This is a genomic window from Bacteroidota bacterium, from assembly GCA_020402865.1.
In the GTDB taxonomy this organism is placed as follows: domain Bacteria; phylum Bacteroidota; class Bacteroidia; order Palsa-965; family Palsa-965.
Window position 1 is genome coordinate 57,672 of sequence record JADBYT010000012.1, and the last position, 57,671, is coordinate 115,342.

The following is a 57,671-nucleotide window of genomic DNA, read 5'->3' on the forward strand; positions in this document are numbered from 1 at the left end:
TTCATTTCGCAGGTAAAAACGGCTGCCATGCCCGACATGATTATGTTTAATCATGCCGGCACACGTGTGCTTGCCGCCTGCGAAGGCGAACCCAACAACGCCTACACGAGCGATCCCGAAGGTGCTGTGGCTGTTGTAAACATTACGGGCAATCTTGCCGCAATTACACAATCAGCAGTAACACATATTACGTTTACTTCTTTTAACGGACAGGAAGCGGCACTGCGCGCACAGGGCATCCGTATTTACGGCCCTGGCGCAACTGCTGCGAAGGACTTCGAACCCGAATACATTACCATTTCCGAAAACGATCAGACTGCCTGGGTAACACTTCAGGAAAACAATGCAGTGGCTGTGCTTAATCTGCAAACGAACACTGTTTCACAACTGCTTCCGCTCGGATACAAAAACCATAATGTATTGGGTAATGGTATGGATGCCTCGGATCAAAGTGCGGGTGTTAATCTCTCGCTATTCCCCGTAAAAGGCATGTATTTGCCCGATGCGATTTCGCGTTTCAAAATTGGCAATCAGGATTATCTGATTACCGCTAACGAAGGCGATGCCCGCGCATACAGCGGATTGAATGAAGAATCACGCATTTCGGGACTTACGCTCGACGCTGCTGCGTTTCCGCAGGGAGCGCTGATGAAGGCAAATACATTTATGGGCCGGTTGAATGCCACTAACAGATTGGGGGATACGGATAATGATGGTGATATTGATGAGATTTATGTATATGGCTCACGTTCGTTTTCAATCTGGAATGCCACAACAGGTGCGCAGGTATTCGACAGCGGCGACCAGCTCGAACGCATTACCTCCACTCACCCTGTTTTTGGCGCCATGTTTAATGCCAGCAACAGCACCAGTGCTGCCGCCAAAAACCGCAGCGATGATAAAGGTCCCGAACCCGAAGGCACAACCACAGCAGTGATTAACGGTGAAACGTATGCCTTTGTAGCCCTTGAGCGTATTGGTGGTGTAATGATGTACAACATTACCAACCCGGCTGTTCCCGTTTATGTGGGTTATTACAACAACCGCAGTGTGGCTACAAACGGTCCTGACCGCGGTGCAGAGGGCATTGTATTTATTTCTGCGGCTAATTCGCCCAACGGACAACCGCTTGTGCTTCTCGCCAACGAAACATCAAGCACGCTTACTGTTTTTCAGGTGGTAACCTGCGCACAGCGTGCGGGCGTGGCTGTTACTCCGGCCGCTCCGGCTGCAGTATGTGCAGGCAATACACAGGTGCTCACCGCAACCAGTGTGCCCGGCACAAGCTACCAGTGGCTGCTCAACGGCAATACGCTTGCCGGCGAAACAAACAATGCTTACACAGCAAGCGCTTCGGGTATCTATCAGCTTGCTATTGCCAATACAACCAACGCCTGTGCGGGTAAAACACCGGCAGTAAACTTTACTGTAAATGCCTTGCCGGTTGTGAATGCGTCTTCCTCAAACGCTGCCGTGTGCAACGGAAACTCAGTAACACTCAGCAGCACCGGCGCAAACAGCTATACCTGGATGCCCGGTAACCTTAGCGGCAACAGCGTTACTGCCACACCTGCAGCAAACACCACATACACCGTTACAGGCACAAACACCGTTACAGGCTGTACCAACACAGCCACCGTAAGCATTGCCGTAAACGCACTGCCCGCCGTTACTGCCGCAGCAAACAACACTGCAATTTGTACCGGAAGCTCAGTAACACTCAGCAGCACCGGTGCTGATACATACAACTGGCTGCCCGGCAACCTCAGCGGAAGCAGTGTTACAGCTTCGCCTGTTGCCAGCACTACTTACACCGTTACCGGCACAAACACCGTTACCGGTTGCACAAACACATCAACTGTGAGCGTAGCTGTAAATGCATTGCCCGCTGTAACAGCCGCCGTAAACAATGCAACAGTTTGTGCAGGCAGCTCAATTACACTCAGCGGCACCGGCGCTAATACCTACAGCTGGCTGCCCGGCAACCTCAGCGGCAGCAGCGTTACGGCTTCGCCCTCGGCAAATACAACCTACACCGTTACCGGCACCAATACGGCAACCGGTTGCACAAACACAGCCACGGTGAGCGTAACGGTAAATGCACTGCCTTCTGTTTCGGCCACCGCATCAAGCAACACCATTTGCAACGGTGCTCCGGTTACACTTAATGCAGCAGGAGGAAACACCTACAACTGGGTGCCGGGCAATTTAACCGGAAATTCAGTTACGGTAAATCCTTCAGCCACTACCACATACACACTTACCGGTACAAGTGCAGCCGGTTGCAGCAACACAGCCACACTCACAATCAGCGTAAGTGCTTCGCCCACGGTAAGTGTCACTTCGCCGGCTACCACTATTTGCGCAGGCAGCAACACTACGCTCAATGCTTCTGGAGCCAGCACGTACAACTGGATACCGGGCAATTTAACTGCTGCGTCGGTTGTAGTGAATCCCTCCTCAACCACCACCTACACACTTACCGGCACCAATGCCGCAGGCTGCAGCAACACCAGCACAATTACCGTTACCGCACTGCCGCGCCCGAATATTACTGCCACGGCAAACAACAGCACCATTTGCTCCGGCAATAGTATTACAATGAATGCAGGCGGCGGCAATACATACACCTGGCTGCCCGGCCTGCTTACCGGCGCTACCGTAACTGATGCACCGCAAACCAGCGTTACTTACACCGTAACCGGTATGGGTTCTAACGGCTGTAACAACACTGCAACCGTAGCAATCACTGTAAACGCATCACCCTCAGTTACAGCCACGGCTTCGCAAACTCAACTCTGCGGCGGCGATAGCGTAACGTTTACTGCATCGGGTGCAACTGCCTATGTGTGGGTGCCGGGCAACATAAGCAACAGCAACTTCACACAGTTCCAAAACACCACTGCTACCTACACCCTCACCGGCACAGCAGCCAACGGATGTACGGATAGCGCAAACGTAACCGTTACTGTAAACACATTGCCCGTGGTTACAGCATCTATCAGCAACGACACACTTTGCCTGAACAGTGCCGCAGCCACACTTGCCGGCTCACCCGCAGGCGGCACATTCAGCGGAAACGGTGTAAACGGTAATTTGTTTGATGCTTCGGTTGCGCAGGCCGGTTTACATCCCGTAGTTTACAGCTACACCGATGCCAACGGATGTACTGCAACGGATACGCTGGTGGTGTATGTGGATGTTTGTACGGATGTAAATAATTCGATTGTAAACAGCCTTACTGTATATCCCAATCCGTTTAACGAAATGATTCAGGTAAAATCAGATGAATCAATTTCGAAAATTACTGTGCTGGATATGCAGGGAAAAATTATTTCCACCACTTACCCTTACTCCACCCATGTAATGATCGAATCAATTATGCTTCCTGCGGGAATGTATATTTTGGAAGTTGAAACCGGTTCGGGAATTTCAAGAAAGCAGATGATAAAATTGTAAGTCGTAATAACGATAAAAAATCCCGGGTCGGATGATCCGGGATTTTTTTATACCAGTTGCCGGGACTCCGATTTCCGGTTAAATTATTGATAATATTATAACTAAACCAACCTGATACATACAAAGCCTTTTAAACAAAAAAAATAATACCAATCCCGACAAAAGGTATTTTTGAAATACCGGAAAACCAAGCTATCCCTTTTCCATTTAATTAAAAAGCTATTGACTGGCAGCTATTTTTGTCCTATAGTTGTATTCAGCATTTCTAAAACCCGTCGTCGTGAATAAACTTCTATTATTCATTGCATCCGTTGTATTGCTTGCCGGAGGCATGATTCCAGCCGTAGCTCAGAGTTCTTACGTAAGAACCTATCAGCAAACAAGTGCGCCTTACACTGCGGCTTCTCCGGCAGCCATGTATCAGTGCAGCAACGGCAATTTGCTCACTGCATGGAACAACTCTTTTTATGGCTATGCAACCTTAACACGTATTGATGCTACGGGCTATGCACAATGGAGCATCACACTGGGCGATGGCAATTCCTCTACCTCACACGAAGTTTATTCAATTGGTGAAAACACCGATGGTTCACTTTGGGTGTTTGGTGGCAGCCGTAATATTAACGGTATCCCGGAATATTATCTTTCCGAGTTATCTCAGGCAGGTGTAATCAACTGGACAAAATTTTATTATGCCACAGATGAATACGCCTACGTTATACCAACCTGTCATAAAATGTTTGATGACGGCTACATGATGAACCTCTCTGTATCCTCGCACCTGCAGCTGCTTCGTACTGATGCCGACGGCAACCTGATGTGGGGACAGGTATTTAAAACCGACTCAAGCCAATACAAGCATCCCGGATTTGCAGGAACTCCCACCTACGACGGAGGTTTTGTAATGTCGGGAAAAGACGGTTCAAACAGTTGTCTGGTTAAAGTAAATCTGAATGGAGGTGTTGACTGGGGTTTTTCATGGAATCCGTGGAATAATGCTTACTGCCACACAAAAGATGTATGCCAGCTTAACGATGGAAGTATTATTGCGGGAGGTTATATTGATAATTTGTGTTTTCTGCTCAAGGTGGATATTTCAGGATCAATAAGCTGGATTAAAACGTTTGGAGTTGGTACGGCAGCTAATCCTTCTGTATATCGTATTCATCCGCTCTCTGATGGTTCTTTTCTGGCCTGTGGTGCAATGGTAAATTCTTTTACAAACCCCGGCGATTTTATTCTGAAAATGGATAGCGATGGGAATCTTATTGGTGCTGCACAGCATACTTCAAATTATTCAACAATGAGTTATGCGCTTGATGGACGCTCTATGGTGAATCAATCGAATGAATTGTTTGTACTTCAGAATACATTTGCAGCAGGAAATCCGATTGAGCTCACCAAAATTGGCGTGGGTTTTGAATCGGGTTGCAACACCACACCCATTTCCGTTGCGTTTACTTCCCTGCCTGTGCCGCCCATGTCATCGCTGCTGCGTACTGTATGGGCTGCCAATGATGGAATTGAGGTAACAGGCAATACACTTAGTGCATACCCGGTGAGCCTAACCGTAAGTTTTATTTGTTTGGCAACCGGTATAACAGCCCCCCTACTGAGCAGTGATGCAAGTGTGTATCCCAACCCATCGGCAGCGGGCAATGTACTTCGCTTTAATTCGGTGGGAACTGCGCGCTGGACAATAACTGATGCAGCAGGCAGCACCGTGCAGGAAGGGCGCGCCCAACCCGGCAACAATACATTGCCTGAGTTAACGCTGAGCAGTGGCATGTACATGTTCCGCCTTGTAAACGATAACGGCGATGTACTTACGCAACAGAAACTGATTCGGGAATAACTCATATTGCTTTGTTTGTGAAGTCGTTTCAGCCTGGCTGAAGCGGCTTCTTTTTTTATGGGGTGTAAACGGCATTGTGTTTAGCCGGGCTTTTGCGTAAGTTCGTGTTTAAACAGAAAGTGCAATGGATAAACGTTCGTTTCTTAAGAAAGCCGGTTTGCTTGGACTTGCAGCGGCATCGCGCATTTCATTGCCCGCACGCGAAACTGCGATCGCATTGCCCCAAGGCGATAACGACGAGGCCTTCTGGCAGGAAATACGCAATGGCTACGACCTGCCTGCCGATTTTGTGAATTTCGAAAACGGCTACTACTGTGTGCAACCCCGCTATGTTACCGAGAAATACATGGCACACATGCACGAAGTAAACCGGCTGGGCGCGCGTTACATGCGTACTGTACAGTTTGAAAACAAAAATGCCATAGCCGCAAGGCTTGCACAAACAGCAGGCGTGCAAAGCGACGAACTGATTATTACGCGCAACACAACCGAGGCGCTTGACATGGTGATTGCCGGTTTTCCGTGGCGCAAAGGTGATGAGGCGGTGATGGCCATGCACGACTATGGTGCCATGCTTGATATGTTTAAGCAGGTGGCGCGGCGGCACGGTGTGGTAAACAAACTGGTAACCGTTCCGCTTCATCCGCAAAGCGACGATGAAATTGTAAAGGTGTATGAAGCGGCTATTACCAAACGTACAAAGCTGCTCATGCTTTCGCACATGATAAATATTACCGGACAAATTCTTCCGGTGAAAAAAATTGCCGATATGGCCCGAAGCCGGGGCGTGCAGGTAATGGTTGACGGTGCGCATGCCTTTGCACATTTCCGGTTTTCAATTAATGACCTCAACTGTGATTATTACGCATGCAGTTTACACAAGTGGCTGAGCGCACCGCTGGGAGCAGGATTCCTGTGGATGCGAAAAGAACACATCCCCGCCATCTGGCCGCTTTTTGCCGAAGAAGGTATAGCGCCTGAAAAAATAGCACGCCTCAATCACACCGGCACACATCCCGTACACACCGACCTCGCCATTGCCGATGCGCTTGATTACTACACGCACATTGGCACCGAAAGAAAAGAAAACAGACTGCGTACACTTCACCAGCGCATCACTTCGCAACTCAGCAGCGCCACTCACCTTGTAATAAATACACCGGCTGATTCTGCAAGACATTGCGCTATTCTGAACATCGGTGTAAAAGGCATGCAACCTGCCCAACTAGCTAAACGCCTTTTCGACGAACACAAAATTTACACCGTTGCAATTGACAACAACGGCGTGAGCGGCTGCCGCATTACCCCAAACATTTACAACACGCTTACAGAAGCCGACCAACTTGCACAGGCCTTACTTGCCATGAAGCCATAAAAAACAGTGGTCCCTGCAAGAAACCACTGTTCCTGTAAACGCAGGCAACATAGGGTTTGCCCTCGCAATGCTGCCCTGGCTTACAGACTATAATGCACCAAGATCAACAAGTGCATTTGCATTTACAGTAACTACCGAAACTGAAACCGCTGCGGCCACATCAGGCACATACACTCGCAAGGTGTAACTGCCCGGAGGCAAACCACGCAACATAAAATGTCCTGTAAGCCGGTCAGCATAGGTGGTATAAATCTGGTTGCCGCTTTGTGCTTCAATTACCACACCACTTCCCGCAGCTGCGGCATAATGACCGGTAATAGCACCCGTTTGCATGGCGTTAAACCCGCGTATTACCGGATGTAATTCATACGTACCATTCCCGTTCTGTCTTACAGAGCGGCCTGCATCAAAATCAAGAAATAACACCGTGGTGGCTGCATTAGTTATTTCTTCGTTCACATTAATCTTCAACCCCGACTGACTGCCCGATGGCACGGTAAGCGGATGAAGCGCATTATTTACTTTGATACTGTTTTGTGAACCCAGAATAAGCCGGAACTGTGTAAGCTTACCAGCCGGTATGTCGGAATTGATAAACAAGGTATCCACACCGTTTACAAAATCGAGCAGATTATACACGCCATTCTGCACAGGCAGACTGATCCATCCCGAACCCGCAAGATGCGCTTCGGCTCCCTGAATATCAACATTCACTTCCTCTACATTTCCCGCAATAGGGCTATCCATCATGCGGGCGTGCAAACGGCCTTTATCACTATCCTTCTTGCATGAAGAGGTGATAAGAAGCATAACCGCTACTGCTGCTGCTACAATTACTGAAGTTCGCATAAGCCTCATTTGTTAAGTTTAACAATGACAAAAGCGATGACCAGCCTTTGCTTTTACTACATTAAATTTCAATGAAGAATAAAACTGATTGCCGGTTAAAATGCCACACGCAGATTAAGCGCCGCGTCAAAAGCGCCGTCGAACCAGGGATATACATTCATAAACGGCTTTATATCGACACCGGCCGAAAGTGGTGTGCCTTTAAACCGGTATTCAAGCCCTATAATTCCGGCTATACCAAAACACGGAGCGCGGTAGTAATAATCATACTCGCGGTATTTCCAGTGATGATATCTGTCGTGATAATACCAGCGGTTTCCACCAAACACGCCCACATACCCACCGGCACCATAGTATAAACTTAATCCGCTTGCAGCGGGAAATTCCTGAAAACGCTCGTACAGTACGGTCACCTGAAATGGTCTGTAGCCCGATCCGATAATACCTTCGATGGCACCCTTCCCCACATTTCCGCGCAGGGTAAGTCCAATATCTGACCCGAACCGGAAGCCTGCTGCAGCCTGCTGAGCCGTACACCACTTAAACTGCAGCAAAAACAGAAACAAAAGCACCATAGCTGCGTAAACCGGCTTTGTCATTAGTGCATTCATAACAACCTCCTCTTGTGTGTGTAACTGTGCAAGTTTACGCGCGTACAAGGGCAAAGACCGGGAGCTTTCGACCCTCTGCATAAAATCTCCGGTAATTGGTATCACATCAGATATAATTCTTTCTCTTACCTTTACGTTAATCACAAAAACACATCTGCTATGCGTTGCCTGATTGTCGATGATGACGAACTGATCCGGATTGATATCGAGAACCGTTTATCACAATTGCCCGGTTTTATGCTGGTGGGTTCTTGTGGTTCAGCAGCAGAAGCAGCCGCTTTACTCATGCACGAATCGGTTGATTTAATTTTCCTCGATGTGCAGCTCCCAAAGATGAACGGACTGGAGTTTTTGCGCACGCTTGATCAGCGCAGGCCGAAAATTATTATGATGACTTCCAATAAAGAATATGCCGCTGAGGCATTTGAATATGAAGTCAATGATTTTCTGGTAAAACCATTTACCGACGAACGTTTCATGCGCGCACTGCTGCGCCTGAAAAAAAATACCGAAGCCACACCGGCTTCCTCATCAGGTCAGGATCATGTATTTGTAAAAGTGAACGGCCTGCTTGAAAAAGTAAATTTTTATGACATTACCTATATCGAGGCGATGTCGGATTACATTCAAATACATGCCGCCGGCCGCAAGCTGGTTGTACACAGCACCATGAAAAATCTGGAACAGTCGCTGCCGGCTTCCGATTTTTTCAGAGTTCACAATTCCTATCTCGTGCGCCTCGACAGTATTACCCGTATTGATGACAATGCGCTTATTGTGGATGGGAAAGCTATTCCTGTAAGCCGTTCCAAGATGAAACCGCTGATGGAAAGGTTGCGGGTGTTGTAGTTGGTTTTATTATAAAGAAAAATCAAAACTGCGTCCGGTTTTCTTCGTCGAAAGACGGAAGAAAACCGGACGCAGCCGTTTTCACAAACGCCGAAGGCGTTAGCTGTAAGCTGCGGAAAGTTTCTACCGGCAAAGCCGGTAAACTTTCCGCCCATTTGAAAGAAGTTTCCAACTTCTTTCAAACCCTCCGGCGATAGATTTTCCGCTCCTCATTAGTCTGAATCATAATTCTATCAGCAGAAATTATCAGAAGCTCAAATTTATGATTAATCTTCAAGTCAAATCTTGCAGGAGATAATTGATAAAGTTGCGATTGGTATGAACTCGCGTTGAGCAGATAGGGAGTCTTCACGTCATTATATTTAATAATTAACAGAGTATCTTCTGAATTACTCTCATTTATCCACCTTCCCGTTGGACGAATGAGTATGTGAGACTGCCATTCTATAGACGAGTGTTTGGTTTGAAGTAAATTCTCATATTTCCTGTCTGAAAAATAATCAACTGATAATATATGCGCCAGAACAGTCCAATATGATTTTTCGGTACTTAAATTTTTTTGGGGAATAATCTTAAGACGAGCACGAGTATATATTTTTCTATTAACAGCACCAGAGTTTGATGTTCTTTGTTGAACAAAGTACTGGGCTGTTACTTTTTCCATTTCCAAATTATAGAATTCAAATTCATTTATTGGATCTAATAGATATGTACCAGCATTAATATGAACAAACCGGGGCAAGGGCTGAAATATAGTACTCATATAAAATTCATTATTATTACCATTTCTCAGAATTGGAAATGATTCAGTTTGCAAATTATAGACTCCAAAATTACAATCACTATAAAACGTATAAGTAGTATCAAAGTTGATTTGCCTCACCTGATTATTCACACTGGCTATTGTCCGGTCACAATACGGTTTCCATTCAAATTCATTATTCCGGCAACGGTTATATTCCTGCTTGTCGAAACGTTGCTGATAATGAGACAAATACCTTTCATTTTCCTTCAAACCTACATCAATATCATAAATAGAAAGAAACATGAGAAACCCTGTATGGGGATACCAGAGCCGGTCAACCGTTTGCGCCTTTAGGAAATAAGGCCCGGTGATAAAAAAAAGCAGGATAATCAGTTTAGTTTTCATGGTTATAATTTTTTTCAATAGTAAACCATACATTACACAAACAACTCCTACAATCTGATGAATTTCTATCCACACAAAATGAGAGCCGCATTGAATTAAGTTCCCAGCTTCATTCACCCTTCCAACAAACAATCCACAAAAACTCAACCAACCACCGACAAATATCCCCCAACGGCCGAAATTCCTGAACTTTTACTATTTCCTGTTGCATCTTGCGTACAGATTCAACCACAGCAGCCGGGTTCCACACACTCAGGGCTGCTTCGGGATAAAGACTTCGGACCCGCGTATCTGCGGCAGGGGGAGCTGCCTGCGATACACCTTTTGAAGAGGTATAATGTTTGCCCGGGTCCGCCTCCGTCCGAATCATTATACCTCGTACACCCGCCCCAAAAGGGTGGGTGTTTTTTTTGAATGAATTTTAAGACCAACGATAAACGCAATTCCCATGATCCGCGTAACTTCGTTCCATCACGCTATGAGTAATTTCAGCCATATTCATCTCGGCGAGTTGGAGAACATGTCGCGCGGAAATCAGTCGTTTGTGGTTCGTATGCTGCAAACCTGCCTGAAATCGATTCCAGAGCAAATGGAAATCATGCAGCAGGGTTTGAGCAGCGACAACCGCGAAGATGTGAAACTGGCGGCACACCGTCTGCGCCCGGCCTTTCATTATCTGGGGCGGGCCGACATCAGCGCACAGCTCGAACAGCTTGAACAGCGCGCCTTCAGTGGCGAGCGTGATGAACTTCTCGAATCCATCACCTCACTCAGCCAACAGGCTACGCTGGTTATTTCAGATACCCGTGCAGCACTTAGCGGCTATCATGCCTGAACCGCGCCGGAATATGCAGCAGCGTAATTTTTTCATTACCGGAAAAGCGGTGTTGGGTTTCCTGCTCATGGCAGGCATATTCGGCTTTGGTATTTATCTTGTGTTCCGTTCGTTGCAACAGCTTTCGGGCGAAGTAGCCGTAATTAACGAGCCCAACCGCAAACTGGCCGAGTGGAAAGCATTGCGGGCGAAAGTAAATGAAGCCGCCGACCTGGTGCGCCGTTATGCGCTGAGCGGCAATGAAGAAGAGCTTGACCAGTTTGAAGATCTGCGCATCGATTTGCCGCTGTATATCGATTCATTGCGGCAGCAACTTCCCGACTCGCTCCGGCACTATACCGACTCGCTCGAAACCTTGTCGGGCGAACGGCTCGATTTACTCTCACTGCTTTCGAGTGCACCCGAAGCCGAAGCCGAAGGCAGTGTGCTCGACGAAGCAGTGAATGAACTCAACCGCATACAACAAGACAGCCGCCTGCTGGCCGAAACTACTGTTACGCGTATCAATCTGAAACCATTGCCGGCAAACACGTTTAAGAAAGACAGTGTTGCCGCAGCGGCAAAGAAAAAACGCCGCAAAAACGAGTCGGTAGCTTTGCCCGATGATACAGCGACGATTGAAACGCCGGTTACGCAATCAATCACCAAAATCACCTACACTCCTCAGGCGCAGCGCGATGCCGAGATTTACAGCTCATTGAACCGGCTCCGCTGGCGTGAAAAATTTGCCGAAAAAATTCGTAACGAAGGCCGGCTTGAACTCCTGCTCAAAAATCAGGAAATTGAGCAGCGCATCACCGATTTGTCGGAAGCCTTTGAAGCGCAGGAACTCAAGCAAAGTGCCGCACTCATCCAGTCGGCCACATTGTTTGCCGAGAAACGCGCCAGACGTATTGCCGAAGCGCTGGCCGTGGCCGGACTTATTCTCATTTTGTTTTTCACGCTGCTCATTCACCGCGACAGCCGCCGCTCAGTGCGTTTGCGCTTGCAAACCGAGCGTGCACGCGACAACGCCGAAGAGCTGGCAAAGGCACGCGAGCAATTTGTAGCCAACATGAGCCACGAAGTGCGCACACCGCTTAATGTAATCAGCGGATTCACCGGCGCACTCATGCGCACACCGCTCAACAGCGAACAACTCCGACAGGTGCAATCGGTTAACCGCGCTTCGCAATACCTGATCGCGCTTATTAATGATACGCTCGATTATTCGAAAATGAATGCGGGAAAATTCGAACTCGATCATTTTCCGTTCAGCACTGCAGAGCTGTTCAGTGATATTGAATCGGCCTTTGAAGGAGAAGCCAAAAACAGAGGCATTGGTTTGCGCTTTGATATTGACAGCAAGGTTCCCGCCTACCTTACCGGCGACCCGATGCGATTGCGGCAGATTCTGTTTAATCTGGTAGCCAATGCCATTAAATTCACAGCCAAAGGCGAAGTGGCTGTTGCTGCTGAAATAACCAATGCCGGAGAACAATCGGTTGATTTCGTGATCAAAGTAAGTGATACCGGCATAGGAATTCCGGCCGATAAACTGAACAGCATTTTTGAAGCCTTCAGTCAGGCCGACAACAGCATTACCCGCCGCTTCGGCGGTACCGGACTTGGCCTCACCATTTCGCGCCTGCTTACCGAACGCATGAACGGCACACTTCAGGTAAGCAGCGAACCAGGACAGGGGTCTGTATTTACGGTGTCGCTGCCGGGCATGGTACTCGCTAAAGATCAGCTCCCAAAAGCCGATACACCAAAAGCGTACAACACGCTCAAAGGATTGCAGGTGCTGGTGTGCGACGATGAAGAACTGAACCGGATTGTTGCACAGCAATTACTCAGCCATTATGAAATTGAAGTAACGGAGGCCGGAAGCGGCAGCGAAGCAATAGCAGAACTTGAGCGGCAGCACGTACACATTGTGCTGATGGATGTGCAGATGCCCGGTCAGAGCGGAATTGACACGGTACAGCAAATCAGAAAAACAGCCGGTATCGAAGCGAGTATTGTTGTGGCGGTTACGGGCAACGCCTTACCGGAAGAAAAACAGCGTTGTATGGATGCCGGCATGAATGCCTATCTCGCAAAACCATATACCGAGGCACAGCTGCTTGATCTTCTCATTCAGCTCGACCCCAGAAATTGACCCTGAATACCGTTCATTTTTATCCTACTGCCGAAAATAACCGCACTTTGCTTTTCTTCATTCGTATTATTGATTGAAGAAAGGAGGGGGATTATGCTAACTGTATTAATTATAGATGACGATCCACTTACACGACGTGCACTGTTTTTCGAAATCAACCGCGCCGGCCATCAGGCTGAATCAGCTGCCGATGCATATGACGGATTAAAACTTGCCGAATACCGGAATTATGATCTGATTATCTGCGACATTATTCTCCCGCAAATTTCGGGTTTGATACTTGCCAGCCTGCTCAGACAATTCAGCAGCAGACAAATCCCGTTGTTGCTGATGTCGTCAACCAAAGAATTCAATTCATTTATTAAACAACATGATTTCGGAGCCATTGGCTTTTTGCATAAACCTGTGCGGCGTCCGCTCCTGTATAGTTGGCTGAACCGGATTGAAGAAATGAAGGGCCTTTAATTGCAGGCTCCTTCATTCTTCAGTTTAACATGCTCGAATTACCTGGGAAGCAATTCCACCGCACGTTTGAAAAGGGCGGTAAGTTTTAGTTCGGCTTTTCCGGCCACTTCAATTATTTCTGCAATATCTACCGGCTTCAGATTATCGGGATCGCACTCATCGGTGATTACGGAAACTGCCGCACAGGGCAAACTCATGTGATTGGCCACGATAACTTCGGGCACAGTACTCATGCCCACGGCATCAGCACCGATGCGATGCAGAAAACGATATTCAGCCCGCGTTTCGAGATTAGGGCCGGGCACCGATACATATACGCCCTCGCGCAGTGTGAGTTGTTGCTCAATTGCAGCCTGTTTAAGCAACACATTCATTTCCTTCGAATACGGGCAGCTCATATCAGGAAAACGTGGCCCCCAGGCGTCAACATTGGCGCCGATGAGCGGATTGCCCGGCTGCAGGTTAATGTGATCGTCGATGAGCATGAGATCGCCTTTTTTGAGTGCGGTGTTCATGCCTCCGGCCGCATTGGAAATAAAAAGCCATTTCACGCCAAGCAGTTTCATTACACGCACCGGAAGGGTAATTTGCTGCATGGTGTAGCCTTCGTAAAAATGAAAGCGTCCTTTAAACGCAATTACTTTGCGGCCTGCAAGCGTGCCGTAAATGAGTTTACCGGCATGAAACTCAACCGTTGCTTCGGGAAAATGCGGAATGTCGCTGTAAAGCACTTCTGTTTCGGGCGTAATTTCCGTGGCTAAATTGCCCAGGCCCGTACCGAGAATAATTCCTGCCTCGGGATTTACGATTCCGCGCGAGCGCAGGTAATCGGCAGCGGCATTTACTTGTTGCTCGTAATTCATGCGATGGAGTATTAGCAGCATCCGCCGCCGTCGTAAAAATAGGTGGAGGGTGAAATGAAAATATCGTTGCGGCCAAGTGAGGCCAGCGCACCGGCAGTTTTATCGCACACGGCAAGCGGCTGGTTTTGAAGCAGCGTGTGGCCTTTTTTATCGTCGAAGAATTGTTCGCTGCCAAAATAGATTGCTGTTTTGCCGGTAAACACACAAGGGCCGTCGGCCGGCATCGGATCTTTAATGGCACATACTTCCACGCTTTCAATGTAAATGAGCTGATCGGTGTTGTAGTGGCCGGGAGCAAGAATGCGGTACGGACGTTTGGCGCGTATTTCAACAGTTCCGAAGCCGGTGTCGGTAATCATTTTTATGTATTCGCTGAGCGGAAGTGCGCCGCTGAGACAAAGCGCGCGGAGGCGCTCATCGTTTTTCAAGGCCTCGGGCATGGCCGTTTCACAGGTCGGATCAGACAACACAAGGCGGCCGTGCGGCTTGAGTACACGATACATTTCGCGCAGTGCTTTTTTCAAATCTTCGGTATCGAAAATATTGAACAAGCAGTTTTGCGCAGCCACATCAATCGAATTATCTGCTACAGGTAACGCCAGTGCATCACCTTTGCGGATATCCACAAATTCATTTTTAAACCATGCATTGGTGCGCTCTGCTTCGCGCAGGTTTTCGCGGCAGGCTTCCATCATTTCATCCACCACATCCACACCAATTACTCCACCCGGCCGGCGACTGAAATACGAAAACTGAAACACTTCCATTCCGCCACCCACACCTACATAAAGTATGGAAGGATTGTTTACCAGATCGCGGGGATTAACCGTGCTGCCGCAGCCATAATTCATTTCAAGCATTTTTGCTGGCATGTGCAGGTCGGGCAACTGCCACACGGGAGTGGTTGTGCAGCAAAGGCCTACATCGGGCTTCAATGCTGCATCACGATAAACATTCTTTGTGGTTTCGAGATAGGTTTTGGTTACTGTCATGTGATGGATATTGAATTACCAGTTGAGTGATTTTTTATAGGTATCGCGGATAATTACCGGATCGACACCACGATTGAACTGACGCATGGCGCGCAGGTTTGCAAGCTGCACACGAAGCCAGGTGTTTTTTTCGTATTTACGGGTTGATGTAATTGTGGCACAAGGAAGTACGGCAAACGAAAATTTATTCCGGGCACGTTTGAGCAGGTCGTATTCTTCCATAATAATATACTTTTCATCAAATCCGCCAAGCTGTTCAAATGCATTACGGGCAAAGAAAATGGTTTGATCGCCGCCACGCACATAGAGGCTGTTGAAACGGGTAAACCAGGCATTTACATGCAGCAGCATACCTGCCTCTTCAAATTTCTGCCTGCAGGCTCCCAGCTGATGGCCTGCTGCCAATGCGTTTTCGATGGCGGTTAAAAACGATGCGGGAGGCAGCACATCGGCATGCACGAAGTAAAATACATCGCCTTTTGCGGCAGCCACTCCGGCATTGAACTGAACGGCGCGGCTGGCTTTGGGCGTTTGCACAAGCACTGCTCCCCTTTCGCGCGCTATCGCCACTGTGCGGTCGGTACTGCCGCCATCAGCCACAATAATTTCGAGCAGGCGCTCATCGGCATGTGCGGCAAGATGCGTAAGCAGGCGGCCTATGAACTTTTCCTCGTTCAGCGTAGGTATGATTACACTCAGTTTCATGTGCGGCCGATGAAATGTTGATGTGCAATCCAATCATGCTCAGTATCCACATCGCTGAGCACGGGAAGCTGATAGGCCATCAGGCCCAGCAACTGTGCATCACGCAGCGTGTCGGAAAGCACGGTGTCTGTACTCCAGTTTTTGCCGCTGAACAAGGTGGCGTAAAGGCGCTTCATGCCCAGCAGGTAGTAACCGCCATCGGCAGCCGGCCCGGCCACAAGATCATAAAGCTCAAGTGCCGAAAAGGCCTCCCGCAAAATGGCCGGCGTAAGCCCCGGGCAATCAGTCCCGATAATTACTGCCGCATCGTACCCGGAAGCAAACACATCGGCAAAGGCATTGCACATGCGTTGCCCGAGATCGTCGCCACGCTGCACACGTATTTCATAATCGCGGTTGCTTTCAAAATCAGCCTCGTAAAAACTGCTGTAAAAAAGCCATTTCGTGGCAGCCACATTGTTTGCGGCCTGATGCGTATGCGCAGTAAGCAACTTGTAAATGCGCAAGGCCTCGTCGTTGCCCGTTGTTTGAGCAAGACGCGTTTTCACTTTGCCATGTTCGGCATTTTTCTGAAAAATCAGTAACGCCTGTTTATGCTTCATACACGCTATACATTTGATGGAAACCCGGCCGTTTGTTACCTAAGCAACCGAACCTCCGCAGCTCGATCCTGCTCCGGCCGTACAGCCAAAGCAGTGCTGATTAACCACAATACTCCGGTTCTGCAATGCCTCCGTTTTCCACTGCGACACGTGCAACGATTCGGGTACAGCCACTTTTAAATCGAGCATCTGATTGAAATCGCAGTCGTAGAGAAAACCATCCCAGCTCACCGAAACAGTATTGCGGCACATTACGTTGGCGGCCGCAGCCGGATTGTAAGCGCCAATGAGTTTATCCATATATGCATCGTAGTTGCCGCTTTCGATGAGGTAATCGAGAAAACGGCTTACTGGCAAATTGGTAATGGCAAACAGATTATTGAATTCAATTTCCCAGCCTTTGCGCAGTTTTTGCTTAAACTCATTTTCAAGCCCTGCCTGATCGGCCGGAAGGAAAGCGCCCGAAGGATTGTACACCAGATTAAGCATAAGCCCTGTGCCGGGCATTCCGTAGCCAACAGCATTGAGCATTTTAAGCGCACGGATGGAGCGTTCAAACACGCCCTCTCCCCGCTGCGAATCAGTACGCACGGCTGAGAAATACGGAAGCGAGGAAACCACTTCCACATTATGCGCTTTGAAAAACTCAGGCAAATCGTTGTACTTTGGATTGGCCACAATAATAGTGAGGTTGCAACGCACGATAATCTTTTTGCCAAGTGCAGCGAGTTCTTGTACAAACCAGCGGAAATCGGGATTCATCTCCGGAGCGCCGCCGGTAATGTCAACCGTATGCGCACCGCTCCGTTTCACTGCATTAATGCATTGCTGCATGGTTTCGCGGGTCATTATTTCCTTGCGGTCGGGCCCCGCATCCACGTGGCAATGTTTGCAAACCTGATTACACATCTTGCCCACGTTCACCTGAAAAATTTCGATCTGTGTGGGCGTAAGCGGAAACAAATTGCTTTCTCGCAGCTTGGTAGTAAAAGCATGCGGCTCGTTACCGAACGGTGTGCTTTCACTAAGTATCTGTAATTGCCGCTGCGTATCGGAAAGTTCGCTGTGGCGGGCAAGCAATGATTTTGTCATAGGCTTTAACGGGAAATCCGTTTACATCGAAAGTTCTTTGTACTTGTTCATCATTTGCACACCATGCACCAGCGAAGCACCTCCGCGGATAGCAGCTGTAACATGCACGGCTTCCATCATCTGTGCCTCGTCGCATCCTTTTTCAAGTGCATCAGAAGTATAGGCATCAATACAGTACGGACATTGTACGGCATGCGCCACAGCCAGTGCAATAAGCGATTTTTCGCGTGCTGTGAGCGCACCTTCCTTGAACACTTCGCCGTAATAATCGAAAAACTTCTTGGCAAGATTGGGCTCAAAATCGGCAATATTTCCAAATTTCTTAAGATCCTCAGGATTGTAGTAGGTTTTCATAACGGTGGTGTTTTATGAAGGTAAGATACGTAATGCGAAGAAAAACGGATTGAACAAAAACCATATCCGATAATTTTTCGTTTCTCTATTGATCAATACCTTTGACAAACTGCCATTAAATCAAACCCATTTGCTCTGCAAATCAAGTATAAGTGCACTTTTTTTCTGTTTCATTGCGGCGTATTCATTTGCCGGAAGCAATGATTCTCTTATCGACGGAACAGAAAAAAGAAATCCGCGGAACCGGTTTTATGCCTTCCCTGTTTTGTATTATACACCCGAAACCCGTTTCAGCATTGGAGCAGCTGGAATTTATGCTTTCCGTTTCAGAAGCGACAGCAGTAATGCCCGTCCTTCGCGTATTAATTTCGGACTCGCGGTGACTCAAAACCGGCAGTTGCTGGTGTATCTGCCTTTTCAGTTATTTCCACAAAACGGACGGTTTACCATTTATGGTGAAGCAGGTTGGTACCGTTACAATTATTACTTTTTTGGCGTGGGCAACACGCAGCCGCAGGATTACCGCGAACGTTACGCGGTGGATTATCCCCGATTCAGAATAAATGCGCTGCGCAAACTCGGAAAAGGTTTCTATGCCGGGTTTCGTTACTGGTATGAAGACTGGAAACTGAGTGAGCTTGATCCCGCCGGACAACTCGCACAGGGTGCTGTACGGGGAAGCAATGGCGGAGCAGTAAGCGGGCCGGGATTTGTAGTGAACTACGACACGCGCGACAATATTTTTTATCCGCAGCGTGGCGTGTTGATTGAAAGTGCCATTCAGTTTTTTGACAAAAACACCGGAAGTGATTTCTCATTCACCCGCACGCTGCTTGATGCTGCGACTTACGTCAGACCAACTAAAACCGCTGTGGTGGCTGTAAATGCAATTGCCGATCTGAACACGGGTACGCCCCCGTTTTACCTCATGGCACTGATGGGCGGCACCAAACGCATGCGTGGCTTTTACGAGGGGCGTTTCCGCGACAATAATCTTATACTTTTTCAAACCGAATGGCGGCAGCACATCTGGAAACGCTTTGGAGCAGTGGCTTTTGGAGGCACCGGAATTGTGGCCGATAAGATTAGCCACCTGCGCATTGCCGACACACGTTTTACTTATGGTCTCGGCCTGCGATTTACGCTCGACAAAAAAGAACACATCAACATCCGCCTCGATTACGGCCGGGGCACATACAACAGTGCTGGCTTCTATCTCACAATAGGCGAGGCTTTTTAGCAAAACAGGCACCTTTCGGTGCCTGCCTGATTTATCGGATGTAAATTTTCTTTGTGGAAATCTGTCCGTTTGACTCAACCCTTACAAAATAACAGCCTGTAGCCAGGTTGCCGAGTTCGATACGGTTTGAGGTATCGTTGAGTTCACGCACCAGCACTTCCTGACCGGTGGTGTTGTACACGCTTACACGTGCTGTTTCGGGTGTTTGCGGGAACGATACAAACAACACGCCATCGTATGAATGGATATTCGCTGCCGGCGATGCAGTTTCGTTCAGGCCCACCGTTAATCCGGCACCAATGCCCAAACCGGCATTCTGGTTGTAGGCCAGATCCTTCACAATAATGGTATCCGCATTGGCACTTACACTGAGGCGAACCCAGCCATAATAGACCAGTGCGTTATTCACAAACTTCACCCCCACATACTTATCCGAAGCGGCAAGCCACTCACCAAATCCGCCCAGCGATGTAGCCACAGCCCCAAGCACGTGTGCACCATAATTGGCATACTGCGGATTCCAGGTTGAGCCCACATCAATCATATCGCCCATGCCAAGTGTATCGGCAAACGGATAATTCTGATACGTAAACCCGGCCGTACCGGCTGCCGGTGGTGCATATACATTAATAAGAGCAAGTTGTGCCGGAATCGCGTAGGCCGTAATGGTTGAATCGAGTGTTTGAAAACTAAAATCAATGGTTCCATTCAAATCCATATCGAGACGATACTGCGTGGTATCGCTTACCACAAAATCGGGCGAAATGTCTCGGTAAACAATTTGTGCATCAAGCGAACCGGCAGTTGCTGTGAGTGCCCCGGCCAATGCAGAGTAGGCTTTAAGTTTGTCTTTACGTGTAGTTGTAGGCATGTGAAAATGGGTTTATGGCATTAAAAATACAGAATTCATCCTGTTGCTCCCAAATATCTTTCCCTTGTAATTGTTAAACAAATTAAAACAACATCAGGAGGCTGCATCAAACACAAAGGCTGCCCGAAAATGGGGCAGCCTTTGCACGTTGAAAACAGCGTCTGTTAGATATAGATCTTACGTGTAACCACTTCGCCGTTGGGCTGGATTACCTGCACAAGATATACCCCCGAAGCAAGATCACCAAGCGAAATACGCATGGATGCCTCGTTGATACTTTCGGTGTACACTACCTGACCGGTGGTGTTAAACACCTGCAATGTTCCACCGAGTTGCATTTCCGGTGTAAGATTTACAAACAAGGTACGATCGTACACATGCACGGCAGGTGTTCCTGCGGGCTGTTCGGCCACACCCACTGCGGTGGTTTGTCCGGCCACAATACCCTGCCCTGCAGTGGTGTTGTATGCGTACTCTTTCAGCGTAATGGTACCACCATCAGCACTTACCGAGAGGCGGGCCCAGCCATAGTGGGTTTGTGAACCTGCGGCAAAACGCACACCGATGTATTTATCGCTGATTCCCGGCCAGTTGCCATACATAGGTCCGGGCTGTGGCAGTACAACGGCAAGGTATTGATAGCCGTTGTTAACGCTGCCATCTTGCCAATCTGTTGCACCGGGGCGGATACTGTCGCCGGCATTGAGAGCAGAGGGGAATGGATATGTATTTGAAAACAAATTACCTAATACGGCATTTACAACCGGAGGTTCAACGTCCAGAAGTGCATATCCTGATAGCGAGTTGGCCGAATCGAGGTAATTGAATGCATACAGGCTAAATTCAGCTGTATTATCATTATTTATGTCAAGCGCATAAGTTGCAGCTGAATCAATTACAATATCCGGCGATGGATCCGTATGTATGATTTGACCTTGAGCGGCTACTGCAGCGGTAAGTGAACCGGCTGTGAGCGAATAAGCTTTGAGTTTCTTTTGAAGTGTTTTGTCCATTGTTAGTTGAGCTATTTTATTCTTGTTACTTAGTTACTTACAAACACGGGATTTTTATTTTCCGTCTTTGCTAAATAACAACCGGTGGCAAAAATACCTATTTTAAATCAACAATCGCATCACAACACATTTCATTTAATAGTAAGCGATTTTTTTGACCAACAGGCACCCAACTTAATAAAAAGAGAGGCTGTCTCAAAAGGTTGAGACAGCCTCCTTTTTATCACTAATCAAGACTATAAATAGATTTTGCGTGTTACTGTTGTACCATCAGGCTGAATGATTTGCACCATATACACACCTGTTGCAAGATCGCCAAGCGAAATGCGCATTGCAGGATCTGTAATACTTTCGGCACGTACAATTTGCCCTGAAGCACTGAACACCTGAAGCATACCACCGGTTGGTGTTTCTGCCGGAAGATTCACAAACAAAGTGCGGTCATAAACGTGAACGTTCGGAACGCCTGCTGTTTGTTCAGCTACGCCAACAAGAGTGGTTTGCCCGGCTGTAATACCAGCTCCGGGAGTTGTATTGTAAGCGTATTCTTTTAATGTAATAGTACCCCCATCGGCGCTGACCGATATGCGTGCCCAGCCATAGTGGGTTTGTGAACCGGCAGCAAAACGCACACCGAGGTATTTATCACTGATTCCCGGCCAGTTGCCATACATAGGTCCGGGCTGTGGCAATACAACGGCAAGGTACTGGAAACCACCGTTAACTGAAGCATCGATCCAATCGGTTGCACCTGGACGGATACTGTCGCCGGCATTGAGAGCAGTGGGGAATGGATAAACGCCCTGAAACAAATTCCCAAGCACAGCATTGGTTACAGGCTGATAAGCCTCCAGAATGGAATAGCCGTATGTTCCGGCAGAATCCGTGTTGGTTAAGGCATACATAGCAAACTCCGGCGTGGCATCGTTATTCACGTCGAGGGCATATACAGCCGCGGAGTCAATAACCATATCCGGCATTACATCGGTATGCACAATTTGCCCTTGTGCAGCGGCAGCGGCAGTAAGTGACCCGGCTGTGAGCGAATACGCTTTAAGTTTCTTTTGTAGTGAAATATCCATTCTAATTTGTTTTTCAGTGCAATTTACTAATTATTTGCCCCAACGAAGATATTTTGAGTTTTTAGCTATCCCCTCTATAAATAAACTTTACGTGAAACCACACTTCCGTCAGGCTGGATGATTTGCACCATGTACATACCTGTTGCAAGATCACCAAGTGCAATGCGCATTGAAGGATCGGTAATGCTTTCGGTATGCACAATTTGCCCGGAAGCGCTGAACACTTGAAGCATACCACCGGTTGTTGTTTCTGCCGGAAGATTTACAAACAGGGTTCGGTCGTAAATATGTATGCTGGGAATACCGGCAGACTGTTCGGCTACACCAACTACCGTTGTTTGCCCGGCAGTTAAACCAACACCCGGCGAAGTGCGGTAAGCAAAATCTTTTACCACAAGCTGATTGGCTGTAGCTCCAATCGTAAGCCGAATCCATCCATAATGCGGCTGGTTGTTAATGTTGAAACGAATCCCAACATATTTATCGGTTGAGCCTAACCAGTTGCCAAATGATACCGACTGGTTAAGATAAGTATTATATACCGCAAGATACTGAGCGCCTTGGAAGTATGATGAATCCCGCCAATCAGTTGCAGCAGGGCTAATACTGTCGCCGTTGTTTAATGGTGTGGGGAACGCAATATAACTCTGAAACAGATTTCCAAGTGTAGCCGTATTATCAAAAACGACTTGATAGATCATAGATACACTGCTTACAGAATCGACCAACGAATAAAAGAAAAACTGTAACTCGGGCTGGCCATTATTATCCATATCGAGATTGTAGTTTGAAGGCCCGTTCAGGCTAACATCCGGATTAATATCGGTGTAAACAATCTGACCTTGCAATGCCGAAACAGCAGTTAGTGAGCCTGCAGCAAGTGAATATGCTTTTAGTTTTTTGAGTATGGATGAATTCATAGCTATGCTTGTTTGTTTGCGAAAATACTATTTCTTGAATCAGGGAAAAAAAAACATTTTGTCTCTGAAAATCTGTTATTTCCCTGCTTTATTTCGGTAAAGATCAGCATTTACAGCGGCTGCCATAGCTTCTGTATCAAGCGGCTGACCAATAAATGAAGCAATGCGGTAAGCAGCATCCATCGGATCTTCGACAATATGACGGTAATGCAGCTCAAGGGTTGCCACATTGGGCTGTGCTTTCATCCACGATTGTGCTTTTTCGGCTTGCTTTGACACCCCATCAGCCAATCCGGCCGGAAAGTTTTTGCCTTCGCCGCCGCGGCCCAGCATTTTAAGTTGCGACTGAAGTATTTCGCCCAGATCGCGGTGCATGTAGATAATTTTGTAGCTGAATCCCTGTGGCAAAAACTGCAGCAGGGGCGCAACAACTTTCAGCACTTTTCCATCGGCATCTTTGAGCCAGGTATTATCGAGGTGCAACCGTTTTACACGATCATCTTCGAGATAGCCCTGCGGATTATGCTCATCGCTCAACCGCTTATCATCGGTAACCGTTTCAAAACCGCCTGCACGGAGCATCTGCATCAGCATCGATGTACCCGAACGGGGCAAACCGGAAACAATGTAAATCGTACGGCTGATGTGATCGCGGATAAAGTTGCGGTGATATTCGGCTTTGTCGGGATTGCTGAGGTGGTTTTCGTAAAGCTGCACTAACCACTGATGTGCCCTGCTGTTTCCGGGCTGAAGGTGTACCGTAAGGCTGAATGCTTCGACGGCGCGTTCGTAAATACCGGCCTTCATAAGTGCTTCACCTAAGTTATAGTGTGCAGCCGGGAAATGGTGCAACAGCCCTACTGCATTAAGCGCCTCGTCAATAGCCTGCTCAATTTTATCACGCCTGAGCAGCGCTACAGCCAGTCCGTGGTGAGCGGCTGCATTGTCGGGATCGAGAGCAAGTGCGCGGATAAAAGCTCTTTCTGCATCGCGCCAATTACGTACGGCAAGGTAAGACTGCCCGATGAGTTGCTGCAAACCGGGGGTCTGTGCCTGACTGAGTTCAGCCCGTTGCAATACGGTGAGGGCTTTGTGCGGCCGACCTTCGGCAAACAGCAGGTTACCTTCCAGAAAATCAAGCGTTGCCAGAGCATGTTCGTGATTCTTAATTCCTTTGCGCAACTCATCAATAATTCGTCGTGCATCATTGCTGCGTGACAGCTTCAGATAGCAGTTCACGAGGCGCAGCGCATAGCGCGGAATATAAGGCGCAACACTGTAAAGTTCTTCAAGAATCGGTAGCGCCAGTTGCGGACGCTGCGTGGTGAGGTAAACCCGGGCTAAGTAGAACTGGCTTTCGAGACGAACAGCTTCGTTTGTTTTAGCAGCATCTTCGCCGGGCGCTTCAATGTAGCCCAACTCGGCAAGTTGTTTCAGTGCTTCCTGCGCCGCCCAGGGATCTTCGCGGAATTCGCCCGGATGCTGGCCGGTGTTGCCTTCAACAGTTTCCCAGGTAGGAATACGGGCCGGAATCTCGGGCGATTCGAATGCCTGTGTAAGCACACGGCCGGCCATATCATCGCCGGCAGGCAAACCAAACAGGGTAAGCACGGTGGGTGCAATATCAAGCAGAGTTGCTCCGTAAATGCGGTCGTCTTTGCGTATGCCCGGGCCGCTGATGCAAAGCACGCCGTAGGGCGCGTGCTCGTGTGCCGGAGCAGCCGGATCTTTGGGCAACTCACGCGGACGAAGATGATCAGAATGAAAGCCGTGATCGGAAAGCAGTACAAACACAGTGTCTTCACCGGCAAGCTCCATTAACCGATCCAGCATCATATCATGGAAACGGTAAATGCTGTTCATCACACCTTTATACAGCTCAAATTCTGTGCTGTCGGTTTCGGGAAGCTGCGGCGGATGATATTTCATGAAAAGATGACTGAACTGGTCAATCTCATTCATATACAGCGCCAGAAATTCCCATTCCTGATTTTCGAGAATCCAGGTTGCCGCTGCGTGATACGATGAACTTTGTGCAAGCAGCACAGCAATGGAAGCCAGCTTCGTGTCTTTTTCCTGATCCACCTTTTGAAGCTCGGGCACAAAAGGCAGAAGATGCGCCCAGCTTAATTCAGAAGGATGCACACGGCATTGTGCAATTGCTTCAGCTACTTCGGGCGGATGTACGGTGTTTTCGGTCAGCGGCCAGTCGGCAAGCGACTTGCCATTTGGGCGGGCAAAGTTGTTGGAAACCGTAACTCCGTCGAGCGGTTCGGCCGGGTGACTGGGCCACCAGCCAACGGTGTGTGATTTGATGCCGTTTTGCTGGAGAATGTTCCAGAGTGCTTTTACTTTGCGGGAAGTTACCGTTGACGGCCTGATGTTTCCGGTATTCGGATCCGGCTCTACAAAGCCCAGAATTCCGTGCTTATCGGCCGTCATGCCGGTTGCAATGGAGGTCCAGAGCATAGGCGAAAGCGGTGGATCAAGCGTGGCAATATTACCAATGACCCCGTTTTCAATCAGTTTCTGGAGCGCGGGGAGTTGTCCTGCATCCAGCAGCGGATTAATTATTTTCCAATCGGCAGCATCCCAGCCGAGCAGAATTACACGTTTAGCCTTTCTGCTCATTGCTCTGTTTATTTTGGGACTGAATTGAAGCCGCACGGGCAGCTCTCCACAGCAGTAAACCGCGCCAACCCAAGGCAAGCAAACCTAGTGAACCTTCGGCCGGAACCGGATACGACTGCTGCTTTTCCTGCTTAGAAGCGTGCTGATGACCATTAGATATTAAATTCATGCGGCAAAATTGACAAAAAAATGCATACGGAGTTGCCTTCTTTATCGGATTATGTATATTAGAGGCAATTCAATTAATTCAAAATTCATTATCCATTCCTCCAAATGAAAACAGGAGTAATCAAATTTTTCAACGCCACCAAAGGCTACGGTTTTATCAAGGACGACGAAACCGGCAAAGAAATTTTCGTACACGTAACCGGCCTTATCGACCAGCCTATTAATCAGGATGATAAAGTATCATTCCAGATTTCTTCAGGCAGAAAAGGCGACAACGCTATTAACGTAAAGAAAATCTGATACCTGCTTCTCCCAGGGCCTATGCTCCGCTTTACACACAAAGCGGAGCATTTTTTATTCCCATCTTTGCAAAACAGATAAACCCTGCGCCTTTTCGGTTGTTATAGACGGGCGATTGTATGTTTAACTTCATTCGAAAACACTTCCGTGTACTCAGCATTGTTTCACTTGCCTTTGTGCTGGTGGTTACAGTGTTTTCTGTTTTCACACTCCGCAGGATTTCGTTTGATTATGATTTCGAGAGTTTTTTTCCTACCGATGATCCTGATCTCGAAGTATATCTCAAATTCCGAAATACCTTCGAGTACGATAATGAATATGTGCTGCTTGCCATTGAAAACAAAAAAGGTGTTTTCGACTCCACATTCCTCTCGCACGTAAGTAGTTTTTCAGATTCACTGCGCGAATTGCCCGACATTACCCGTACTATTTCGCCTGTAGATATTGAGAACACCATTATTTCCGATCTGGGTGTAATGCGTGTGCCCTATCTGCACATTTCCGAACCGGCCCGCTACACCGAAGACTCGGCGCTTATTTACAGGTCGGAAGAACTGCGCAGCACATTCTTTGCAAAAGATGCACGCTCGCTTTGCATTTATATCAAAACCACCGAAGGCATATCAAAACAGAAATCGGATACACTTCTGCAACGCGTCAACAACCTTCTTAATCAATTTAAGTTTGACAAGGTACACATGGCCGGAAAAATGAATGGACAAAAAGTGTATCTCGAAAAACTGCAGAGTGAGTTTCTGGTCTTTTTCCTTGCCTCTTTTTTTCTGGTAGTGCTGTTTCTGGCTATCTCTTTCCGCTCGTTCTGGGGTGTGTGGGTACCGGTACTGATTGTGCTGCTGGCTATTTTATGGACGCTGGCACTGATGACGCTTACCGGTAAAGCACTGGATATTATGACCGTGCTGCTGCCCACCATGATGTTTGTGGTGGGGATGTCGGATGTGGTGCATATTGTAACCAAATACCTCGAAGAGCTCCGCGAAACGCGATTGCGTACCGGCACCCACAACCGGTTTGAGGCGTTGATTAAAACAATTAAAGAAGCCGGCTTTGCCACATTCATCACATTGCTTACCACGGCGCTTGGCTTTTTATCCCTGCTCAACTCGCACATTAAGCCTATCCGTGATTTTGGCATATATACTTCGCTTGGTGTGTTTGTGGCCTTTGTACTGGCCTACTCCATTATGCCTGTAGTGCTGAATCTACTCCCGGAACCCAAGCTGAAACTGGAAAGCGGCACATCGCTTTTCTGGGATAAACGCCTGCACAGGCTGCTGCGCTGGATTTTGCGCCACAGCCGCGCTATTGCAGTGGCCACGGTGGTACTGGTACTTTTGTGCATTGTGGGCATCTACAAAATCGAGCGCAACAATTTCCTCATCGAAGGCTTAACCCGCAATGATGAACTGCGAAAGGATTTCGATTTCTTTGAACGGCAGTATTCGGGTGTGCGCCCGTTTGAACTGCAGCTTACGCCCACAAACCCGCAAAGCACATTGCTGGGCACCACTGAACTCCGCGCCATCGACACGCTCGAACATTTTCTGAAAACGCGCTATGGTGTGGGGTTTCTGCTTTCGCCGGCCACCGTGGTAAAAGCCATTAACAAAGCACAGCACAACGGCGATCCCGATTTTTTCAAACTCCCTGAATCCGACAGTGCGATAGCCAATGCAGTGGAAATCGCAAGCCCGTTCAGAAAACGAAAAGAATACAAAATTCTCCTTACCACCGACGGGCGCACAGGCCGCATTACCGGAAAGATGAACGACATTGGCAGCCGCGAAGTGTTCAAACTCAACGACAGCCTTGCGCAATTCCTCAAAAATACACCGCTCATGCAATCGGTAAATGTGGTGATTACCGGTGGTGCCACCATGCTCGACAAAAACAACGAATATCTGGTGGTAAATACGATGCAGGGCTTGGCGCTATCTATACTCGTGGTGGCGCTCATTATTGCGCTCATTCACCGCTCGTGGCGCATGGTGATTATTGCCGTAATCCCTAACCTGCTACCCATTATTTTTATTGGCGGATTAATGGGCTGGTGTGGCATTGAGCTTAAATCATCAACCTCCATTATTTTCTCAATTGCATTTGGTATTGCTACCGACGACACCATTCACTTTCTGGCGCGCTTACGACTGGAACGAATGAAAGGAAAATCATATCCGCTGGCTGTAAAACGCACATTCCTTTCCACCGGCAAAGCAGTAATAGTAACCTCACTTATCTTATGTGCGGGATTTTTCACCCTTATCGGATCGGGCTTTGAAAGCACATTCTACTTCGGCCTGTTAGTGAGCATTACACTTTTTGTAGCCGTGCTTACTGATTTGCTCTTATTCCCGCTTCTTGTTCTCTGGCTTTCGCCACGCCACAAGCCGAAAGCAGAAAAATAGCACTCAGAAATTCGTCAGCCGGTGATCCGGCCAGTTATTCGTCGCCAAGAAAACGTCCGAAAAACCGGGCACAGCTTCCGTATTTCCTGCGAGTGCGTTCGGCCATCCAGATTCCGGAGGCGGCACCTGTGGCAAGCAGGGCAATAACCGTAATTGTACTCCAGCTTTCGGATGAGGAATTGAAAATGATTACGGCAGGAACAGACGCCAGGAAGAGCGGAAACATAAAAAGCTGCATCCAGAACACACCTTCGATAAAGAGTGCAACAACTCGTCTCATTTATTTATTCATAGAAGCCAGAAACAATTGCCAGCGATGATCGCTTCTAAGCGGTGAGAGATCAGCCTCTGCGGCAGCGCGGTTTTTATCATTAAATCCGAGCTCAACCGCTTTGGTAAGTGCTTCAAAGGCAAGATCGGGCATGCCCAGCCTGGCATCGAGGCAGGCGCGCATGTATGCCCATTCGTTGTTTTGAGGATCGATGATGGCGTATGTGGTAATGAGCTTATCGGCTCCGTTGGGATTGTTGCTTTTCAATGCGCGGTTGCTGTATGAATAGCAGAGCAAGCTGGCATATCCGCGCACACGTTTGCGCATCATCTGTTCGGGGCTTCCGGCGGGAGCATCAAACAGTTTACCGGCATTGGCCTGCCACCAGGCCGGGTCTTTCGCAAAAACCGATTCCTGAATTTCGGTTTGAAGTGTTTTCTCTTTGGCTTCGGCAGCCATGCGGGCGGCGCTATGTTGTTTGGTACAGGCACGTGCAGCCAAAGCACTGCGCGCAGGTGTTTCGAGTTGCAGCCGCTGTTTTGGGAAATCACCGAGGCAGTTGCGTGCCTGATCAAAAAGCGCAGCGGCAAGATCGCAGTCGGTATTGCTCAGTGAGTCGATTTGTGCAGCTGCGTTGCGCAGAAAACGCGAAGCATGTTGATCCGAAGCCTGTTTTTTCTGCAGCAGCATACCGTCGAGCGCCAGTGCAAGTTGTGTGACGGGTGGCCAGCTATGCTCGCCGGCAAACAGGAAAAGTCCGCCAGCGGAATTTGCCGCAAACCAGTTTCGCATTTCGAGGTAATTCATATCGCCAAGACCGGCCACACCGCACACTGCAATTTGCTGTGGCAATGCCTGCTGCGGAGCCGCCGAGCAGAGCACCACGCCACCGGCCTGCTGCCCTGCGGCAAGTGAAGCCGCCGCGCGTGCGCCGCCCGAAAAGCCGCAGAGGTAATATTGCTCTGCATCCATTCGGAACAATTGCGCAAGCGCCTGTTTTACGGCCACCAGATGCGTTTCAATATCACCTGCAGCCACACCATTGGCCGAAAAATCAGATCCTGCAAAAACCATCCCCAGCGAATCGGCCAGCGCGCGATACTTCTGTAAAGGCAAAAGCCCGTCGGCATGCGGATCAAGAAAAAGCACCACCCCCAGCGGTTTAGCAGTATCAGCCGAAGCCGGAATGTACAACTCAAAACGGCTGCCGTCGGCCGCATTCCACGCCTGAATCACCCCGCGATTTACTGCTGGTTTTGCCGCAGGTATAGTCGCCGGATCCGTTTGATCTGATCCAGGTATGGAGTTTCCGCAGCCATAAAACAGCCCCCAAAAAAGTACCGGCCAAAGCAAAAGTCTCATTTTTCAAAGGTCATAAATTCCCCCAAAGTAGCCAAACAACCACGGCTTATGCGTAATTTCGGAAAATATGGCCGATTCAGCTACCGACCCTCTGCTGCTGCTCATCCGCTCGCTTACCACAGGCGAGAAGAACCATTTTCATCGTTCGGTTCCTAAAGGTGGTGATAACAAATATCTCATCCTGTTCAATATTATTGAAAGCCAGCCCGAAGCCAGTGAAAAACAGATACAGTCAGATTACAAGCGTAAAACCGGCAATACCGGACAATACGCACGTATAAAAGCGTATCTCTATCACCGCATCATTGAGTCGCTTTCCGACTATCACACACGTAATGTACCGCGTGTGGAAATACACGAACTGCTGAAACAGGCCGAAGTCCTTCTACTGAAACAACTCCACTCGCCCCTGCGTGATGTGCTTAAACGCGCACGGCAACTAATTGAAGAAGCCGAAGCCTTGGAAATGATGCCAGAACTGATCTGGCGCGAAAAAGCAAGTATTCCGATTGAACTTTCGCCAAACGAAATTTATAAGCAGATTGGCAAACTCAACGAGCAACTCGACAAGAGTCTGGTGAACATTCACGAATTGCATGAAATTGGCGACACCTCCTTTCTGCTTGCCACAGAAACCAACAACGAATACCGCTACACAGAAGAAGAATACAAAGAGCGGCTTCAGAAACTCACTTCCGCACCTACTTTTCAAAAGCAGTTTGCCGAATTTAATTCAGAGCGGGCACGCATAGGCGTGCTTTCGATGCGCGCATTCTACTATCTGGCTGTAAATGAGTATGAAGATTTTGTGCAGGAAGCTGAAAAACTCTTTGAGCGGCTTCGCAATTCAGAAAATGCTACCACCGAGCATTACCTGCGCCACGCGAATAATCTGGCCAATGTAATTGTGGCGCTTCACCTGCTCAAAAGGCCAGCCGATGCACTTCCATATCTCGAAGAATTTGAAAAACTGCTTCAGTTTCTGGGCAGCATGGGATTCAGAGAAAAATACAATCCGCTTTATGTAAAGTATCTGCTTGCCAAAGCGCGTATTTTTTTTGCCCTCGATCGGTTTAACGAACTCATTGAATTACAGGCACAGTTCATTGCCATCGAAAGCGCTGTGATGTGGTCGGCTTCGTCAAACTGGCGAAGACAACAATTTTTCATTCTGCTTTCAGGTGCCTATCTCCTCAGCGATCAGCCTAAAATAGCCGCGCGTATTATTGCCCGCGCACTTCAGGACGAATCAGGACGAAAACGTCCTTATGCTGAAGAACTCCGCCAGATCGAACTTGCCATCAGCTATGATCTGCAGGATGAAGACCGCATGGAAAGCCTGCTCGGCAGTTTACGCCGCAAACAAAACAAAATCGAACAACAGAAAGAATTACACGGAAGCCTTGCCTACGAAACAGCCTGTTATGTAGGCTGGACAGAAATTATTAGTAACCGCAGCAAAGGACTACAACAAACAGATATTTTCCGCCAGCTTCATCACGAACTGGTAACACAGCGCATTGGAAAGTCAGAGCACGATGCGCGTACGCGATTTGTGTTTGAAAGATGGTTGCTGAAAAAAGCCGAAGGCAGGTAAAAAAAAACAACCGAACCGTGGATGCGGAGAGAGTAACGGGGTGAAGTTCCTTCAAACTGCACCCTGATCCCCTGCGTAAAACTCCCTGCCGCATCCACAGTTCGGTGTTTAACCGCCCGGTAGAGTAATCGTCAAAACCGGTTCCGTTTTTCCGAATACCGGATTTCTTGTGCGAAATCCTGACACAAGTGTAGCAGGTTAGAAAATTCCGCTCAAAACTTAATCATCAAAACACTACGCCTAATGATTTTTATTTTTTACCACAAAACAATGATTAACAACATTATAAAAAGCCTTCATCATACCAAAGATTACGATTTTCAACGATAAAAATTCTGAAAACATGTGCGGAACACGCCTCTACTTTCTCGTAAGTTCTTACTAGCGCGAAACCCTGATATGTCCGAAATGAAAAATTGACAGGCTAGTTCGAAGCCCCCTTTTCACACCTGTGTTTCAAAAAATCGCTACAACGATTTAGTGGTTTGTAAATCTTTCTTACTTTTCAACCTGTAAATGCATACATCAGTGTTCCAACTTCCGCTCCGCTTTGCACTCGTTTGGCTTGTATTGTGCTTCGCTTGCACGCAGAAAACGGTAATACCTGCCAGGCAGGTGTTCGGATGGACTGTACCTGCAAGCGGGCCGTTTAAACCTCAGCCCTACGCCGACCCGATGATTGGTACAGATGCACACGGACATACGTTTCCAGGAGCGACAACACCCTTTGGTATGGTGCAGCTTAGTCCGGATACACGTCTCGACGGCTGGGACGGCTGCTCGGGCTACCATTATTCGGATACGTTTATTTACGGCTTTTCGCACACACATCTGAACGGCACCGGCTGCAGCGACTATGGCGATATACTTGTTACCCCGGCAACAGAAAGGCCACTGCTGCATAACGGAGCTGATGGCAAGCCCGGTTATCGTTTTTCGTTTTCGCATTCCGGTGAACATGCCGAAGCCGGTTATTATTCGGTAAAAGCCGACAACGGTATTTTTTGCGAACTAACGGCATCGCCGCGCACGGGAGTTCACCGATATACATTTACAAAAGATGTTGAAGCACATCTGCTAATCGACCTCGTACACCGCGATGCGGTAACCAGTTCGGGACTGCGCATCGTTAACGACAGTACAATTAGCGGCTGGAGGCATTCTGAGGCATGGGCACGTGATCAGAAACTTTGGTTTACAGCCACTTTCTCGACACCATTTACAGCAGAAATATTCAGCAACGACAGCGCCCTCAAGACAAACAGCGCCGAAAGCAAAGCAATCAAAGCAATTCTTCGATTTGGCAAACTGAGCAAACCGCTGGAAGTAAAACTGGCCCTCTCTCCGGTGAGTGTGGAAAATGCCCTGCTGAATCTCGTGACTGAAACCGGCGGCATGAATTTCGACAAGGTGCGGGCTAAAGCAGTTGAACACTGGAATAGTGTGCTGGGAAAAATGGAAGTGGATACCGGGTCGGAAACACAAAAACGCATTTTCTACACGGCACTTTATCACTGCTACATTTCGCCTAATATATACAGTGATGTGAACGGCGACTACCGGGGCCCCGACGGAAACGTTCACAGCGACACCACGCGCGAACACTACACGGTATTTTCACTTTGGGATACTTACCGGACATTGCATCCGCTCTTCACCATCCTGGAACCCAAACGAACAGGTGATTTTATTCACACCTTCAGCAGCTTTCACCAGCAAAGCAAACGACTGCCCATGTGGGAACTTTCGGCCAATGAAACCAATTGTATGATTGGTTATCACGGTGTTTCGGTTATTGCCGATGCGTGGATGAAAGGCATTACCAACTACGATACCACAGCTGCACTAAACGCCATGCTCGAAACCGGAAATGGCAACTACCGCGTGCAACCGGTATATCGTGATAACGGTTTTGTGCCCGGAGATGAAGCCGAATCGGTTTCGCAAACGCTGGAATATGCCTACGACGACTGGTGCATTGCACAAATTGCCGCGCGCGCCCACCGGCCTGCTGATGCGGAAGTGTTTGGCATACGAAGTCAGTACTGGAAAAACCTGTTTGATGATAAAACCAGGTTTTTCCGCGCCCGGCGCCGCAACCAGTTTACAGAACCGTTTACTCCGGAAGAAGTAAACATACACTATACCGAAGCCAATGCCTGGCACTACAGCCTTTATGTGCCGCAAAGCATTCACGAATTAATGACTCTGCATGGCGGCGAATCGCAGCTGGCTGCTTTCATCGACAAACTCTTTACCTCTGACCCTGAAACATCAGGCCGCGAGCAAGCCGACATTACCGGCCGCATCGGTCAGTATGCACACGGCAACGAACCCAGCCACCACACAGCCTATCTCTACGCGTGGACCGGCCAACACTGGAAAACACAGGAACGTGTGCGTGAAATCTGCCAGACACTGTACACCGATAAACCCGACGGACTCTGCGGCAACGACGATTGCGGGCAGCTTTCGGCATGGGCGGTAATGAGTATGGCCGGATTCTACCCCGTTACGCCCGGTCAGCCGATTTATGTGATCGGGGCTCCTCAGTTCAACAAAGTCACCATTCACCTGGAAAACGGGAAAAAGTTCATTATTTCCTCTTCCGGTAAAGGCAACTACATTTCATCGGCCACACTTCAGAAACAGGATTATCAAAAAGTGTGGTTAGGACATGAGACAGTGGTTCAAGGAGGAGAACTGCACTTTACACGAAGTGAAATACCGGATAAGCAATGGGGGGCAAAAATGGAAATGCGTCCCCCCTCGCCTTCGGCTTCAGCTTCGGGAACGTTAACGCTTTCACCGCGCATTAGCACACTGAAAGAAGATTTCGGGAAAAGCCTTCAGCTAAGTTTTACTACCCCGCAACCGGGCAGTGAAATTTTCTGGAAAAAGAAAGAAGATAAAGACTGGAAAAAATATACTTCTACACTCAAGGAAGGCTATGGCACTTATCTTGTATTTGCCACACGCAAGGGAGCTGCCAACAGCGATACACTGAGCATGAATTTTGTGCGGCCTCCGGCATGGAAAAGCATTACATGCAGCAAAAAATACGCACCACAATATGCGGCATCGGGCCCGCGGGCGTTAATTGACGGGATAAACGGGACATCTGATTTTCGCACCGGCGACTGGCAAGGGTATTCAGAAACTGAGGTGGAATGGGTGATTGATCTTGGCGGATCTTCTCAGGTGAGTGAGGTAACGATGAATTTCCTTCACGATCAGCGTTCATGGATTTTTCTGCCCCGTGAAGTGGAATTTCTGGCATCATCTGATGGGGTCCATTATTCCACACTCAGCCACAATAAAAATCAGTTTGACGACCATAACGGTGATCCGAAAATAATTCCGTTCCGCGCTTCACTCAATGGTGAATACACCCATTTAAAAATAATTGCACGCGGCTTTGAAAAATGCCCTGAATGGCATCCCGGCAAAGGCAACCGGGCATGGATGTTTGCCGACGAGATAATTATTTCGCCCTCCAAATAACGGCATGATGAACCGAAGAAAATTTCTCAACCGGGCTGCACTGGCAGCGTTGTTTACAGGACTAGCCACACCTGCTGCTGCGACAGGAAAGAAGCGAAAGAAAAAAATGAACGCCGAAAGCCGCGCCGGAGGCCCGATGACCATTGCCACTTGGAATCATGGTATGGAAGCCACCGCCGAGGCCATGCGTATTTTGAAAGAGGGTGGACGTGCAATTGATGCTGCAGAAGCCGGAGTGCGGATCACAGAATCTGACAAAACAAATACCAGCGTAGGCCTTGGCGGATTCCCTGACCGCGAAGGCATTGTAACACTGGATGCATCAATTATGGAAGGCAGCGGCCGATGTGGCTCGGTGAGTTTTGTACAGGGCATCGATCATCCCATTACGCTGGCGCGAAAAGTGATGGACGATACGCCGCATGTAATGCTTACCGGACGCGGCGCTGAACTATTTGCCGAAAGTCTGGGCATGGTGAAACATCCCAACACACTTACCGACATATCGCGCAAGGCATGGGAAGAATGGATGAAAGAGAAAAAATACAAACCGGTAATCAATATCGAAAACCACGACACCATTGGCCTGCTTGCACTCGACAAAAACGGCAAACTGGCAGGAAGCTGCACTACAAGCGGACTGGCCTTTAAAATGCATGGCCGTGTAGGTGACTCACCCATTATCGGAGCCGGACTCTTCTGCGATGATGAGGCGGGAGCAGCTACCTGCACCGGACTGGGCGAAACTGTGCTGCGCACACTGGCTTCGCACACAGCCGTTGAGCTTTTGCGTCACGGCGCCACTCCACAGGAAGCGGCAGAAGAAGCCATACATCGCATAGTTAAAAAACACAGCAACTTCAAAGATTTTCAGGTGGGCATACTTGTAATAACACCCACCGGCGAGCATGGTGCTTTCGGGCTGCACAAAGGTTTCAACTACGCCCTTTATCAAAACGATTCACACCGACTGATTGATGCCGCCAGCTTCACCCAATAGCAATACCCGTTCATACGTATTTGCGTTTGCGGTAATGACAGCCCTGTTTTTTCTCTGGGGCTTTGTTACTGTAATGAACGACATACTCATGCCTCATCTGCGCGAAGCATTCTCGCTCAGCAACACACAATCAGCCTTCGTACAGTTTGCTTTTTTCATTGCTTACGGCGTAGTATCACTGGGTTACTATCTCTGGTCAATCGGCAAGGGTGATCCGATTTCAAAAATTGGTTACCGCCGGGCAATGACAATTGCACTTGGTATTTGCAGCCTTGGCTGTTTACTGTTTTACGTGGCTGCTGAACGTGAAACATATGGCTGGTTTCTGGCAGCTCTGTTCATTCTGGCTTCAGGAATTACCATTTTACAGATTTCGGCAAACCCTTATGTAGCACTGCTTGGCAAACCTGAAGGAGCTTCAGGTCGCCTTAATCTTTCGCAGGGCTTCAATTCGCTGGGTACTGCACTTGCACCGCTGGTGGGTGGCGCCATTGTATTTGGCTCAGGCAGCGTGGAGGTGGATGTATTGAAACTTCCATACGTGTTACTTGCACTCACTTTTCTTGCTGCTGCCCTGACACTTGCCTTTATCAAACTGCCCGAAGTACAAAGCGGGAATATGAGTAGCGGCGCCTGGAAATTCAGGCATCTGCGTTTGGGGATGCTTGCCATTTTTGCATACGTAGGTGCCGAAGTAACCATTGGCAGTTATGCAATACGTTTTATGGAGCTGCCGCAGGTAGCGGGCCTGACCAAAGATGTTGCCGATTCGTTTCTGGTCTATTACTGGGGCGGCGCCATGACCGGACGTTTTCTGGGCACCATAGCACTTTCGCGCTCACTGTCCTTCGTACAACGTTTGCTTGCCATGCTTACTACAGCGGCGGGGCTTACTGTTTTTCTGCTGCTGCTTACGGGCAAGGGTGTTAGCGAAGCCATTCCGTATTTCATCCTCGTGGGCATCAACATACTTGGCTTTATTGCCGGCGGTAGCATATCCTCGCGCCTGCTGCTGCTGTTTGCATTAATTGCTGCGGGACTTATTTCTCTGGCAGCCTTTGGCACAGGATCGCCGGCATTGTGGGCATTGCTTGCAGTAGGTCTTTTCAATTCGGTCATGTGGTCGAATATTTTCACGCTCGGCATTCGTGATCTCGGGCCATCAACCAGTCAGGGAAGTTCACTGCTTGTGATGATGATTATCGGCGGTGCGTTGTTGCCTCTGCTTGCCGGATTGGTTGCCGATTCATCGTTCGGCTTACAGAAATGCATACTCATTACTATTCCCTGCTATCTCTACATTGCTTTCTACGGCTGGTTTACAGGTCGCATAAAATGGTCTGGAACAGCTGCACAAAATTCAAATATCACACACTAAATGAAACTCAAACAGGTTTGTGCAGGAATTGATATTGGCGGCACCAATTGTCATATTGGCATTTGCAGTATCGAAGGTGCCGTAATTGCATCAACAGTGATGTCCACATCAAAATTCCCCGATGCAAAATCGTTTGCCGTGGCAGCCAGTCAATGGCTCAGGGCAACAGCCATACGCGAAGGGCTTGAAATAGTGACGGCCGGCATCGGAGCGCCCAACGGCAACTATTACACAGGCAATATTGAGCACGCACCCAACCTTTCGTGGAAAGGTATTGTACCATTAGCCGAAGAATTTAAAACGGCAAGCGGAATTGAGGAAGCCGTAATAACCAACGATGCCAATGCAGCCGCCTTCGGGGAACAGTTTTTCGGCGGTGCAAAAGGGCTTGATAATTTTGCGGTAATTACACTCGGCACAGGTATTGGCGGCGGTTTTGTAGTGAACGGAAAAATGCTTTACGGCGCAGATGGCATGGGTGGCGAATTCGGTCACATGACGGTGGTGAACAACGGGCGTGTTTGCGCCTGCGGACGAAAAGGCTGTATTGAGGCGTATGCGTCGGCAGGCGGCCTGCTGCGCACTGCCCACGAAATGCTGGCAGAAGACAAACCGGCTTCTTCGGCCCTTCATGCCATAAACGCCGATACGTTGTGCTGCCCCGACATTTTTGATGCGGCGCGGCAGGGCGATGTGCTTGCTGAACGAATTATCCGCGAAACAGCCGTACTGCTTGCCGAAGCATTAGTAAACATGACCGCGCTGTTAAGCCCCTCGCATGTATTTTTATATGGCGGCCTTGCGCTGGCCGGTGATGTACTGATGAATCCGTTGCGCACACATTTCAACCAGCATTTGCTCATACATCAGCGCGGCCGCATTGAACTGCTTGTGTCGTCGCTGCCCGAAAATGCAGCCATTATGGGTGCTGCAGCTCTCGGCTGGGCCGAATTCGGGAAACATGAATTTATTGAGGACTAAAATTTGAAACGCACCTGCACCTTCACCTCGGTGCGCGTGTTACCCTGAATTTCATTCAGCGAACCTTCGCTGATGACCTCCTGATTTTTGTAAAACGTTTGCGCCGCACGTACCCAGATTTCAAAATTGCGCGATACATCCCAGTTAATCAGCGCATACACACGTGAACCGCGGCCGGAGAACGAGGGAATTGAAAACGCATAGATCATATCCGACTCATACGCATACACACGCGTGAAATAATTATCAGTCTGAAACAATGCGTACCGAGCAGTGAATGAAATGCGTTTTCCCAATTGTTTATAGGTGATATCCTGCCAGATAATAAAACCATTTTCCACTTCTCCGTTGTTTATCTGCGAACGCAGGAATTCAAGACGGTTTCTGAATTTGAATGAATTACCTACCGGGTATTGAATATTGAAGCGATAGTTTTCGAGCATCGTGGGACCGATGTAATCAATAACCGCATCATCATCAGATACTGAAAGTGATCTGTCGCGCCGGCGGTAGCGGAAATAAATATCGGTTTTCTTATCGGGGGTGAAATTAATTTGCGCGAAGAAATCACTTCCTCCCGAAGGCGCATCAATATTGAAGCGCAGCCACGGAAAACGGAACCTGTCCATGTATGCACTCACCGCTACCCGGCGGGAAGGTTTGTACTGCATGCCCAGAAAAACGCCACGTTCATTGGCAATTGTGGTTCCTTCGGCAAACACATTACCGTATAAATTCTGAAACTTCTGTCCGAACCAGCGTGTATGCAGGCTTACTGCAAATTTCGGATCAAGGCTGGCGGTAACGCCGTTTACAAAAGCCCATGATCCGTTTGCGCTGCGCGCTGCTTCGCCGAAGAAGTGAAAGTTGCGGTAGAGAAAATCGTAATCGGCTCCAATAATCGTATTTGTGCGTGCGGAAAATTCAAACTGGTTATACAGGTTAAGATTACGGCTAAGCGTTGCGCTGTAACGTGAAGCTAATCCGGTTACGCCCATGCGCAGTTTCTTTGAGCGGAAAGTAACGTTTCCACCGCCAATATCTTCGCGCAACGCGTCTTTGTCTGCCACTTCACCGGGGGTGCTGTGGAGGCCAAAGGTTTGCAGGCTTGACACTTCGGTAATTTCAAAATTTGTATCAAGGGTATCAATACGCGTTACATTGGCATCGCGGCGCTTTATGGAACCGAATGCCGTTACTTCTATCTTGCCAAACTGAAGCGTAACCGCCGAGCCGCGCAGAAAGCGATTTTCGTCGGACGAAATGTAAGGGCGGATACCCATGGCAGCGCGGCGGATGTTTAAGGCATCAGGGGTTTTGCCAAATGCAAAACCTGTCCACGCCGTAAGCCCCTGCCCGAAACTCACCTGATAATCGCCTGCTACGGCTGTTTTCACAATACCAATATTACGGATACAGATATGTCCGGCATAAAAATCAAAGCCCTGTTTTTGCGTACCGGTAAAAAATTCTTCGCCCGCATCTTTCTCCGCAATCATTCCCACACTTACAAAACGCGAATACGTAAACCGATAGCGCGTAAATATGCGGTATGGAGAACCGAGATAACGCGCATTGGGCCTCTCGGCCAGTTCGGCACTATCTATTGGCGTATAACCAAGCTGCTCTTCCATTATCCGCTGACCACGAACTACAAACTCATGCCGCCCCTCGCGCATCATTTCCGAAAAACTGAAATGTCCGGCATCAAAGCGTTCATCAACTTTTACGTAAGGAAGAATTTTATAGATCGTAGCGAGATCAAAGCCATCTACAGCCTGCAATTCATAAATGGAAATCAGATTTCCATAACGCGCAATATGTGTAAGCAAGTTGGAAATCTGTATATCGCTCAGCAGACCAAAATCTTCCAGCTCTTCGCGCGAGGCCGTATTCAGATTAATGGGATGGCCTGCATAATAAGCGAGATTATCAATAAGATTTGTGAAATCGGCATCTTCTGATTCGAGTGTTTCAGAGAGGTTTTCGATTTGCTGATTGAGCTGTTCACTGCCCGACGAATCAATTTGTGCCGAAAGTGGCCGGGCAAAACCCAGCAGCAAAAGAAGCAGAATCGAGTACAGGCCTTTCATCAGAAGCCGTATTGAAGTCCTACCGAAGGCGAAAAACCAAGCTGCGGGTGAAATGTGGAGGCTACATCGAGCCGCATTTTTTGAAGGATAAGCCCGAAGCCGAAAGCCGAAAGCCCCGGATTGGAAGCTGCGCCGGCGCGGAGGTAAAGTACTTCGGCCGGACGATATTCAATTCCGCCCCGGATTACCGGTTTGAAGTCGATATCCTTTTCGGCTTCGAGCGTCACCAGCAGGCGTTCAGAAAAACGGTAGGCGCCACCAATGCGCATTACGGTAGGGATATTTTCGTCGCTGTCGCCCCCCAGTTTGCTTCGGGTAAGGTTGAAGATATGAATGCCGAAGGAGAGGTTTTTTATGGGTTCGGAAATAAATCCTACTTCGGCCACTGCAGCTGAAGCGGCTCCGTAGTTGTTGCCAAAACGTGTGTACATCCAGTTCAGCTGTACGGCTGCAGAAATTTTCGGGCCGAAAGTTTTGGCAAATCCAAGCCCCACTTTATTGGCCATGTACAAATTCTGCAAACTCAGCGAGCTCACCGATAGGCCGAATACGCCCGGCTTCACCGGCAAAGCCGCAGCTACGGCACTTTGTCCGAGCCCCGGCACCAGAAAGCGGCTTTCGTAAAATGCACCTGCCTGAAATTTGGGAATAAAACCAAGTGCAGCGGGATTGTTTTGCACGGCCCAGAGATCGGCTGATATAGCTACACCGCAACCGGCCATGCCCAGTGCGCGTGCACCAAGCGGAGGATTGTCGCCTGCGTGCAGCCACGTAGAAAGACAGAACGCCAGACAAATGAGTAATGGTCGAATCATGAAGGGTTCCGGGCCCGAGCGGTTTACTCAAGGCAAGGTGATTTAAAAGTAACCGGAACGCAGCGTATCTGCAAGCGCAGTGCAAAAAAATAAATAAGCCGTAACGCAGAATTTAGTTTCCGCCGGCTTCGTTACGCTTTACCTGAAAGGTAAATTCGGTTTTCTCGGTTTCATCAAGTGTGCCGAGCACTTTATTTTTCAGTCCGTCCTTAAAAGCCGCTACCCGCTCAAGTAAAGCCGGATCAGAAGCTGCAATAATCTGTGCAGCCAGAATACCTGCATTTTGGGCAGCGTTGAGTGCCACAGTAGCCACGGGTACGCCGTTGGGCATTTGCAGAATAGAAAGAATGGAATCCCAGCCGTCAATCGAATTCGACGATTTTACGGGCACGCCCACCACGGGTAGCGGCGTTAATGAGGCCACCATACCCGGAAGATGTGCAGCACCGCCCGCGCCGGCAATAATTACCTTCAGCCCACGCCCGGCAGCCGACTGTGCATAGTGTACCATACGTTCAGGCGTACGGTGTGCCGAAACAACTGTAATTTCAAACGGAACCTGAAACTGTTCGAGAATAGTGGCGGCTTCCTTCATAACCGGAAGATCGGAAGCGCTGCCCATGATAATACCTACGTGTGGCTGCATGGGCACAAAAGTAAGTGTTTGAACGTAATCAGCTGAATACGGTGCTGTTTTCGTTTTCGAGCACTTCCATCTGAATTACCGAATGCAGCGTGATATAGCGGCCATCTCGCGTTTCGGCATCAATAAAGTCGTTGATGCGTTGCTGCAGCAGCTTGAGTGCCTTGATGCGGCCTTTTGACTGTTCGATCTCGTGTTGATCGCTTGAAGTGATGATGCGCTCAGTGTGATAACGGAGCTTTGCATCAGTAAGTAAATGAAGAACCTTCTTTGCTTCAGCCGTAGTGAAGCGCCCTTCAAGGAGTGAGAAATCAGCAATTAATGCAGCCATGCATCAAAAATAGAGCGAAATGCACCGCACGAAATTAAAAGCTGCGTTGTTTAACCTGCGTTTAATCAGGCAATCACTTTTAATGTCTCTTTCACGAACAAGGCTTTGCGGCGTGCCTCTTCGAGTGTGGGGGCCGTAATGGTGATGTGCCCCATTTTGCGGAACGGCTTGGTGAGTAATTTACCATACAAATGTACATACACCCCCGACTGGCCGAGAATCTGCTCGAGCCCCTGATACACAGCGGTTCCTTCAAAGCCTTTCTCGCCGAGCAGGTTCACCATTACGCTTGGCTGTATGAGTGAAGTATCGCCAAGTGGTAAGCCAAAGATGGCGCGCAGGTGTTGCTCATATTGTGAGGTAATGTTTCCCTCAATGGTTTGGTGGCCACTATTGTGGGGGCGGGGGGCAATTTCGTTTACAAGCACCTGACCATCGCGGGTGAGGAAAAGTTCTACAGCCAGCAGACCTACAATACCTAATTTTCGAGCCACCATTTCGGCAATACGTTTGGCTTCCTGTTCAACAGCTGCAGGAATTTGAGCTGGCGAGAATAAAAACTCAACAAGATTGGCTTCGGGATTAAATTCCATATCCACCACCGGGAAGCTTTTTATTTCGCCTTTTGTATTCCGGGCCACAATTACCGCCAGCTCTTTTTCAAAGTCCACAAACTTTTCGAGTACGCTGGGGGCGTCAAACGCACTGTCAATATTGGCCGCATTGGTAAGCGGTGTAACACCTTTCCCGTCGTATCCCCCCTTACGGAGTTTTTGCATGTAGGGGAAGGTGGCGGCGTGCTGAAGAATTTCGCTTTTGCTGTTTACCAGTTCAAAGGGTGCGGTAGGAATGCTGTTATCGCGGTAAAACTGCTTTTGCAAACCTTTATCCTGAATGATGCGAAGCACAGCCGGTTGCGGATATACGGGTAAACCTTCCTTTTCAAGGGCTTCGAGCGCATCTACATTTACATGCTCAATTTCGATGGTAAGCAGGTCAACATTTTTCCCGAACGCATAAACCGTATCATAATCCTGCAAACTTCCGTGCATAAACGAGTGGCTGATGGCCTTGCAGGGCGCATCGGCATCGGGGTCGATAGTATGTACAGGGATGTTTAAACTGATTGCATCCTGAATGAGCATGCGGCCAAGCTGGCCACCGCCAAGCACACCTAGTTTGTAATTTGGAAACATGCGGCAAAGATAATCCGGGCAGGCCAATATCCGAAGGTCTGCTTTTCTGCTTTCTCAATCTTTTAGTTGTCCGGTGAAGCCACAAGTGCACCGGCATCTTCATCCCCTTCTTTGTTTTCGTTCCACATCGGGCTGTCAACCGGTGCAATATGCTTCAATTTATTCAGTGCATCCAGTTGTTGCTTGGCCGCTGCACAAAGCGCATCATAACGAACACCGGCAGGCACTCCCTGTTGGATCAAAATCGAGTTGTAGCTTTCAAGATTTGCAAGTACGGTGAGCTGATACAGATTGGCCAGATCACGAATATTCTGCCCCAGTTTGGTTTCTTTCGGGTGTTGTCTGCGCCACTCTACCGATGTGATACCAAACACAGCCATATTGAGAAGTTCAGCCTCATCACTGTATATGATCTTGGCCTGTGCAGGTGTTAATTGAAATCGTTCTATCAGGCTTTCCTGAATTGCATCCGTGTGCAAGCGATAATTAATTTTCGAAAGAAAACGGCCGTAATGCCATTTTTGGTTGTGTGCCTTGCTCTCACGGTCTTTAAGTCGCTGAAATTCCTTAATGAGGTAGAGTTTAAACTCGGGACTTATCCATGACCCGAATTCAAAAGCAATATCGCGGTGTGCGTATGTTCCGCCGTAGCGACCTGTTTTGGCAATAATTCCGGTGGCATTCGTTCTGGCTACCCACTCCTTGACACTCACCTTGAAGGAATTGAGCCCGGCACGGCTTTTAATTGCGGCGAATTCGCCATAATTAAAAGTAGGGTTATTGACTGACTCCCAGATACTTAGAAATTCCAACGTGTTTCGATTTCGCAGCCAGTCTGTGATAAAAAAATCACCTTCTTTAGACCGGAGCATATCTGTTAAACAGATGTAATCCTCGTTTTGAAATTTGATAATTGAAATGTCGTGGCCTTTTACTTTGATCTTGCTCATTTGTAACAGATAAATTGATAAAAAAATAGAATGTATCGTGAAAAATCGGCGGCAAACATACAATCATTTTATACTACAAGTCAAGTATTCATTAAAAAAAATCAACTAATTCTCCTATTGAGGTAAATACCTCAAAAAAATCCGGCTCAAAAAAGGCAATTAACTCCTGTTTACCTACGCAACAGTTCGAGCGCATGATATACGCTGCGATGCAGAATGGTAGCATGCGTTTCATGTGGGAGATAATCAAAACTAACCGACGCACCTGTGGCATGATGCTTTAATATCCGTTTCAGTGCACGCGCATCGCGGCGCATAATGCGATGCTCATGCCCTACCGATACATAAATACGTTTTGAGTGATAGTCTTTCGCCAGTAAATAGGTGCGGGCTTTTTTAAGCAGCGACTGATTGTCCCACCAAAGGCTCGGGCTCACGATAATATATGTATCAAAAAGTTCGGGGCTGGTGAGCAGAATCTCAGTAGCCAGCAAGCCTCCCAACGACTGCCCAATAATTGTTTTTCCGGTATTTACCCTGAACTTTGATTTCATGTAGGGTTGCAACTCTTTCCCAATAAACGAAATGAATTTTGCCGAACCGCCCGAAGTGGGTATTGCTTCTTTATCTTTTTTAATTGTAGTAGGAAATGTAAAATCGCGCTTACGATCCACGTTGGCAATCCCCACAATAATCGAAGGGCTCATCAGCTCATACATACTCATAAATTGTGTGAGCCCGGCAATGTGCGGGTAATCTTCATGTGCGGAGCCATCGAGAAGGAAAATTACGGGGAATGATTTCAGTGAATCGAAATAATATTCTTCCGGCACATATATATTGAGCGTGCGCATCTCATTCAGTTCGGCCGACCAGAGTTGATGTATAACGCCGAACGGAAACGGTTTGGGTAATGCGGGAACTGTTTGCTGTGCATGAATTGATAAGCAAACCAGAGAAAGGAAAATGAAAAGACCTTTTTTCATATTACGTAATTCTGTCCTTGAAAATAAAGTGCCCACATACTACATTCACCCTGATTTAAAGAATGCTTTTACTCAAAAGATCTTTGGTGTTTTTCTGCACCATCTCCTTCAGTTTGTTGTAATCGGCTCCGCACACTGAGCGTGAAATCATAAACAGCAATTTCGACTTTCCGTCAAATACCATCAGTACATCTTCTTCCTCATGCGAAAACACGCATTCTTTCCAGTTAAATGAAGTGGTTTCGTCTTTTCGTTTCCACTTAATTAATTCGTCATTGGCCATAAACTTCAGCCGCTGCGATTGCACACTTTCTTCTTCCAGCCATTTTTCAATGCCGGCTTTTGCTTTACGTGCTCGGCGATAACTCAGTCGCATAAAAATAGCAAAGAGCGGAAAGGCGAGTAAGATGAGCCACACGAAAATTACACTCCGCATCACCGCAAAAAACACGGCATTAAGCACAAGTATGGCAATGAGCCGCCAAAGCATTTTCCGTATGTCGTGCCGGGTTGCCTTTAAGCGAAATTCAGCATACGTGAGCCACATTTTGCGGTGCATTTCAGGCTCCACAGTGGCTTCAAATTCTATTTTACTCATACAGAAAAAGACTTTAGCACCTGCACCGTTTCATCGAGCATCGCATCGTTAAAATCGAGGTGAGTTACAAAGCGAACGGTTTGCGGGCCGAACTGCACGGCTTTTATTCCCTGCTCTTCGAGGTATTGCAGAAATCCTCCCACGGGAAGATTATCGTGAAGGGAGAAAATTACGATGTTGGTTTCGGTGGGCAGCTGACTTTTCACATATGGAAGTGAAGCCAGCGTATCGGCCAGCACAGCAGCGCGGGCGTGGTCTTCGGCAAGCCGGGCTATATGATTATCGAGTGCATAAATTCCTGCCGCAGCCAGATAGCCGGCCTGCCGCATGCCCCCGCCAAACACTTTGCGCACACGCCGGGCCTGTGCTATAAAACTACGACTGCCCAGCAATACCGAGCCAGCCGGGGCGCCCAGTCCTTTTGAAAGACACACCGACACCGAATCAAAGCAGGCGCCGATTTGTAAAGCCGTTTGCCCCGATGCAATCAACGCATTAAAAATACGCGCTCCGTCGAGGTGGCAGGCGAGATTGTGTTTTAGCGTAACGTCTCTGATTTGCCTAAGCGACGCAATATCGTAGTAGCTTCCGCCGGCCCGGTTCGCGGTGTTCTCAACAGACACCAGCCTGGTGCGGGCCAGCCAGTCGAAATTGCCGTTTACAGAGGCCTCTACCTGAGCAGCCGTCATACGCCCCCGGTTTCCCTCCACCAGCCGGGCCTGCACGCCCGAATTGCGACTGATGCCTCCGCCTTCATAATGATAAATATGCGAATTCTGTTCGCATATCACTTCGTCGCCCGGACGGGTATGCACGTTGATGGCAATCTGGTTGGTCATCGTGCCCGAAGGGCAAAATAGTCCCGCTTCGTGACCGAAAAGCCCGGCCGCTTTAGCTTCCAGCGCATTCACGGCAGGATCCTCGCCAAACACATCATCCCCTACTTCGGCCTGAAACATGGCATCCAGCATACCGGCGGTGGGCCGCGTTACCGTATCACTTCGCAAGTCGATTATCATAGCTGCGAAAGTACGATTTCGGCACGGCTTGAGGGAATTTTGCATATTTGTAGTTGAGCGACACACACCTTTTCTCCCATTCGCGCTTTACATACCATGATAAAACGCCTACTCTTTTGCCTGCTTGCCATGCAGCCTGTGCTTTGTGCTGCACAGGATTACTGGTGGGTTTATTTCACCGACAAAAAAGCCTCAACGTTCAATCCGTACACTTACTTTGCTCCCGAAGCCATTGAACGACGGCAAAACCAGCACCTGCCCGTATGCGACTCGAGCGATTTCCCGGTATCAGGAATTTACCTCCGTCATGTGCAAGACCTGGTAATGCAAACAGGATATGCCTCGCGCTGGTTCAATGCGGTGAGCGTTCAGGCCACTTCCGCACAAGCCGAAAAGCTGCGCAGCCTGCCATTTGTGCGCAGCGTGGAACGGCATAGCAACTGGAACTGGACTGCGGCCACGGCCGACACCATCAGCGAATGGCCGTTTAAAGACGTGAAGCCTTCTGATCATCTTCAGCCGCTTCAGGCGAAGTACTTTGCCGGCGGCGGATACAAAGCGAAAGGTATTGTAATTGCCGTGCTCGATGTGGGGTTTCATGGCACCGACAGGCACGAGGCATTCAGGCATCTTTATTTCAACAACCGCGTGAAAGCCACGTTTGATTTTGTGGAGAACGACTGGAATGTATATGACAACCGCGAAGATCACGGCACCATGGTACTTTCCTGTCTGGCCGGGCAGTTTGGCGAATATCAGCTCGGCATGGCTACAGAAGCGACTTATCTGCTGGCCCGTATCTCGCGCGATTTTGGTAATCAATATCGTGGCGAGGAGCGTTGGATTGCTGCGATGGAATGGGCCGACCAGCAGGGCGCAAACATCATCAACACATCCGGCGGGCCCAATGAAGAAGCCTATTTCCGCGAACAAATTGACGGAAAAACAGCCATCATTACCCGCGCCGGAAACGTGGCTGCACGCAAAGGCATTCTGGTAGTAGCTGCGGCAGGCAACAACGGCGAATTTGAACGCGCATTTCTGCTTCCGCCTTCTGATGCCGACAGCGTGCTTACCGTTGCCGCCACCGACAACTCGGGTATGCATGCCGAATACAGCGCAACCGGCCCTACCTGGGACTTCCGCCGCAAACCCGATCTCTGTGCGCCCGGCGATGCTCCGGTGGCCAACGGAAAAGGGAAATACTCGATGGTGCAAGGCACTTCATTTTCCTGCCCAATTGTGGCCGGTATGGCAGCCTGCTTTATGCAGAAATATCCGTCGGTTCCGGTTATGGGTGTCGCGGATTCGCTTCGTCAATCGTGCAACCGTTATCCATATTACGACTACATGCACGGATATGGCATGCCGCAGGCTGGCCGCTTTTTCGGAGCTCCCCCCGCTGCAGCTCCATCCTGCTTCACCTTCGAGCGCGCAGGTGATTCACTCATGGTAAAACTCAGCGCAGGTGTGGTACCTGCTTTCGGCCAAACAGCTCCGCCGCTGTTTTACAATCTTGAAGATGCCCGCGGTCGTATTTACGAGTACCATGTAATTCGTCCGGGAAGCGCCACACCAGTAATTATAAATGGTTCGCAGCGCGCCGCAGGCGGAAAAATAAATGTGTATTACGAAGGTTATTATGCCAGCTATGCGTTTTAAGTTTCTGCTCCTTCTGCTTGTATGCAGCGCAACCGGTTATGCGCAAAATATTCATGTGCGTGTAGATACCACACAGCAGATTCCCCGCGTTGGCCCTAACCGGCTTTTTCACTACGACCTTTGCCTTGGCATAGGTATTATTGCCGGCCCCGAACAGAACGGAGCCGCTATTAACTGGTGGTCAAGCTCCGTTTCGTTTTCGGCAAGAGGCAAATTAAAACTCTGGTCGTGGGAGTCACTTGTTCTTGACCTGGGCTATCGTTACGACCGTTACAGCCTTAATCAGAAAAAAGCAAAACGTTTACCGGTTGATCCCCTGGCGCATCAGCGCGAAAGGATTTCAGTAAGCAATGTTTCAGCGGCCTTCTGCAACCGCATCAGTCTTGGACGGCATGGCAATGTACAGGGAAGGTTTATTGATGCGGGCGTGTATGCCGACTGGGCGTTCCGTGGCAGCAATGTGTATCTCGATCAGTTTTTTGATTCGAATTCACCTGCGGGAAGAGCACGTATTAAAACCAAACTCACCCGCCTGAATTATATTGAGCCGGTCAATTACGGGCTCGTGTTTCGAGTGGGCAGCGATAATGCCGCAATGTTCGGGCAGTGGCGTCTCAATGAACTCATCAAAGACAGTGCTGACCGCAACTATCCCGATTTGCCACAACTCATCTTCGGGGTGCAGCTTACCGGCTGGCTTTCGGGAAAATACTAAAGCCTGATTAAAAGTGCTTATTTTTCGATGTAATTCTCCATCGAAATCTTATCTTAACCTTCCAATAAACAAAACCGGCTTCCTTCCAGGAAACCGATATAAATTGATCGTATGGAAGTAACCCGCGTATTTGAACTTCTTGAAAACTATCAGTCGTTAGTAAGCGACAAACCCGATGCGCTTGCCGGCAAGGTGAATGGGCAATGGGTAAAGTACAGTCTGAAAGATTTCGTCAGACTCTCGTATGAACTTGCGGCGGGTCTTATCGAAGCCGGCATAAAGCCTGGCGATAGAATCGGCCTCATTTCCAATAACCGGCCGGAGTGGAACATCAGCGATTTCGGTGCACAACTTGCCGGTGCGGTTTCAGTTCCGGTTTATCCGACAGTTTCTGATAGTGATTTGAAATTTATTTTCAACGACTCGGGAGTTTCCATGGTATTGCTTTCCTCACAGGATCTGGTAGAGAAAGTAAAAGCAGCCACTACTGATTTGCCGGGCTTTAAAGGCATTTACAGTTTCGAAAAAACAGAAGGTGTTCCGCACTGGTCGGAACTCACAAACGCAGGTGCCAAAACACCGCATAAAGAGACAATCGAGCAGATCAAGAAAAATACCCAAACAGATGATTTGCTCACATTACTTTACACTTCGGGCACCACCGGTACACCCAAAGGTGTAATGCTTACACACCGCAACTTATCGAGTAACTTCACAACACTTTGCAACCTTCCTCCGGTTGATTCATCGTGCCGTGCGCTGAGCTTCCTTCCACTCAATCATTCCTACGAACGCATTATTGTGTACGTCTATATACTCAAGGGTGTATCTATTTATTATGCCGAAAGTCTGGAAACAATCGGCGACAATATGCGCGAGATAAAACCGCATATTTTCAGTTGTGTACCTCGTTTACTTGAAAAAGTATATGACCGTATTGTGAATAAAGGCGCCGAGCTGACCGGCATTAAACGAAAGCTGTTTTTCTGGGCCATTTCACTGGGCGAGAAATACGACAACCGTGAAGGCGTAAACAGCTGGTTTTACAAACGCCAGCTGGCACTTGCCTCCAAACTTATTTTCAGCAAATGGCGTGAGGCACTGGGCGGCAATGTACGTGGCGCCATTTCGGGTGGTGCGGCACTTAATCCGAGGCTTGCACGTATTTTCTGGGCCGCCGGTATTCCGGTACTCGAAGGTTACGGCCTAACCGAAACATCACCTGTAATTGCGGTAAACAATTTCGAACCCAACAGCGTGCGCTTTGGCACAGTTGGCCCTGTTATTAATGGCGTGGAAGTAAAAATTGCCGAAGACGGCGAAATTCTATGCAAAGGGCCCAACGTAATGAAAGGCTACTACAACCGGCCCGATGCTACCGCCGAAGTAATTGACAGCGAAGGCTGGTTCCATACCGGCGATATCGGCCATCTTGAAGAAGGGCGCTTCCTGAAAATTACCGACCGGAAAAAAGAAATTTTCAAAACTTCGGGTGGAAAATACATTGCCCCGCAGGCACTCGAAAACCGCCTCAAAACATCGCGCTTCATTGAGCAGTCGATGGTAATTGGTGAAAACCGCAAGTACCCGGCCGCTCTTGTGGTGCCCGCATTCGCATTTCTGCGCGACTGGGCAGCACGCAAGAACATTAAACTGCCCGAAGAAAATGCGGCTATTATTGAAATGCCCGAAGTGCGCAACCGCCTCGATGCCGAAGTGGACGCACTGAACAAGGAGCTTGCACAATACGAGCGTATTAAACGCATTATTCTGCTGCCCGCAGAGTGGAGCGTAGCCGGTGGCGAACTCACGCCAAAACTCAGTTTACGCCGTAAAATCATATACAAAGCCAACGAGGATAAAATTGAAAAACTCTACGGCAGCGATAATGATTAATAAGAAGTCCGGCACCTGACAAAGAGCCGGACTTTCATTTTAAAACAACGTGGGCTGCTGCTCGTTGAGAAAGCGGCAGGGACTGAGCTGAATACCGGGCAAGGCATTCAGCTGCTCAGCGGCATACTTCACCAAATGCGGCATTTGCGCATGCGTGGGGCTATGTACAAAAAAGTAAAATGTTTCGAGCCCCTGCTGCTGCCATGCGGCAAGCTGAGAAGCCCACTGCTGCATGCGCGGATAATCGGTAGGATGTAAATCGTTTGCTGTAAAACGGATAAATGCAGTAGTAGTTGTAAGGCGCTGATGCAATACGTCGCGCCTTCCGGCTGTATCGGTAATAACCACGGTTACTTGCAATTCTTCAAGCAAACTGCATACTTCATCAAACGCATTCCCTCTAAACCAGTTTTCCTCCCTGAATTCCACAGCAAGTGGAATTTCGCGCGGGAAATTTTCGAGGTATTCGCGCAAGAGCGAAAAACGCTGCGGACCAAAATGTGGAGGAAGCTGCAGAAATGCAGTCCCGAGTTTGCGGCCAAATTCCATTGCGGCCAGACAAAAAGTTTCTGTTAAAGCCTCACACGCAAGCAGCTGACGGGTATGGCTTATTTCCTGCGGAATTTTTGGACAAAAACGGAATGTATCGGGCACAGCTTCAGACCAGTTACGCACCGTTTGCGGGGCAGGGATACGGTAATACGTACTGTTTAATTCGATGCTGTTAAACTGTGTGCCGTAGAATTTCAGAAAATCCTTCTCCTTTGCATTCGCAGGATAAATCATCCCCGTCCAGTTCTTCTCGCCCCACACCGGGCATCCCAGCCATGCTTCCAGCTGATGAAAACTGCTTTTGCTGTTCAGCAATACCGCATTGTGCGCCTCATCGGGCGGCAACGAAAAGTTTACCTGCGAAAGATCAGAAAGGCGACCAAAATCCATAGCGATGCAGCTTACGAAGATAACAGACAGAATTGCTTTTTGTGCTGAATATAACGCCGCAGTGCATCAACAAAACTATATTTGCAGATAGAATTTACAATGATGAAAAAACTTTTTACCGCTGCCACGCTGCTTTTGCTGCTTGCCTCCTGTTCATCGGCCAATCAAAAAACCGTGTATGCCTGTCCGATGGAATGCGAAGGCACAAAGGTGTATGAAAAGCCCGGCCAGTGTCCGGTTTGCGAAATGGATCTTGAAGCAAAAAAGCAATAACTGGTATTTTATAAATAAGTAAAGACCGTCCCGAAGTGTGCGTACACAGCACTTCCGGACGGTCTTTCGCGCTCAGTATGGCAGCTTACTGAGTGGCAGCGGAGGTTATCTCACACAGATGAAACAACCGCCACGTGCGTGGCGAGACTATGAATACACCCAATGTTACTTTTTGGGTGTAGCTACGGCAGCAGGGCGTGCTGTTCGCGCAGGCTGAACTTTGGCCTTACGAACAACGCCTGACCGGGTTTTGAAGCTGGTGGTGGATTTCGACACCGCTGCTTTGGGCGCAGTATGCGGATGCGGGTTCGGGCAAACAGTGCCGGTTTGTTTGGGCGGATCCTGTGCAAACACAGCCGCTGAAAACAGCAGGCCAAAACCGAGAAGAAACAGTGACTTTTTCATGTTCTGTATTTTTTACAGACATTGGTACTCCAATTCCAATGCCAAACTTATTGCTGGTATCACAATTTACAACAAATGCGCAGCTGGCTCACAAAAACGGTACTCATTCTTTCCCTGGTAAGCCTGCTTAACGACGCAGCGAGCGAACTGTTGTTTCCGGTGCTGCCGATGTGGATGAAACAGGCCGGCTACGGTTTGCTGTGGATTGGTATTGCCGAAGGTATTGCAGAAGCGGTGGCCGGTTTAACCAAAGGCTGGTTCGGGCAATGGTCAGACAGGCGCGGCGAGCGATTGCCGTTTGTACGCTTGGGCTACCTGCTCAGCGCACTGGCCAAGCCACTGCTTCCACTCATTGCCTCAGCGCCCTGGGTTGTTTTTATGCGCAGCAGCGATCGTCTTGGTAAAGGCCTGCGCTCGGGTGCACGTGATGCTTTACTTTCGCAACAATCGGCTCCCGAAGAGCGCGGACGGGTGTTTGGTTTTCATCGCTCTATGGATACGCTGGGCGCGGTAATTGGTCCGCTGCTGGCGCTGCTCTGGATCTGGCTGCATCCCGGCCAGTCTTACACCACGCTTTTTATGCTGGCTTTAATTCCGGGTTTGCTGAGTGTATTGTTGCTGCTGTTTCTGAAAGAGAAAAAAACAGAAGCTGTAAGCAGCAAGCCACCACCATTCTGGGCGGCATTCAGCTACTGGAAGCAGGCACAACCGGCCTATAAAAAGCTAACGGTGTGGCTTGTACTGTTTGCATTGTTCAACAGCTCCGATATGTTTCTGCTGCTGCTTGCACACGAAGTATTGCCCGAAAAGCTGCACCTGTTTGGCCAAACGTTTACTGCCGATTTTGGCGTAGTGGGGCTGTACATTTTCTACAACCTCGTGTATTCAGCAATGGCTTATCCGGCAGGCTGGCTGAGCGACAAATTCCATCCGCGTATGATGCTTTACACCGGCCTGGCTGCCTTTGCCATTACTTACGCAGGTATGGGCTGGATGAGTATTCAGGAAAATGCACCGCTTGCACTTTTGCCGGTGCTGTTTTTCGTATATGGTTTTTACACGGCCTGCACCGATGGGGTAAGTAAGGCGTGGACAAGCACACTATGCGGCAAAAACGAAAAAGCCAGCGCACTCGGGCTTCAGGCAGGGCTTAACAGTTTGGCTTTGCTGGTGGCCAGTTCAGCCGCAGGGCTGATATGGTCAACGGCTGGTGCGGCTTATGTGTTCTGGCCGGCGGCGGCGGCGGCTCTCATTTGCATTGCCGGATTGCATTTCGCTCGAATTTCTCGCAGTGCAGATACCTCAAAAAACTAAAGCCGGAATATTTCCGGCTTTAGTTTATCTGCTCGCAATAATTTACTGCACAATAAGTCTGCGTGTTTCAGTTTCTCCGTTCGTAATAAGGGAAACAGAATACATACCCGCTGGAAGATTACCCAAACTCATCGGTTGCGAATACCCGGCTGGGAGCGTAACGGAAAACACTTCTCTTCCGGCCACGTCAGTTACTTTCACCACGCTTGTCACATCCATCGCTTTATTAAATTTCACCATCACCTGATCCGTGGCTGCTGATGCCGGGTTGGGGTAAACTGTAAAACCAGCACCTTCATTCATCCACTCATTCGTTTCCGGCTCTTCATTTGCCAGGCGCGATGAGGCGCTGAAACAAACAGGGGTTGGCACAAGCCATTCATACGCATACGAAATGGCTTGCTTCGTAATACCTTCAGTTGCATCAATAACACCTGCATAGGAAACAGTAGTGGCCGGTGAACTGTAAGCGCAACTTGAAGCAGTATAAGAACAGGGTACAGTTAATGCTGAATTCGTATGCGCAATCCAGCCATGATTTTCATTAATCCACGAAAAACCCGACATCGCCACAGCATGCGTATTTCCGGCTACCCGTGTGGCATGGCTTATGCTTTCGTCCCATGCACCGCCATAGGTAAACCATTGGCCGGAAAACGGAATACCGCCTTTATTCAAATGCACTACATGCGCATTCCAGCCCATTCCCGGCGAGGTATTTTGTCCGGCCAGCGCATACGATACCGCTCCATACATATCAGTAAGTTCGATTACTTTTACATTGCGCTCAAAATAACCGGTAAACGGATAAATCTGCCTGTTCCAGTGCACTGTGGTAGCGGAAAGATTAATGAGCATGCCCCAGGCATCAGAATCATAAGACGATCCTCCGAAATAGGTATTGAAAGCGCCTGCAAGCAGCAGACAATTGCCATAATTAGCCGTGCTCACATGAATCATGTCAAATACTTCGATGGACGAAGAAATGCCAGGTTCAATAAGTTGTGCATTGGCAAGAGGTGTACCGTTAGCTGCATTTACACGTTGTACAAACAACACAGGTACATTACCACGTACAGGATCTGCTTTTATGGCTGAACCGGCTACCGCCAGTTCTGCACCACCCGAAGGGCCGGCCGGAACTTCGCAAACAGTTCTTGCTTCGTCGTTTTCGTTACTGCCGTTCATCAGAATATTGTATGAGCGGCACCAGAGCAATGTGCCGGAAAGATCAACACACATTACCGATGCGCGATAAGCTGAGTTTGCAGTATCATACGTTTTACCACAGATATACAACCAATCAGGATTTATCTGCGAACGGATAACCTGAAAGGCCTGACCATTGCTGGTAAATTCATACATTTTTGTTTGGAGTGGAAACCCGGCGGCATCCAATTTTTGCCAGTACACACCTCCTAAATTGGATCCGTCGGTCTGGTAATAATTCCCAATCACAATTGTTTGTCCATCATTTATCGGGAAAGCAGCAAGGCCTGTGGCTGGTCTGTATTGCCCGAGATCGTTGTAAATGATATATGTTTTTTTGAAATTAACAGGTTGGGTTAGTGTTCCGTTTTTATCACTTCTTAATACAACCGGAAAACGATAGGCAAGGTTGGTGGCAATTCGGGTTTCGCCAGCTGTGATATAACCTAAAGGGGTTGCCGGAATGTTTTCTACGGGTGTTATCTGATTAAAAAACACATCATACCCGCTTATTCCCGACGGATACACATTGTGATAGTTCTGCGCCTGAGTAGCTGCAAAAGAAAGCACAGCACAAATCAGAGTAATGGATTTTTTCATGGTTCAGTATTTTTTTTTGACGAAAGTAGCTGCATACTAAGCAGGCTTACAAAGTGGATCAAAAGGCAAAGTGAGTTGAAAAATCATTCCCCGCCAAATCAGGCAAAACACATTATTCACTGAATATCAATACTATAAACGGTGTTATTTTTTAAGCACTGTGTATGAAAGACATACTCGATTTTCTTTCTCGCTGGCAAAAATGCTGTCATAAAATCAGTTCATGAATTGTTTTGAACTTTTTGATGAGCGTCTGTTAGCCGTTAGTCAATAAAAAATCCCGGCTCAAATGGGCCGGGATTTTCAAATTATCGGGATGGATTATTCGCCGTCGAGTTCAGGATCTTCGTCTGTGTCAACTTCTTCGGCACCTGCGCCGGAACCGGTTTGCTGAGGCTTAGCTTTTCCTTTGCCCTGTCCTTTACCTTTTCCCTTTGCTTTGCCTTTTGCTTTTTCAGCTTTCTTCTTCTGCATTTCAATCCACTTGGCATACTGCTCGGGGCTGAGGGTCGATTTCATTCCGTTATGGAACTCGTCGCGTGCTTTTTTGCGCTCTTCTTTCCATACTTTTTTGTCCTGATCTTTATATTTCTCGCGCAGTTCTTTCATTTTGTTGGCACGGGCCAAAGCAAGATCATGCACTTTCTTTTTCTGCTCGGCGTTGAGGCCGAGGTCTTTTTCCATTTTATTGGCGTAATTGGTGGCACGCTCTTCGGGTGTTTTCTTTGGTTTGCTTGAATCGGGTTTCTGAGCCGAAGCTGTTACAGCAAAGCTTACGATCAAAAGCGCAAGGGCAAGAATACGTTTCATTTTTTGTTGGTTAAGTTTGGCTAAAGATAGACAAACTGCGTGCCAAAGCGAAAATCCGTTGTACGGGGCATAATTTTTGCGTGACAACATCATCTATGAAGATTATTTACACGATTTTATTATGCTTGATTTCACCCGCTTTTGTATTGGCACAAACTAATCTTGTGCGTAATCCTTCATTTGAATTTGATACCATTGCCCCGCCGGTAGATCAGTTCAACTGGCACAGGTATGAGTCGTGGATGTCGGACCGGGCAAGCGATGCAGCCAA

Annotated in this window: 50 protein-coding genes and 1 pseudogene (2 of these 51 cut by a window edge); 21 read left to right on the top strand and 30 right to left on the bottom strand. The window is 48.5% G+C overall.

All coding sequences use genetic code 11. The features are described 5' to 3' along the window. From IM638_10060 to IM638_10070, 3 genes are all read left to right on the top strand, one after another. A protein-coding gene (locus IM638_10060; protein ID MCA6363371.1) for a choice-of-anchor I family protein crosses the window boundary here: on the top strand, nt 1-3,459 show its 3' portion. It extends 1,410 nt beyond the left edge of the window; the window shows 3,459 of its 4,869 coding nt (coding positions 1,411-4,869); its start codon lies off the left edge, out of view; the stop codon is at nt 3,457-3,459. A 280-nt stretch (nt 3,460-3,739) separates the two neighbouring features. Continuing rightward, nucleotides 3,740-5,314, top strand: a complete 1,575-nt coding sequence (locus tag IM638_10065; protein MCA6363372.1) for a T9SS type A sorting domain-containing protein — start codon at nt 3,740-3,742, stop codon at nt 5,312-5,314. A gap of 124 nt (nt 5,315-5,438) precedes the next feature. Next, entirely contained in the window at nt 5,439-6,689 is a 1,251-nt protein-coding gene (locus tag IM638_10070) for an aminotransferase class V-fold PLP-dependent enzyme (GenBank protein ID MCA6363373.1), read from the top strand. Nucleotides 6,690-6,776: 87 nt separating this feature from the next. Here the strand turns inward: IM638_10070 and IM638_10075 are convergent, their stop codons facing one another. Beyond that, nucleotides 6,777-7,538 carry a DUF4382 domain-containing protein gene (locus IM638_10075; protein MCA6363374.1) on the bottom strand — a complete coding sequence of 254 codons (762 nt, stop codon included), beginning with the start codon at nt 7,536-7,538 and terminating at the stop codon, nt 6,777-6,779. Nucleotides 7,539-7,633: 95 nt separating this feature from the next. Further along, on the bottom strand, nt 7,634-8,149 hold the full coding sequence (locus tag IM638_10080; GenBank protein ID MCA6363375.1) for a hypothetical protein: 516 nt from the start codon (nt 8,147-8,149) through the stop codon (nt 7,634-7,636). 159 nt (nt 8,150-8,308) lie between these two features. Between IM638_10080 and IM638_10085 the strand changes: the two genes are divergently transcribed. Next, nucleotides 8,309-8,998, top strand: coding sequence for a response regulator transcription factor (locus IM638_10085; GenBank protein ID MCA6363376.1), 690 nt, complete (start codon nt 8,309-8,311; stop codon nt 8,996-8,998). Between the two features lie 178 nt (nt 8,999-9,176). Here the strand turns inward: IM638_10085 and IM638_10090 are convergent, their stop codons facing one another. Then, complete coding sequence (locus tag IM638_10090) at nt 9,177-10,148, bottom strand: DUF4852 domain-containing protein (protein ID MCA6363377.1); 972 nt, start codon at nt 10,146-10,148, stop codon at nt 9,177-9,179. 448 nt (nt 10,149-10,596) lie between these two features. On the opposite strand from IM638_10090, the gene IM638_10095 reads away from it, so the two are divergent. The 3 genes from IM638_10095 to IM638_10105 all read left to right on the top strand — a co-directional run bounded on the left by IM638_10095 (nt 10,597) and on the right by IM638_10105 (nt 13,591). Then, nucleotides 10,597-10,983 (top strand): Hpt domain-containing protein, encoded by a 387-nt coding sequence (locus tag IM638_10095; GenBank protein ID MCA6363378.1) that lies wholly within the window; start codon nt 10,597-10,599, stop codon nt 10,981-10,983. Beyond that, a complete protein-coding gene (locus IM638_10100; protein MCA6363379.1) occupies nt 10,976-13,126 on the top strand; it encodes a response regulator in 2,151 nt (716 codons plus the stop codon). The genes IM638_10095 and IM638_10100 overlap by 8 nt, the downstream gene beginning before the upstream one ends. A 93-nt stretch (nt 13,127-13,219) precedes the next feature. Beyond that, complete coding sequence (locus IM638_10105; GenBank protein MCA6363380.1) at nt 13,220-13,591, top strand: response regulator; 372 nt, start codon at nt 13,220-13,222, stop codon at nt 13,589-13,591. A gap of 38 nt (nt 13,592-13,629) precedes the next feature. On the opposite strand, the gene IM638_10110 is transcribed toward IM638_10105, so the two are convergent. Genes IM638_10110 through IM638_10135 form a run of 6 tightly spaced genes read right to left on the bottom strand, consistent with a single transcriptional unit; the run spans nt 13,630 to nt 18,199 of the window. Further along, nucleotides 13,630-14,454 carry a purine-nucleoside phosphorylase gene (locus IM638_10110; protein MCA6363381.1) on the bottom strand — a complete coding sequence of 275 codons (825 nt, stop codon included), beginning with the start codon at nt 14,452-14,454 and terminating at the stop codon, nt 13,630-13,632. Nucleotides 14,455-14,465: 11 nt separating this feature from the next. Then, entirely contained in the window at nt 14,466-15,446 is a 981-nt protein-coding gene (arsM, locus tag IM638_10115; protein ID MCA6363382.1) for an arsenosugar biosynthesis arsenite methyltransferase ArsM, read from the bottom strand. A gap of 15 nt (nt 15,447-15,461) precedes the next feature. Continuing rightward, the gene (locus IM638_10120) at nt 15,462-16,151 is read right to left on the bottom strand and encodes a TIGR04283 family arsenosugar biosynthesis glycosyltransferase (GenBank protein ID MCA6363383.1); all 690 of its coding nucleotides are present in this window, start codon (nt 16,149-16,151) and stop codon (nt 15,462-15,464) included. Next, nucleotides 16,148-16,753 carry a TIGR04282 family arsenosugar biosynthesis glycosyltransferase gene (locus IM638_10125; protein MCA6363384.1) on the bottom strand — a complete coding sequence of 202 codons (606 nt, stop codon included), beginning with the start codon at nt 16,751-16,753 and terminating at the stop codon, nt 16,148-16,150. Before IM638_10125 ends, IM638_10120 begins: the two co-directional genes overlap by 4 nt. A gap of 39 nt (nt 16,754-16,792) precedes the next feature. After that, complete coding sequence (gene arsS / locus IM638_10130) at nt 16,793-17,845, bottom strand: arsenosugar biosynthesis radical SAM protein ArsS (GenBank protein ID MCA6363385.1); 1,053 nt, start codon at nt 17,843-17,845, stop codon at nt 16,793-16,795. A 21-nt stretch (nt 17,846-17,866) separates the two neighbouring features. Beyond that, nucleotides 17,867-18,199 carry a carboxymuconolactone decarboxylase family protein gene (locus IM638_10135; GenBank protein ID MCA6363386.1) on the bottom strand — a complete coding sequence of 111 codons (333 nt, stop codon included), beginning with the start codon at nt 18,197-18,199 and terminating at the stop codon, nt 17,867-17,869. Nucleotides 18,200-18,464: 265 nt separating this feature from the next. On the opposite strand from IM638_10135, the gene IM638_10140 reads away from it, so the two are divergent. Continuing rightward, a complete protein-coding gene (locus IM638_10140) occupies nt 18,465-19,439 on the top strand; it encodes a BamA/TamA family outer membrane protein (protein ID MCA6363387.1) in 975 nt (324 codons plus the stop codon). Between the two features lie 31 nt (nt 19,440-19,470). Here the strand turns inward: IM638_10140 and IM638_10145 are convergent, their stop codons facing one another. The 6 genes from IM638_10145 to IM638_10170 all read right to left on the bottom strand — a co-directional run bounded on the left by IM638_10145 (nt 19,471) and on the right by IM638_10170 (nt 26,125). Continuing rightward, entirely contained in the window at nt 19,471-20,310 is an 840-nt protein-coding gene (locus IM638_10145) for a T9SS type A sorting domain-containing protein (GenBank protein MCA6363388.1), read from the bottom strand. Nucleotides 20,311-20,474: 164 nt separating this feature from the next. Continuing rightward, nucleotides 20,475-21,323, bottom strand: coding sequence for a T9SS type A sorting domain-containing protein (locus IM638_10150; GenBank protein MCA6363389.1), 849 nt, complete (start codon nt 21,321-21,323; stop codon nt 20,475-20,477). A 236-nt stretch (nt 21,324-21,559) separates the two neighbouring features. Continuing rightward, nucleotides 21,560-22,405, bottom strand: a complete 846-nt coding sequence (locus IM638_10155; GenBank protein ID MCA6363390.1) for a T9SS type A sorting domain-containing protein — start codon at nt 22,403-22,405, stop codon at nt 21,560-21,562. A gap of 74 nt (nt 22,406-22,479) precedes the next feature. Beyond that, nucleotides 22,480-23,325, bottom strand: coding sequence for a T9SS type A sorting domain-containing protein (locus IM638_10160; protein ID MCA6363391.1), 846 nt, complete (start codon nt 23,323-23,325; stop codon nt 22,480-22,482). Between the two features lie 75 nt (nt 23,326-23,400). Beyond that, nucleotides 23,401-25,956 (bottom strand): alkaline phosphatase family protein, encoded by a 2,556-nt coding sequence (locus IM638_10165; protein MCA6363392.1) that lies wholly within the window; start codon nt 25,954-25,956, stop codon nt 23,401-23,403. Continuing rightward, entirely contained in the window at nt 25,940-26,125 is a 186-nt protein-coding gene (locus IM638_10170) for a hypothetical protein (GenBank protein MCA6363393.1), read from the bottom strand. Before IM638_10170 ends, IM638_10165 begins: the two co-directional genes overlap by 17 nt. Nucleotides 26,126-26,229: 104 nt before the next feature. Here IM638_10170 and IM638_10175 point away from each other — a divergent pair, with 104 nt between their 5' ends. Continuing rightward, a complete protein-coding gene (locus tag IM638_10175) occupies nt 26,230-26,424 on the top strand; it encodes a cold shock domain-containing protein (protein MCA6363394.1) in 195 nt (64 codons plus the stop codon). Nucleotides 26,425-26,543: 119 nt separating this feature from the next. Beyond that, the gene (locus IM638_10180) at nt 26,544-28,850 is read left to right on the top strand and encodes an MMPL family transporter (GenBank protein ID MCA6363395.1); all 2,307 of its coding nucleotides are present in this window, start codon (nt 26,544-26,546) and stop codon (nt 28,848-28,850) included. Nucleotides 28,851-28,884: 34 nt separating this feature from the next. Here the strand turns inward: IM638_10180 and IM638_10185 are convergent, their stop codons facing one another. Together IM638_10185 and IM638_10190 are read right to left on the bottom strand one after the other, a co-directional pair. Next, entirely contained in the window at nt 28,885-29,130 is a 246-nt protein-coding gene (locus IM638_10185) for a hypothetical protein (GenBank protein MCA6363396.1), read from the bottom strand. After that, nucleotides 29,131-30,483: a hypothetical protein gene (locus IM638_10190; GenBank protein MCA6363397.1), complete on the bottom strand. Its 1,353-nt coding sequence runs from the start codon at nt 30,481-30,483 to the stop codon at nt 29,131-29,133. A 67-nt stretch (nt 30,484-30,550) separates the two neighbouring features. On the opposite strand from IM638_10190, the gene IM638_10195 reads away from it, so the two are divergent. From IM638_10195 to IM638_10215, 5 genes are all read left to right on the top strand, one after another. Further along, nucleotides 30,551-32,080, top strand: coding sequence for a hypothetical protein (locus tag IM638_10195; protein MCA6363398.1), 1,530 nt, complete (start codon nt 30,551-30,553; stop codon nt 32,078-32,080). A 516-nt stretch (nt 32,081-32,596) separates the two neighbouring features. Next, a complete protein-coding gene (locus IM638_10200) occupies nt 32,597-35,584 on the top strand; it encodes a GH92 family glycosyl hydrolase (protein ID MCA6363399.1) in 2,988 nt (995 codons plus the stop codon). Between the two features lie 4 nt (nt 35,585-35,588). Continuing rightward, complete coding sequence (locus IM638_10205; GenBank protein ID MCA6363400.1) at nt 35,589-36,584, top strand: N(4)-(beta-N-acetylglucosaminyl)-L-asparaginase; 996 nt, start codon at nt 35,589-35,591, stop codon at nt 36,582-36,584. Next, complete coding sequence (locus IM638_10210) at nt 36,562-37,962, top strand: MFS transporter (protein ID MCA6363401.1); 1,401 nt, start codon at nt 36,562-36,564, stop codon at nt 37,960-37,962. Before IM638_10205 ends, IM638_10210 begins: the two co-directional genes overlap by 23 nt. Beyond that, nucleotides 37,963-38,943, top strand: coding sequence for an ROK family protein (locus IM638_10215; GenBank protein ID MCA6363402.1), 981 nt, complete (start codon nt 37,963-37,965; stop codon nt 38,941-38,943). It abuts the gene before it with no gap. Here the strand turns inward: IM638_10215 and IM638_10220 are convergent. From IM638_10220 to IM638_10260, 9 genes are all read right to left on the bottom strand, one after another. Further along, a complete protein-coding gene (locus tag IM638_10220; protein MCA6363403.1) occupies nt 38,940-41,036 on the bottom strand; it encodes a helix-hairpin-helix domain-containing protein in 2,097 nt (698 codons plus the stop codon). The two genes, IM638_10215 and IM638_10220, sit on opposite strands and share 4 nt — an antisense overlap. Next, on the bottom strand, nt 41,036-41,851 hold the full coding sequence (locus tag IM638_10225; protein ID MCA6363404.1) for a hypothetical protein: 816 nt from the start codon (nt 41,849-41,851) through the stop codon (nt 41,036-41,038). Before IM638_10225 ends, IM638_10220 begins: the two co-directional genes overlap by 1 nt. 112 nt (nt 41,852-41,963) lie before the next feature. Continuing rightward, entirely contained in the window at nt 41,964-42,497 is a 534-nt protein-coding gene (gene purE / locus IM638_10230) for a 5-(carboxyamino)imidazole ribonucleotide mutase (GenBank protein MCA6363405.1), read from the bottom strand. 28 nt (nt 42,498-42,525) lie between these two features. After that, complete coding sequence (locus IM638_10235) at nt 42,526-42,825, bottom strand: hypothetical protein (GenBank protein MCA6363406.1); 300 nt, start codon at nt 42,823-42,825, stop codon at nt 42,526-42,528. A gap of 65 nt (nt 42,826-42,890) precedes the next feature. After that, nucleotides 42,891-44,021 (bottom strand): 5-(carboxyamino)imidazole ribonucleotide synthase, encoded by a 1,131-nt coding sequence (locus IM638_10240; protein MCA6363407.1) that lies wholly within the window; start codon nt 44,019-44,021, stop codon nt 42,891-42,893. 62 nt (nt 44,022-44,083) lie between these two features. After that, complete coding sequence (locus IM638_10245; protein MCA6363408.1) at nt 44,084-44,971, bottom strand: KilA-N domain-containing protein; 888 nt, start codon at nt 44,969-44,971, stop codon at nt 44,084-44,086. Nucleotides 44,972-45,141: 170 nt separating this feature from the next. Beyond that, on the bottom strand, nt 45,142-45,957 hold the full coding sequence (locus IM638_10250; protein ID MCA6363409.1) for an alpha/beta hydrolase: 816 nt from the start codon (nt 45,955-45,957) through the stop codon (nt 45,142-45,144). 55 nt (nt 45,958-46,012) lie between these two features. Beyond that, nucleotides 46,013-46,555 carry a hypothetical protein gene (locus tag IM638_10255; protein ID MCA6363410.1) on the bottom strand — a complete coding sequence of 181 codons (543 nt, stop codon included), beginning with the start codon at nt 46,553-46,555 and terminating at the stop codon, nt 46,013-46,015. After that, complete coding sequence (locus IM638_10260) at nt 46,552-47,574, bottom strand: threonine aldolase (protein ID MCA6363411.1); 1,023 nt, start codon at nt 47,572-47,574, stop codon at nt 46,552-46,554. The genes IM638_10255 and IM638_10260 overlap by 4 nt, the downstream gene beginning before the upstream one ends. 96 nt (nt 47,575-47,670) lie before the next feature. Between IM638_10260 and IM638_10265 the strand changes: the two genes are divergently transcribed. The 3 genes from IM638_10265 to IM638_10275 all read left to right on the top strand — a co-directional run bounded on the left by IM638_10265 (nt 47,671) and on the right by IM638_10275 (nt 51,847). Then, nucleotides 47,671-49,236, top strand: coding sequence for a S8 family serine peptidase (locus IM638_10265; protein MCA6363412.1), 1,566 nt, complete (start codon nt 47,671-47,673; stop codon nt 49,234-49,236). Beyond that, nucleotides 49,226-49,951 carry a hypothetical protein gene (locus IM638_10270; protein ID MCA6363413.1) on the top strand — a complete coding sequence of 242 codons (726 nt, stop codon included), beginning with the start codon at nt 49,226-49,228 and terminating at the stop codon, nt 49,949-49,951. The genes IM638_10265 and IM638_10270 overlap by 11 nt, the downstream gene beginning before the upstream one ends. A 111-nt stretch (nt 49,952-50,062) precedes the next feature. Continuing rightward, nucleotides 50,063-51,847, top strand: coding sequence for a long-chain fatty acid--CoA ligase (locus IM638_10275; protein ID MCA6363414.1), 1,785 nt, complete (start codon nt 50,063-50,065; stop codon nt 51,845-51,847). 39 nt (nt 51,848-51,886) lie between these two features. Here IM638_10275 and IM638_10280 read toward each other — a convergent pair whose 3' ends face one another. Next, nucleotides 51,887-52,789, bottom strand: a complete 903-nt coding sequence (locus IM638_10280) for a DUF72 domain-containing protein (GenBank protein ID MCA6363415.1) — start codon at nt 52,787-52,789, stop codon at nt 51,887-51,889. A 174-nt stretch (nt 52,790-52,963) separates the two neighbouring features. On the opposite strand from IM638_10280, the pseudogene IM638_10285 reads away from it, so the two are divergent. Then, a pseudogene (locus tag IM638_10285) lies at nt 52,964-53,044 on the top strand (SCO family protein). A gap of 183 nt (nt 53,045-53,227) precedes the next feature. On the opposite strand, the gene IM638_10290 reads toward IM638_10285, so the two are convergent. Then, on the bottom strand, nt 53,228-53,467 hold the full coding sequence (locus IM638_10290; GenBank protein ID MCA6363416.1) for a hypothetical protein: 240 nt from the start codon (nt 53,465-53,467) through the stop codon (nt 53,228-53,230). A 75-nt stretch (nt 53,468-53,542) separates the two neighbouring features. Here IM638_10290 and IM638_10295 point away from each other — a divergent pair, with 75 nt between their 5' ends. After that, complete coding sequence (locus tag IM638_10295) at nt 53,543-54,781, top strand: MFS transporter (protein ID MCA6363417.1); 1,239 nt, start codon at nt 53,543-53,545, stop codon at nt 54,779-54,781. 42 nt (nt 54,782-54,823) lie between these two features. Here IM638_10295 and IM638_10300 read toward each other — a convergent pair whose 3' ends face one another. Both IM638_10300 and IM638_10305 read right to left on the bottom strand, forming a co-directional pair. Then, entirely contained in the window at nt 54,824-56,590 is a 1,767-nt protein-coding gene (locus IM638_10300; GenBank protein MCA6363418.1) for a T9SS type A sorting domain-containing protein, read from the bottom strand. A gap of 321 nt (nt 56,591-56,911) precedes the next feature. Then, nucleotides 56,912-57,400 (bottom strand): hypothetical protein, encoded by a 489-nt coding sequence (locus IM638_10305; GenBank protein MCA6363419.1) that lies wholly within the window; start codon nt 57,398-57,400, stop codon nt 56,912-56,914. A gap of 164 nt (nt 57,401-57,564) precedes the next feature. Between IM638_10305 and IM638_10310 the strand changes: the two genes are divergently transcribed. Continuing rightward, nucleotides 57,565-57,671: the start of a hypothetical protein gene (locus IM638_10310; GenBank protein ID MCA6363420.1), read on the top strand. 1,282 nt of this gene lie beyond the right edge of the window; the window shows 107 of its 1,389 coding nt (coding positions 1-107); the start codon lies at nt 57,565-57,567; the stop codon falls past the right edge of the window.

What these genes read in the sequence shown, in the direction of transcription:
- IM638_10070 (MCA6363373.1), top strand. Translation starts at nt 5,439, where the DNA reads ATGGATAAACGTTCGTTTCTTAAGAAAGCCGGTTTGCTTGGACTTGCA.
- IM638_10075 (MCA6363374.1), bottom strand. Translation starts at nt 7,538, where the DNA reads ATGCGAACTTCAGTAATTGTAGCAGCAGCAGTAGCGGTTATGCTTCTT.
- IM638_10080 (MCA6363375.1), bottom strand. Translation starts at nt 8,149, where the DNA reads ATGAATGCACTAATGACAAAGCCGGTTTACGCAGCTATGGTGCTTTTG.
- IM638_10085 (MCA6363376.1), top strand. Translation starts at nt 8,309, where the DNA reads ATGCGTTGCCTGATTGTCGATGATGACGAACTGATCCGGATTGATATC.
- IM638_10090 (MCA6363377.1), bottom strand. Translation starts at nt 10,148, where the DNA reads ATGAAAACTAAACTGATTATCCTGCTTTTTTTTATCACCGGGCCTTAT.
- IM638_10095 (MCA6363378.1), top strand. Translation starts at nt 10,597, where the DNA reads ATGATCCGCGTAACTTCGTTCCATCACGCTATGAGTAATTTCAGCCAT.
- IM638_10100 (MCA6363379.1), top strand. Translation starts at nt 10,976, where the DNA reads ATGCCTGAACCGCGCCGGAATATGCAGCAGCGTAATTTTTTCATTACC.
- IM638_10105 (MCA6363380.1), top strand. Translation starts at nt 13,220, where the DNA reads ATGCTAACTGTATTAATTATAGATGACGATCCACTTACACGACGTGCA.
- IM638_10110 (MCA6363381.1), bottom strand. Translation starts at nt 14,454, where the DNA reads ATGAATTACGAGCAACAAGTAAATGCCGCTGCCGATTACCTGCGCTCG.
- arsM (MCA6363382.1), bottom strand. Translation starts at nt 15,446, where the DNA reads ATGACAGTAACCAAAACCTATCTCGAAACCACAAAGAATGTTTATCGT.
- IM638_10120 (MCA6363383.1), bottom strand. Translation starts at nt 16,151, where the DNA reads ATGAAACTGAGTGTAATCATACCTACGCTGAACGAGGAAAAGTTCATA.
- IM638_10125 (MCA6363384.1), bottom strand. Translation starts at nt 16,753, where the DNA reads ATGAAGCATAAACAGGCGTTACTGATTTTTCAGAAAAATGCCGAACAT.
- arsS (MCA6363385.1), bottom strand. Translation starts at nt 17,845, where the DNA reads ATGACAAAATCATTGCTTGCCCGCCACAGCGAACTTTCCGATACGCAG.
- IM638_10135 (MCA6363386.1), bottom strand. Translation starts at nt 18,199, where the DNA reads ATGAAAACCTACTACAATCCTGAGGATCTTAAGAAATTTGGAAATATT.
- IM638_10145 (MCA6363388.1), bottom strand. Translation starts at nt 20,310, where the DNA reads ATGCCTACAACTACACGTAAAGACAAACTTAAAGCCTACTCTGCATTG.
- IM638_10150 (MCA6363389.1), bottom strand. Translation starts at nt 21,323, where the DNA reads ATGGACAAAACACTTCAAAAGAAACTCAAAGCTTATTCGCTCACAGCC.
- IM638_10155 (MCA6363390.1), bottom strand. Translation starts at nt 22,405, where the DNA reads ATGGATATTTCACTACAAAAGAAACTTAAAGCGTATTCGCTCACAGCC.
- IM638_10160 (MCA6363391.1), bottom strand. Translation starts at nt 23,325, where the DNA reads ATGAATTCATCCATACTCAAAAAACTAAAAGCATATTCACTTGCTGCA.
- IM638_10165 (MCA6363392.1), bottom strand. Translation starts at nt 25,956, where the DNA reads ATGAGCAGAAAGGCTAAACGTGTAATTCTGCTCGGCTGGGATGCTGCC.
- IM638_10170 (MCA6363393.1), bottom strand. Translation starts at nt 26,125, where the DNA reads ATGAATTTAATATCTAATGGTCATCAGCACGCTTCTAAGCAGGAAAAG.
- IM638_10175 (MCA6363394.1), top strand. Translation starts at nt 26,230, where the DNA reads ATGAAAACAGGAGTAATCAAATTTTTCAACGCCACCAAAGGCTACGGT.
- IM638_10180 (MCA6363395.1), top strand. Translation starts at nt 26,544, where the DNA reads ATGTTTAACTTCATTCGAAAACACTTCCGTGTACTCAGCATTGTTTCA.
- IM638_10185 (MCA6363396.1), bottom strand. Translation starts at nt 29,130, where the DNA reads ATGAGACGAGTTGTTGCACTCTTTATCGAAGGTGTGTTCTGGATGCAG.
- IM638_10190 (MCA6363397.1), bottom strand. Translation starts at nt 30,483, where the DNA reads ATGAGACTTTTGCTTTGGCCGGTACTTTTTTGGGGGCTGTTTTATGGC.
- IM638_10195 (MCA6363398.1), top strand. Translation starts at nt 30,551, where the DNA reads ATGGCCGATTCAGCTACCGACCCTCTGCTGCTGCTCATCCGCTCGCTT.
- IM638_10200 (MCA6363399.1), top strand. Translation starts at nt 32,597, where the DNA reads ATGCATACATCAGTGTTCCAACTTCCGCTCCGCTTTGCACTCGTTTGG.
- IM638_10205 (MCA6363400.1), top strand. Translation starts at nt 35,589, where the DNA reads ATGATGAACCGAAGAAAATTTCTCAACCGGGCTGCACTGGCAGCGTTG.
- IM638_10210 (MCA6363401.1), top strand. Translation starts at nt 36,562, where the DNA reads ATGCCGCCAGCTTCACCCAATAGCAATACCCGTTCATACGTATTTGCG.
- IM638_10215 (MCA6363402.1), top strand. Translation starts at nt 37,963, where the DNA reads ATGAAACTCAAACAGGTTTGTGCAGGAATTGATATTGGCGGCACCAAT.
- IM638_10220 (MCA6363403.1), bottom strand. Translation starts at nt 41,036, where the DNA reads ATGAAAGGCCTGTACTCGATTCTGCTTCTTTTGCTGCTGGGTTTTGCC.
- IM638_10225 (MCA6363404.1), bottom strand. Translation starts at nt 41,851, where the DNA reads ATGATTCGACCATTACTCATTTGTCTGGCGTTCTGTCTTTCTACGTGG.
- purE (MCA6363405.1), bottom strand. Translation starts at nt 42,497, where the DNA reads ATGCAGCCACACGTAGGTATTATCATGGGCAGCGCTTCCGATCTTCCG.
- IM638_10235 (MCA6363406.1), bottom strand. Translation starts at nt 42,825, where the DNA reads ATGGCTGCATTAATTGCTGATTTCTCACTCCTTGAAGGGCGCTTCACT.
- IM638_10240 (MCA6363407.1), bottom strand. Translation starts at nt 44,021, where the DNA reads ATGTTTCCAAATTACAAACTAGGTGTGCTTGGCGGTGGCCAGCTTGGC.
- IM638_10245 (MCA6363408.1), bottom strand. Translation starts at nt 44,971, where the DNA reads ATGAGCAAGATCAAAGTAAAAGGCCACGACATTTCAATTATCAAATTT.
- IM638_10250 (MCA6363409.1), bottom strand. Translation starts at nt 45,957, where the DNA reads ATGAAAAAAGGTCTTTTCATTTTCCTTTCTCTGGTTTGCTTATCAATT.
- IM638_10255 (MCA6363410.1), bottom strand. Translation starts at nt 46,555, where the DNA reads ATGAGTAAAATAGAATTTGAAGCCACTGTGGAGCCTGAAATGCACCGC.
- IM638_10260 (MCA6363411.1), bottom strand. Translation starts at nt 47,574, where the DNA reads ATGATAATCGACTTGCGAAGTGATACGGTAACGCGGCCCACCGCCGGT.
- IM638_10265 (MCA6363412.1), top strand. Translation starts at nt 47,671, where the DNA reads ATGATAAAACGCCTACTCTTTTGCCTGCTTGCCATGCAGCCTGTGCTT.
- IM638_10270 (MCA6363413.1), top strand. Translation starts at nt 49,226, where the DNA reads ATGCGTTTTAAGTTTCTGCTCCTTCTGCTTGTATGCAGCGCAACCGGT.
- IM638_10275 (MCA6363414.1), top strand. Translation starts at nt 50,063, where the DNA reads ATGGAAGTAACCCGCGTATTTGAACTTCTTGAAAACTATCAGTCGTTA.
- IM638_10280 (MCA6363415.1), bottom strand. Translation starts at nt 52,789, where the DNA reads ATGGATTTTGGTCGCCTTTCTGATCTTTCGCAGGTAAACTTTTCGTTG.
- IM638_10290 (MCA6363416.1), bottom strand. Translation starts at nt 53,467, where the DNA reads ATGAAAAAGTCACTGTTTCTTCTCGGTTTTGGCCTGCTGTTTTCAGCG.
- IM638_10295 (MCA6363417.1), top strand. Translation starts at nt 53,543, where the DNA reads ATGCGCAGCTGGCTCACAAAAACGGTACTCATTCTTTCCCTGGTAAGC.
- IM638_10300 (MCA6363418.1), bottom strand. Translation starts at nt 56,590, where the DNA reads ATGAAAAAATCCATTACTCTGATTTGTGCTGTGCTTTCTTTTGCAGCT.
- IM638_10305 (MCA6363419.1), bottom strand. Translation starts at nt 57,400, where the DNA reads ATGAAACGTATTCTTGCCCTTGCGCTTTTGATCGTAAGCTTTGCTGTA.